We start from the raw sequence: 55,733 nt of genomic DNA on the forward strand, positions 1-55,733 counted from the left end.
GGGTGAGAACATGTGCTCCGCTTATCATTGGCAAGAGATCATGTGAAAGGGAAGTACCGTCGAACGTTATCGTGAAGCCGTGCACCGTGAGGGTATTGGAGCCGCGGCCTTCGAGGAACGCGTCGCATGTATCCGGGTAATTGAGAAGGCCGTCTGAGCTGACCGTGAAATGGAAGGTTGCCGCGAGGCCCGACGCCACTTGGAAGCTGTAGTCGCCCGGCGCCACATGAAGAGTGGGCGCGTCGGCGCCTTCGATAAACCCAGAATTATGCTCGGGGATCACGAAGCGGGTGTGAGACAAGCTGCTGGTGTCGATGCGTATGTCGATCATTCGTCACCCTCCTTACCCAATCTGAAAGTTGCTCAGGGTAATAAGATGTTCAAGGGGGTGAATGACTGTTGCATGATGTCTTGTCAGCCTGCCATCCGATCAAGAAGATCACAACTCGGTTTGCGCACGGGCAACGCTCTACCGGTTGAAGCGTCGGTTGGTACGGCCTGCTTAAGGGGTCAGAATGATCACAGATGGCCAGGACACGCATTCACCTCCGCAGTGACCGTAGCCGAGGATTCCGCCTGGGTAACCAGACTTTCACCGCTCGGCCAAGTCGCACTACAGCAAGGAGACAGGGTCCAGTCCTGGGCAAACATGCCAGCGGACCCGCACGCAATCTCACCCAGTACGCGAGCCCACCGCCCCCTTCAGGCTGAGCTCGGCTCCTCCCAAAGTAGCCACCGACCCTTCCGGAACTCTGAACACATAGACTTGACAGGGAAGGAGCACCACCACCGGCTGCTGCGCGAGGTCGGCGCGACCGACGCCGCTCACCTGCGCGGCCTGGTGCCCGGTCAGAAGGTCCTGGTCGCCGGAGTGCGGGCCTCCACGCAGACGCCCCCAATCCAATCTGGGAAACGGGTCATCTTCTGCACCCTGGAGGACGGCTCGGGCCTGGTGGATATCGCCTTCTTCGAGGACTCCCACGAAGCCTGCGCGCACACCGTGTTCCACTCCGGGCTGCTGCTGGTCCGCGGCACGGTTGAGGCCCGCGGCCCGCGCCGCACCGTGGTCGGCGAGATGGCCTGGGACCTGGACGAGGTGGCCGCCGCCCGCCGCGACCACGGGCCCCAGGCCGCCCTCGACCTCCTCGGCCGCACCACCCCCTCCCCCACCCCCGCAGGCTCGGCCACCCCGCAACGCACCCTCGCCGACGGCACCGCCGGGGCCCGCCTGCACCCCTACGCGGATCTCCAGCCCGCCGGCACCCGCTCAGCAGACCTGCGCCGGCTCGGCCACCGGAGCCAGGGAAGCGCGGGGTGATCCCTATGGGCCGTCACATCCTCCACCTGCGTTTCGACCTCCCGGCCGAACCGGACGCCGAACTTGCCGAGCGGGTGCGACGCTTGCTCGAGGGCATCACGCCCCGCGTGCAGATGATCGAGCCGGATATGGCCGTCCTCGACCTCACCGATGCGCTGCCGTACTGGAAGCTTCTCTTGGGGCTCTGAGGCCCGTGGCCCAGAAGTCGTACCTGCGCGTCTCGCTGAGGTTCTTGCTGCTGCTCACGCACCAGCCCTTGCCGAGGTTGGCCGTCACGCGCCACACGAGGGTGTCGGTGTTGGCGTAATAGACGGACACCTTGGGCGCGAAGCCGTCGGCCCTGGTGTCGCAGACGGTGAGTTTGTCACCATTCGCTACAAACTGCGCCGTACCGCGCTTTACGCCGTCCACGTCGACCATCGCCTTGGGGCCGAAGGAGCCCGCCTGGGCAACGCCGCTCGTCAGCATGAGGCAGGAGGCAACCGCCGCGCCAAGCCCCAGGGTTCGGGCGGCTACGGTCTTCCGGATCTTCATCTTGGTTCCGATCTGCGAGTCGTTCTGCTGAAGGCACAGGGGGGAGGAACGGGTTGGACGCGGCGGAGCGCGCGCGAAAGGCTGACGCATTAGCTGACGGAGGTCAGCGCGGTGGCGAGGAGCCAGATCGCTGCGGCCAGGGGGATGAGAGCGACGTACGCCTGGGGGCGCCGGAGGACCGGGGCGCCGGGGTCGGCCTGCGGACGGCCGGGCAGCGGGACGGACGGCGGCAGGCGCCGCAGTCGCCGGGCGGCGGCGGCGTTGGACACCAGCGCCGCGGGGGCGTAGATCAGCAGGGAAAGTGGGTTCCACCAGCCCAGGCACAGGGTCCGGACAGTGAGTTTGCGGACGAGGGTGATGCCGCACGGCCGGCAGAAGGGGCCATCGATGGCCTGCCAGCGCATCAGCACCAGCAGGCCCTGGTGGGAGCGCACGGTGACTGAGGCGACCTCAGCCGCGGCGCACGTGCGGCAGCGAGTTGCCAGATCGAGTGCGGGGTTGTCGACGCTGTGCCAGGCCACGGGAGGTGTGGCATCCGCACGTTGCGCGGCATTGCGCGTGTACCAGTCGGGAAACGTGTATTCCGGGACGAAGCCGTCGTCGGCGTTGGTGTGGGGATGGGGGAGGCTCACGAATGGATCTCCGGATCGCATCGGGTCAGCGGGCTCAGGCCGCGGCCCGGTGTGCCCGGCGGACGGCCTGGGCGAAGTCGCGGCACACGGCTGCAGCGGCAGGGGCGGGAGTGCCGGAGTGGGCCTGCATACGGCGGATGACGGCGGAGCCGACCACCACTGCGTCCGAGAACCCCGCGGCCAGGGCTGCCTGTTTGGGTGAGCTGATGCCGATTCCGGTGGCGACCGGCAGGCCAGTGGCCTCGCGGAGGTGGCGTACGAGGCGCGGCAGGTGAGGACTGAGCGGGCGGCGGGTACCGGTCAGCCCCGGCGTGGCGGGGGCGTAGACCATGCCGGTCGTCGTCTCGCGGAGCTCGGCGAGACGCGCAGCAGATGCGTGGCGTGGAGCCAAAGAGACGGTGTACAGGCCGGCCTCGGTGGCGACCTCGTGCCAGAGCGCCGCCGAAGCCGGGGGGAGGTCAGGTACGAGCACCCCCGCGCCGCCGGCGGCGGCCAACTCCCTCGCGAAGACTTGCGGGCCGTGGCAACGGATCGGCTCCCAATACGACATGACCAGCAGGGCCGTACTAGTGCGGGCCGTGAGCTCTACGGCGGTTGCGAACAGGTCCCGCATCTGGAAGCCGTCCGAGAGTGCTTGCGCAGCGGCTTGCTGGATCACCGGTCCGTCCATGCGGGGACGAGGGTGCGGAACTCCCAGCTCCAGCACGTCAGCATGGTCGGCCGCCACGAGCAGGGCGTCGCGACTTGCCGCACGGCTCGGGTAGCCGACGGGCAGGTAGATCGCGAGTGCAGCGCGATGCTCTTCGCGGGTGATCGCAAGGGCGTAGTCGAGACGGGCGGCAGACCAGGACAGGGGTGAGGTGCGCATGACGGCCTCTCGGGTGTGCCAGATCAGGCGGGACAGCTGTGGCGAGGGCGAAGGGGAAGCAGCTGACCGGGTCGGATGGAGCCCGGCGTGGGGCAAGGAGCCCCAGCCGACCCGGGGGGGGGAGGTCGGGCGCCCGTTGCGGGTACATGGCGGTTCGGCCGAGAACCGAGTCAGTTCCCTGGGAGGCCCACCGGTCGCTGGCGGTTCAGGCCTTCGGCGAGGCCGCGTAGCCCCACGACTTGTAGCCGCCGCAGCACTGATGCCAGTCCAGGAGGAGCGTGCCGTCGGCGTACGCCTTCGTGGAGTTGACCTTGGCCTTGATCGTGCCGGTCGTGTACGAGCCGGAGTTGGCGCTGGTCTCCAGCTTCTCCTCGATGTTGAAGTCCTTCTTCGCCACTGTCGGGTCGGTGCCGGCGACCGACTTCTTCAGCACCAGGCGGTACTTGGCGCCGTCGAAGATGTTCGGGTGGGTGTTATTGAATGTCGGCCCATCCCACTTGATGGTGGCCTTGCCGTAGACGTAGGACCCGCTGCGCGCCGCGCAGTTCTGGACGGTGATCTTCCAGTTGTCAGGCCACGGACCTGAGTAGTTGGCCGTGTCGATGGTGTGGGAGCTCTTGGAGCAGTGCCAGCTCAGGGCAGATGCCGGGGCGGCGGACAGCATCGTCGCGGTGCCGGCTACGGCCGCGACGGCGAGGAGTCCGGATCCCGCGCGGCGGGTGAAGCGGTGGTGCGTCCATGGACGGCGCACGGCAACCTCCTGTTGAGGGTGCTGGGGCCCCAGCCCAGGACGTTGCGCCCAGTCCTGCTGTGAGCAGAACAGGTGCGGCTATCCTGATGCGAGGCGTGCGACAACACGCCTCTGTGTCACCCCAGCAGGTTCGTGGTTCGAGCTCTGGGTGCGGGCGGCTCTCGCGAGCCGCCACTGGTGGCCGTGTTCTGCGACAACAGGACACGGCCACATTCAGTTGTTTGCTGAGCGTGACTCGCAACGAGTCGAAGGCGGGGCGTGCCTCTCCTGCGACAACAGGAGAGGCATGTCCCTGCCAGCCATCCAGATGGGCGGCGCACGGGCCTGGGGGCCCGAGGTGTCCTGGCTCACGCGCCCTGGAATGCGTGAGTCTCGGAGACGTTCGCCGCCTCCCCGACCCTCAAAACAAGGTCAGTCACCTGGTTTGGTTACAGAGACTCAATCATGTGCGGTGCGAAAGAATCAACGGCGGCGTAGTGCGCGCAGTGATGATGCGACTAACCTCATCGCTTACTGTCCGCACACAGAGACCTCTCACGCGCTGTGAGTGGTTTTGTCTCGGTCGGGCCCTGCAGTCCGGCAGTGGGCGGTGACCGGTTTGGAACTCAGGAGGCACGGTGGCACGGCAGCCAGTTCAAGCCCGAGCGCGGGCGAAGTACGACGCGATCTTTAAAGCTGCCGCAGAGCTGTTCGCCGAGCAGGGGTTCGCCGCGACGTCGGTCGACCAGATCCTGGATCGGGCGGGCGCCTCCAGGGGGTCCTTGTACAACCTCTGGAAAGACAAGGACGAGCTCGCGTACAGCGTGGTCACCGAGTCGCTGATCATTGACTCGATCACTCCGGCCTCGCCCCTCTTGCAGAGTGTCGTCGACGCGTCGATTCTCCTGGCGGTGCTGACGCCTCGTGTGACGGTGATCAGGGCGGCGAACCGGCTGGCGACGGAACAGGGGAAGGCCTTCTTCGGGTACCTCTGGCGGGCGTACACCCCGGTGATCACGGAGCTGATGACGCATGCCAGGGATCTGGGCGAGCTCCAGCCGGGAGTGGAACCCGGTGACTGGGCCGGCCTGTGGATCGACGCGTGGGTCGGTCTGGACCTGCGCTTCAGGGAGAACTACGACGAGCTGGCGGCTGCGGTGGCCGTGCTGAACCAGCAGATGGTGCGATCCGTGGCGACGCCGGAGACGCTGGCGCAGTTGCAGCTCTCCGTCGGACGTGGCCACGAGCTGATCCCCACCTCCCAGCATGCTGAGGCCTATTTCGCCTCCCTGCAGGAGGACTTGAAGGCGAAGCGCGAGGCCGCACCGGAGTCCACAAGCTGATCCGCGGGGCGCGCGTTTTCGGGGGCAGCGGGCTGCACCCCCCGAAAACGCGCCTTGCTGTGCGTCAGCCCAGCCGGACGGGGATCCTCGTGAATCCGTTGGCGATGAAGGAGGGCGGCTGAGGCAGCTGCGCGGTGTCGGCCGCCAGGCGGGCCTTGGGGAAGCGGTTCAGCCAGCGGGAGACGGCAATGGTTACTTCGCGCCGGGCCAGCGGGGCGCCCGGGCATACGTGCGGTCCGTGGCCGAACGCGAGGTGCTTGCGGCGGGTCGGCCGGCGGACGTCGTAGGCGCCGGGTGTGGTGTGGACGTTCGGATCTATGCCGACGGCCGCGGTGTGGATCAGGATCGGTTCGCCTTTCCGGAACATCTGGCCGCTTTCGGCATCTTCGAAATCGCGGACGGCGAAACGCAGGGGGACGCTGGCTGCCGGGGGCTGCAGTCGCAGGCTTTCGTCCAGAGCGTCGTCCAGGGAGACCTCCCCGCTGACCACGAGAGCGCGCTGAGCCGGCCGCGTCAGCAGGTGCACGATCAGCGTGCCGATGGCGTGCACCGTGGTTTCCGTGGCCGCGATGACGACCAGCATCAACTGCGCCAGGAGTTCTTCGTCGGACAGCGGGTCGTCGGCCTGTCCGGCCGCGCGGATCAAGTCACTGACGAGGTCGTCACCGAGCTGGGCGCGCCTGGCGGCCACTATCTCCCCCAGCAGCGCCAGCACCGTGTCCATGGAGCGCTGCATGTCCCCGGGGCCTGCCGAGGTGTCGAACAGTCCCGTCGCTGCACGGCCGAACTGGCCCATGAGTGAGGACGGCACGCCCATCAGCCGCGTGATGACCTGTTGCGGGATCCGCAGGGCGAAGCTGGGCACCAGGTCCACGATGCCGGAGTCGGCCGCGAGGACTTCCAGGTCGTCGAGGGCCTCCTCGACGATGGCTTCGATCACTGGTGTCATCTCGCGCACCCGGCGAGGCGTGAGGCCGGCCTGGATCGGGGTGCGCAGCCGAGTGTGCTCCTCCCCTTCAGCGTTGAGGGCGTTGCGGGGTCCGGCCCACTGACGGAGCACGCCGTCCACGGCAAGGCTGCCGTCGCGGAAGCCGGGCCAGTGGTCCGCGTTGCGACTGACGTCGCTTCCCGCGGCGAGGCGCTGGGCGAGGTCGTAGGCGACAACCACCCGGGCCTGCACACCGCCCGGCAGCACGGCCACAGGGGCGGGGCCGTACACCTGCAGGGTGCTGCCCTCGGCGGCGTTGCTCCGTCCAGGGACGGACCCCTTCAGGTGGAACGGGCACCCACTGGGGGCGGCTGAGGACGGCCCCAGTCGGTGCGTGGCAGGGGGGTGGATCCTGAGCGCTGCGGGGGTGCCGGAGGTGGTGTCGGCACCTTCCGGATTCTCGATGACGGTCACGCGGTGAGCTCCTGACTTTGCTACGCAGAGTGACATACGTACAACCCTTCCTGTCCCGTGCAAATCAAACAGAAGGGGTGTCTGCGCTTAAAGGGATCATCTTTGCAATTGCACCCAAAGAGGAAATGGACGTGAGGTGATGCATGTGGCGCCGTTCCAAATTGGGTGACTCACATGATTTGATTTGCGTTCATCGTCAAGGCCGGTGAGCCGATTAGCAACGGCCCGTACTCCGGGCGCAGTGTGACTGCGAAGAACGTTGCAAGAACGCTCGACAGCACGGGAGAAGCGAGTGAGGAGCCGAAAGCCCGAGCACGACTACGAGCACGTGTGGCAGTGGCTGCTGCGGTACTACCGCGGCAAGATGACGCGGCCGGATGCCGGGCTGCCCCCGCTGGTGAGCAGGCGGGGCGGACCGCGTTCCCCTGGTCTGCGCCAGGTCGACGTGGATGTTCTCCTCGGCGGCGGAGCCGGCGTCTACGCGAAGGTCGAGAACAACGACTTCCGGCCCCAGCCCGAGCTTTTCCTGCGCATCACCGAGCTCCTCAAGTTCAGCCCCTACCACCTGCGCATCGCCTACCTGGATCTGTACGGGGCCGAACCGGTACTGCCGGTAGAACAGCCGTCGCCGCACTGGCGGCAGGTGCTCGCCGGGCAGAGCGAGATGGCATGCGCACTCATGCCCGACGGGCACGTGGTGGCCGCGAACGACCCCTTCACGCAGCTGTTCGCGACGGGCCGGCCGCCGACGAGCTTCTGGCGCTGGACCTTGTGGTCCGAGGAGGCCCGCGAAGTCCTCGTCGACCGGGAGAAGTGGGTCGCATGCCTGGTGACCGAGCTGCGGCTGGCCCGGCACCGCTACCCCGATGACCGTGCGGTGCAGAGGATCTGCGCGGACATGGAACGCGATCCGCGTCTTCAGCAGCTCACCGAGTCGCGCGTCGGCCTGGACAACCAGGAACTCCCGTTGCACCACCGGACGCGAGGACCGGGCACGGCGCGGTTCATGGCGTCTCACACCCCTGCCGGCCTCAGCGTCTGGACCCTTTTGTTCGAGGCCACCACCTAGCACGCCGGAGCACGCCGCCGATGGGAGGAGACCGACCGATGCACGTGCTGTTACCGGACGACATGGAATTTCTGGTCCGGTTCACCGAGATCGACAACCCTCTGCTGACCAGCCTGCGCGACTGCACCTTGATGGAGCTCTACCTGGATCAGGCCGAACTCATCCGCGACGCCTTCAACACCTGGCGCACGATCCACCAGAGACTGCCCGCCGTGCTCAAGTGGGAGGAACTCCCCGACGACGGGGCACCACCGCAGTCGGGCGGGTACGTGCTGCACAGCCCCAGGGGAAAGCAGCTGACCAGCCTGTACGCCGTGGAGGTGAGTCCCGCACATCTGCAGACCCTCCGGGACTGCTACACCATGCTGGCCGGAGCGGAGCAGGCGGGCTACGGCCCGCTGGCGAACGCCCTCCACGCCGTACAGCGGACCTCGGACAATCAACGCAAGCGTCTTCTCGACGGCTACCGCAGGGTGGTCGAGGTCCTCGAACTCAAGGCCCCCTACAACCTGGTCGAGTCCCTGAAGCGCGCCACGCCCACCGGGCCGCAGGCACCGGCCGTCGGCATCACCCTCAACGGCGAGGAGCACGACTCCTATCAGAAGCTGTGCAAGGGCATGGTGGCCGTGCTGAGCGCCGGGGACAGCTTTGCCAACTTCCAGCACGGCCGGATGTATGCCTGACCTGCGGCCCGCGACACACAGTCGACACCGGGCGAGGTCATGCCGGGACGAGGGAAGCGGGCCGGTCGATGCGCAGCATGGGATGGTCCTCCAAGAGCTCGCCGGGCACGGCGAAGGCCTCCGTGAGCATCAGGGCGTGGGGAGCCAGGGCCCCGACGGCGGCCTCCACCGCATCCGGCAGCGCACGGACCTGCTCCGTGGTCAGCCGCTCGTGCGCGAGCAGTTCGCCGCTGTGCGCGGCCACGTAGCGCAGGGCGAACAGCCGGTGCAGGTCGTGCAGAAGCAGGCTTGCCTGCGGGTCGGCGGCCTGCTTGGCCGCGGTGAGGAGTTCCTGCGCGGCCAGCCGGTTTACGTGCGCCTCGACCAGGGCCGTCGCAGAACGGGAGGTGCCGTTCCAGCGGTCCATGGGTGAGCCGACCCGTCGGGCACGCAGCCGCCCGCGGGCCCGTTCGTGACGGATGCGCTCCAGGTCCGCCAGCAGGGCGTTCAGATGCGCCGGCTCCTGCAGCGCCCACTCGGCGGGATCGGTCGCACCGGGCGGTTGCGGGGTGAAGCCGCCCATCAGCATCTCCCCCGCGGCCTTGACCCAGATGACGAGGTTGTCCCCCTCCGCGGTGATGGTGCCTTCGTTGGCAGCCAGCTGGCCGGCTATCCCGTTCGCCAGCGCCAGCCCCTGTCCCCCGCACCGCTCCCGGCACTCCGTCATGACCTGCCGCGCCTGCCATGTGATCCATCCCTTGGCCATGGCCACCAGGCGCTCGGCATCGGAGCGCTCCGGCTGCTCGGCCTGAGTCCAGCGCGCAACTGCGGCCCGGTGCAGCAACGTGGCCGCGTACGTGGTGGCCACGGCTGCGATCAGTGGCCCGTGGTGGCTGCGGTGGGCCATCAAAGGGACTCTCTGTTTCTTGGTCATCCCGGAGGTGATCCGCTGGTGGCCGTGGCGCACGGCAACAGTCAGGGCGTGCCGGGTCACCCCCAGGCTGGAGGCGCTCATGCACAACTTGCCGACCGTGACGCGGCCGATGGACCGCAGGAACCGTTTGCGAGGGCTGCCCAGGGTGCTGGTGAACGTGCCGTCGGCGCTGAGCCGGCCGTGATCGCCCTGCAGTAACGCCTCGTACGGCAGGCGGACCCCATGGAACGAGGTGGCGCAGTGATCAACCGGGCTGCTGGCCGTTTCGGGAAGCAACTCCACCTCGACGCCCGGCAGATGACGACCCTGCGCGTCGGTCAACGGGGTCAGGAACAGGAAGACCCCCTCGTTCTTCCCGTCGATCATCAGGCGTGCGGCCACCACAGCGTCCTTCGGGCCGCCCGCCGCAGACGTGTTGGGCATCCACTTGCGCGCCCCCCGCGTCGGGGTGCTGAGCACGAAACCGCCCGTGGTCCGGTCGAACGTCGCGGTTGTCTCCATCTGAGCAGCGTCGTTGCCGTGCGCCTGCTCGGTGCACAAGAACGTGCCGATCCGCTCCATGCGGAAGTACGGGCCCAGGTCACGGTCGCCTTGATCGTGATCCAGCAGGCTCCCGAGGAAGAGGTTGAAGTGAATGCTGGCGATGGTGCCCGTGCCCGCGTCCACAGTGCCCACCCATTCGTGCAGGGCAGTCAGCGCATTGGTGTCGCAGGCCAGGGCACCCGGGTCGGCGACCGCCTCGTTCACGATACGAAGCCGCTGGTAGGACAGCTCTACGCGTGCCTGGTGCGTCAGCCCTTCCTGAAATGAGAAGAGGGACGAGCCGAACAGGTTCTTCCAGGGCCCGTGGAGCTGATCGGCGCGGGGGCCGAAGAGGGCATGTCTGAGTGAGGCCAGGGAGTCGGGAGCTTCAGACAGAGGAGAAGCGGTCACAGGGGCAACCTAGTCTTCAGAACCCGCCCGCCACATCATGATCATAACCACGATTCGAGCGGCGCTTTTCGTGGTAGATACCCGTTCAACGGTCTGCTCAATACCGTGAGTTGAGATGCCCGCATAGCAGCGTACTGGCTCGACTGCGGGGACGGCGCACCTCATGTGTTCCCGAGCAGGGCCGCAGCTGTCAAGCCGCGCGGCATGCGCTGGGCCGACGCCGGCCGCGGAGAGCGGTTGGAACACAGCGGCCTCCCCGGCGCGATCTGATCCTCGCGGCGACACTGGCGCGGCTATAGCAACGGGCCGCCCTCGTCTGCAGGGGACGTCTTGCGGCCATTCCGCGGCTGGACGGGGATGTGGTGTTCCTTGCGCAGCTGGGTCTGGATGATGGGGCCGACCCGGAGCTTGGCGTAGATCTCGCGCTGTGTGGCTCCAGCCCGCAACATGGTCACGGCCTGCTCTTCGAGGTCGTCGAGCTCTTCACGGGAGCGTCGGGTACGGCCGACCGGCACGGCAATGCCCCGCTGGACGCGGACACGGGCGACGGCCCTATAGCTGGTCTGCAGACGTCGCTTGATCTCTTCGACGGTCATTCCGTCTTGGAGTAACTCGGCGATCTGCTCGTCACGCTGCTCGCGCTCTTCGGGAAGGTTATTCACCGCGGCCTCCTGGCCTGCCGTGCGCTGTGACGGCCGCCGGCCTGCGGCGTGGACACGGCGGGCGTGGGCTCAGAAGGTTGCGACTGCGCTGCCGCGTCGAGCTTGCTGGCCATGATGTTGAAGGTCGTGGACCAGGTCCGGGTGAGGGTGCGGGAGATCTGCAACGCCGTGAGGCAGCCCACGAGGGCGGGAGTGAGGATCGTCGCCGCGGGGACGAGCGCGACGAACCAGACGTTGGACATGCGGCTCCTGGTTATCAGGGCGTGGTCCCTCAAGAGGGCTGGTGAAGCCCGCCGCCGAGCGGGGAGTTGAGGCCCGACAGAGGGGCGGGGCCCGTGCGCGGCCCCTGCACGGTCAGGGGCCGCGCACGGGGGCTTACGCGGGTTCGGCGACGGCAGACTCTCCGGCGTCGACGTCCTCCACCGGCGCGGGAGGTCCGAGACGGACGGGCAAGTGGGTGTGCCCGTTGGTGATGATGCTGGGCAGGGGCTCCAGCTCGTCGGGGTCGACGGCGAGGCTCAGGCGCGGGAAGCGCGCGAAGAGTTCCTGGAGGGCTATGCGCAGCTCGATGCGGGCGAGCTCCATGCCCACGCACAGGTGTGCGCCGTGGCCGAACGCGAGATGCTCGCCGGTGGTGGGCCGGGTGACGTCGAATTCGTCGGCGCGCTCCCCGTGCACCTTCCGGTCGCGGCCGACGGCCGCGTAGTTGATGGCGATGGCGTCACCGCGGGCGAAGGTGATGCCGGTGGGCTCGTCGTGCAGGTCCTCGGCCGCGAACCTGAGGATGATCGTGGCGACGGGAGCCTGATGGCGCAGGCACTCGTCGACGACTTGGCTCCACGGCAGGGTTCCGCTCGTGGCCAGGGCCAGCTGGTCGGGGTGAGTGGTCAGGTTGACGACGGCGTGGTCGATCGCGTTGACGGTCGTCTCGTGTCCGGCGCCAATGAGCAGGAGGAAACTGTCAGCGAGTTCGGTCCCGCTGATCTCGCCCGCGTCATGGGCGGCGATGAGCTGGGAGGTGATGTCGTCGGCCTGGTTGCGCCGCTTGTAGCCGATCAGCTTGTTGATGAGCTCGTAGATGCGGACCATCGCGAAGTGGCCCTCTTCGGGGCTGGTCGTGGTGATGAACAGGGCGCCGACCGAGTCCCGGAAGTCGTCGTGGAACTGGTCCGGGACGCCCAAGATCAGGTTGACCACTTGGAGGGGCAGCCGCCACGCGAACCGTGCCCGCAGGTCCACTACGTCGTCGGGGCCGGTGACGGCGAGCTCGTCGAGCAGGGTGCGGGTGACGTCGGTGATCTGCGGGGCCAGGGCGCGGACGCGGCGCGGGCTGAACGCGGCGGCCAGGGGGCGCCGCAGCCGCTTGTGTTCTGAGCCGTACGCGGTCAGGGCGTTGCGGACGTCGACCCAGATCCGCAGAGGCCAGTCGTCGGGGATCTCGCGGTTGATGTAGGCCGGCCAGTGCTGATATGCGTCCTTGCTGATCTTGGGGTGGGAGAGGAGGCGCCGGATGAGGTCGGCGTCGGTGACCGTCCAGGCGGGGATGCCGCCGGGCAGGATGACGCGGGCGGCGGGTCCGGCCTCGCGCAGGGCGGCGGTCTCGCCGTGGATGTCGCTTCCGGTCGGATCGAGGAGGTAGTGCCAGCGATCGGAGGAGGCGGGGGGCGCGGAAGTGGGGAGCGTGGTCATGCTGCTGCGGTCCTTCCGGATCGGGTGGGGTGGGGGGTGGCGCGCTGGAATCGCACGGGCAGCGCGGCGGGACCGGCGATGAAGGTGCCGGGCATCGGGGGGACCTGGTCGGCGGGGATGGCCAGAGTCAGGCTGGGCAGACGGTCCAGGGCCCGCTCGACGGCCGTCTCGCAGATCACGCGCGCCAGGTCGGGTGCGGCGCACGCGTGCGCCCCGGCAGAGAACGCGAGGTGCCCGCGGTTGCCGGTGCGCGCGCCGGGGGGCAGGCCGAGAGTGAGGGCGGGATCGGCATTGGCTGCGGCGAAGGAGACCAGGATCGGAATTCCGGGCTGGACCTGGACCCCCTCGACGACCTGAACGCCCTGCGCGTACAGGGGGCAATAGTTCGGGACGGGCGGGTCCTGCCACAGCACGTCGTCGAGAGCAGCGGATACCGGGTGCACGCCGGTGTGGACGTCGCCGGCGAACCGGTCGTCGGTGAGGATCCGCAGCAGTCCGGACGCGATGAGCTTGGCGGGGGGCGGGCCTGCCGCACCGAACAGGAGGATGAGGGTGGGCACGAGTTCGCCGTCGGTCAGGCCTGCGGCGATCAGTGAGCTGACGACGTCCCGCCCGGGATAGTTCCGTTTGTGCCGGATCAGTTCCAGGCACGCCTGTTCCAGGGCCGCGTTGGCCTCGGCCGCGTCGGGCCCGGCGAGGAACAGCCGGGTGACCGTGCGAACGATCTGATCGCCGATCGGGGGCGGGGACTGGTACATCGCGTTGACCGTCAGCATGGGCAGCACGTCGCAGTACTGGGCCACCAGGTCAGCTGTACCGATGGGCGCGATCTCGTCGATCAGATGGTCGGCGATCTCTGTGACGGTGCGGGTCAGCTGATGGGTGTCGACCGTCCCGAGCGCCGACGTGAGCGCCCCGCGCAGACGCAGGTGCTCGTCGCCGTCCTTCCACAGCGCGTTGTCGCGCGGGCCCATCATCATCAGGGCAGGGCTGGTGGGCGGCACGTCACCGCGGCGCAGGGCCTCCCAGTGGTTCGGATCCTTCCTGAACCGCCGCGGGTTGTTGCGCAGCAGGTACATTGCGGCGCGGAACGACACGGCGAGGTAGCCCCAGACGCCGGGTTCGATCTCGACGGGCGCCACCGGGCCTTGGGCCCTCAGCCGTTCGTAGGTGCCGTGCGGGTTGTCGCTGAACGGGCGGCCGTAGATCGGCAACGGTCCGTTGTGGGCGGGCTGGTACACCGGGCACTGCCCGGCGCCCTGCTGGGCGGGGTAGGTCATCGCACGGGCTCCGGGAGCTTGGTCAGGAGATGCTGCACGAGGGCGATCAGCGCATCGCGGGTGCTGAGGCGGGAGCGGGCGTCGCAGAACACGAGCGGGATGCTCGGGGCGAGCTCCATGACCTCGCGCAGCCGCTCCTCGGTGTAGCGGTCGGCGCCGTCGAACTCGTTGACGGCGATCACATAGGTCAGGCCGAGTTCCTCGACGAGGTCGAGGATCGGATACGTCTCCGCGAGGTGCCGCGGGTCGCACAGCACGAGGGCGCCCAGCGCACCGTGGGCCAGGTCTTCGAGGATGTCGAAGAAGCGGGTCTGGCCGGGGGCACCGAACAGGTAGAGGACCAGTTCCTCATTCAGGTTCACGCGGCCGAAGTCCATGGCCACGGTCGTGGTCGTCTTATGGGGGAGGTCGGCGCGGTCGATGCCGCTGCCCGCGGTCGTCATCACCTCTTCCGTCTTGATGGGGCGGATCTCGGAGACGGCTTGCACCGCTGTGGTCTTACCGGCGCCCATGTGGCCGACGATCAGGATCTTCACGGTGCGCTCGTTGCCGCGCAGCACCGGTCCAGGGTCGGAGTCAGAGTCGATGTAGTCCTGCAAGGACTGCCTCCAAGGTGTTTCGATCAGGGCCTTCGGCGGGGCCGTCGGTGATGCGCCGCCCGGACGCGGCGATGTGGCCGGACTCGATGAGGTCGCAGAGCAGGACACGGATCACGGCCAAGGGCAGGTGCAGGAACGCGCCGAGCTCGATGACGGACTGGGCGCCGCGCGCGAGATGGCCGAGGATCTTGTTCTGTTCCTCGTTGAGGTCGGACCGGCTGAGGTAGGGGGCCGACGACGACAGGCTGATCAGCGTGATCTGGTCGAGGGTGTTGCGGGTGGGCGAGGACCGGCCGCCCGTGACCACGTACGTTGCGACCAGCCGGTCACCGCCTCGACGGCGGGCCGTCATCCCTGCGTTGAGGGCTCGCGTGGTGCCACGGACAGGGGGTCACCGAGACGTTCGACGGTCTTTTCCATCCGGTACGAGATCGCCTCGATGTCCACCTGGCTGCCGGCCGACACCACCAGGTGGCTGCCAGAGCCGGCGGCGATCACGAACAGGTACCCGTCCTGGTACTGGACCATGGTCTGCTGCCACACGGTGTTGTCCTCCGTGACGAATTCACCGGCGCTGCGGCTGAGGGACTGAAGCCCGGACACACTCGCCGCGATCCGGTCGGCGAGGTTCCTGTTCACGCCGTCCGAGGACGCCACGGTCAGGCCGTCAGCGGACAGCACCAGCGCATGCCGGGCGTGGAGGATGTCGAGCAGCTCATTGAGAATCCAGCTGAGGTTGGGGCGGGCTGCTTGCGTCATCGGGGGGACTCCTCACTCGTGGGGGAAGGGTTGGACATTTGGGGGTCGTCCGCGGTCTGAGGGGCGTCCGCGTGGATGCCGCTGGTGGCCCGGACGAATGCGGCAAGCCCGCGCCCGGACCCGGTCGGCGGGGGCTCGGCCCCGGCCAGCGGTCGCCGCGGCCGGATCGTGTCCTGACTGGCAGGCCGCCCGGAGTTCCGCTTGGCGAGCCCGTCGTGGGTGATCTCGTAGGGGCCTGCGGCGGCGACCGTGCTCGGGTCGGCTTGGCGGACCGGCGCCGCGGGCGCCGTCTGCTGCACCGGGGCAGGGGCCGTCTCTGCAGGGGGCGGCGCATCGGCGAGCAGCGCCTGAGGCAGGAACACGACGGCCCGCACACCGCCGTAGTGAGAGGCGTCATCGAGATAGACGCGGAAGCCGTACCTGCGGGCGAGCACGCCGGCGCCGAGGAGCCCGAAGCTGGGCGGGTTGCGCAGCTCGGTGAGCCGGAACGAGCCGTCCCCGGACAGCCGCCGCTTGGCCTCCAGTTCGGCCTCGGCACTCATCCCGGCCCCGGCGTCGTGGATCTCGATGCTGACGCCCTGGGCTCCCTCGACGAGCCGTACGTCCACCGGCGTGGACGGGGCGCTGTGCCGGGCCGCGTTGTCGAGGAGTTCGGCGAGGACCAGGACGACGGGCTCGACGTTTCGGTCAGCGAGGTACAGGCCGGATGCGCGGGGCGGCCGAACGCGCTGGTAGTCGCGGATGCGGGACATGGCGCCCCTGATCGCATCGTTCAGGGGGACGTTGTCCCTCTGGCGACCGGGCCAGGTGCCTGCGATCACGCCGAGAACCTGCAGCCGGCGAAGGAGCTGGTTGCCCGCGTGGTCGACGGGCTGGACCAGGGCCAGGACCCGCTCATCGTCCTCGGCGTCCAGCAGATTGGAGATCGCGCTCTGCTGCTCGTAGAGGAGGGCCTGCACGGACTTGACGCAGGCGCGCACTGTGGACCGGGTGGCCTCCTCCGCCTTCCGGGATGCCCCGTCCATCAGGGCACCAACCTGTTTGAGGACCGATTCGTAGGCGGCAGCCGTGACGGTGCTGTTCAGCTCCGGGTGGAGCAGCCCGCCGAAGCTGGGCGGGGTGCCGTGCTGCAGCGCGTATGCCAGGGCGGGCAGCCTGGAGTCGGCGAGCTGACGGGCCTCCTCATCCCGCGCGGCGATCAGGCGGTCGGCCTCAGCGGCCCGCCGTTCGGCGTCGGCCGCCCTCTTGTCGGCAGCCTTGCGTCGGGCCCGGTAGTGCAGAGCGGCCCCGCCAACAGCGGTGAGGGGGACGTAGGGCGTCCACAGGAGCACGTCATGTATCAGGGACATCAGATCCTCGTGACGGATGGACAGCAGATGGGTGGGAGAAGGGAGATCACCCGAGCAGGGGCAGCAGGGGGTGCAGCACCAGGGGCGCGGTGTAGGCGCGGCCGCCGTGGACCGTGTTGCCCATGCGGGCCCACCGCAGTTCCTCGCACGCCGTGAGTAAGGGCGGCACCTGGAGCGTCCCGCTGTCGAAGTGCCGGGCGGGCGGGGGCCATTGGGCGCCTAGCCCGGAACCGGGTGGCAAGAACAGCACCCACTCGCCGCGGCGGGCCATGGCCGCACCGATGGGGTGAGGGCGGCAGTGCGCGAGGCGGTCGACAGCCTGCCGGGCCTGTTTCTCGGGCAGTACAACGATGTCGAAATCGGCCCCGACCTTCACGTTCAGGGGGCGTGAGGCCAGGTGCGCGGCCGGCAGTATGTCGGCCAGAGTGGGGGGCTGCCCGTGTGCGCCGCGTGGCTGTCCGGCTGGGCCGGTCGCGTGCGTAAGGGGGGCCGCGCCCACGTGTTCAGATATGGCTATGGGTGGCATCGCAAGAGTCCTCGCAGGGGGCAGCGGCGACGGTGCCCTGGGGGGTGTGGACGGGAGGGGTCGTGCTTGCGGGGAGGGTGAGGCAGGCCGCCACGGCCGTACCGCGGCCGCACGGGTTCACCGTGTAGCGGCTGGCGAGTGTGTCGACGATGAGGAGACCGCGGCCGTGCTCGTCGTCGGCGTGCGCCGGGTTGGTCTTGATGGGCCGGCGGGGCCCCTGGTCGGCGCAGAACACCCACACGTCGTCGGCGGTCAGGATCATGCCCACCGTCACGCGGTCGTTCGGGGCGTGCAGGAGGGCGTTGGTCGCCAGTTCCGACACGATCAGTGTCAGGTCCTGGATGGCTTGTGGCGGGATGTTCCACCGTCGGCATGTCTGCGTCACCAGGTGGCGGGCGTCAGCCGGGGTGGCCTTTGAGTGGCCGGGCAGCTGCCAGGTCATCCGCCGGGTGTTCGTCCCGCTTGAGGTGCGCTGCGGGGGCACGGGCTGCGGGCGGGGCGGAACACGTTGTGGCTCGGTCCAGAGCACGGGAAGCATTTCCTGCCTGCTCCAGCTGCTCGGCGGGGGGTGCACGCTCATCTCGTGAATTCCTGACAGGTTTCCCGGGGAGGTCTCATCGGGGACCGTGGGCAGCGTGTGCGGTGCGATCTGCGGTTCGTGGGCGGGAATCGGGTCTTCGTGGCGGCCCTGCCCGTCGACGGGTGCGGGCTGGGCTCCCAGCTGCGGCAGGTGATGGCGGAGACCGTCCCTGTGTTCGGCAGGTGGGGACGCACTGGTGTGCTGGTCGCCCGCGGGGCCGGTCATGTGAGGCCCTCCCCCGGCGGCAGGACTGCGCGCACCGTCTTGCCGAGGCCGTCGGGGGCGAGGAACCACAGCAGTTCCGCTCCCAGGTCGAGGGCGTCGCGCAGACCGCGGCCGCGCTCTCCGCTCAGAGCGGCGTGCGCGTCAGGGAAGCTCGGGTTGGGGTCCTCGACGTCGATGAGCAGGTTTCCCTCATCGGTGAAGGAGAGGTGGATGTGCATCGTGGCCGGGGCCTTGTTGGCGGGCCGGCCGTGTGCCACGGCGTTGGCGGCGAGGCGGGCGAGGACCTCGACGGCGGCGTCCACGTCGCCGGGCCACCGCCGCATCGACAGACGCATCCGCGCCAGCACCTTCAGCTGGCGCACACTGCCCGGAGCCAGGTCGTAGGTGCCGGACCATACGGCGGCGGGCCCTGGCAGCGGCGGCGCACCAAGGTACACGGCGAACGCCGACTGGTCGATGATGAAGGTCCGCAGCGAGAGGCGGTCTGCGGAGCGGCTGGCGACTTCCTGCTCGCTCTGCGCGATCAGCCCGGTGGCGCTGCCGTCCCTCAGGGCGCGTTCGATCGCGTGCCATCCGGTCCGGCCGCGGCGCGAGGTGGCGAGCGGGGCCAGATCGTATGCCTCGTGGATGACCGTCCAGCCTTGCGCGGCGGCGAAGGTGTTCAGGGCGGCCAGCGTTCGGTTGGCGGACTCTGCCTCGGCGGCGCAGGTGTAGAGCACGACGTGCGCCCCACGGGCGGGGCGGCCGACGATGCTGCTGGTGGGCGGGAGCGAGGCGCTTTGCCCGACCGAGCCTCGGGTGTCGATTTCCGCCCAGACCACTGAGGTGCGGTCTTTCCTAAAGTCGTGCCCGTAACGGTCCGATGCCTTCTGAAGGAGGCGGAAGAGGTCCGACAGGAGATCGTCGCTGATGGTGGACGGCACCTGGGCCTCGATCCGGAGGTAGCCGAGCTCCTGGCTTTCGACCGGACTCGCACCTAGCGCCTGCAGCATCGAGACAATCGCGGTGGCCTGGGCGTTCGGCGAGTTCACGGATCTCTCCCGTGCACGATTGATCACGTACAGTAGATTTAATGCATTAGCTTGGACCTGATGCATTAAATTGTCAATCGAGTCGCCCGAACCCGGGCATCTAGGAGCCGCTGACCAGTACGGAGTCCGCGTATGGGCCACGAGGAGCCGCCGCAGCACGAGGTCGTCGCCAACGACCTGCGCCGTCGACTCGACAGCGGCGAATGGGGTGTTGGAGAAAGGCTTCCCTCCCGCGCACGCCTGGCCGAGGAGTACGGGGTCGGCGCAAACGTCATGCAGAAGGCCCAGGAGCGGCTCATCGCCGAAGGCCGACTGCAGGGCCGCGCCGGATCCGGCACGTTCGTCGCCGAGCTCCGCGAACGCCGCCGCATGATCCGCTCCCGCCACCGGGAGCGCCGCCGCGGCAGTCCGTTCCGGGCAGACATGGCCGAACTCGGCCGCGAGGGAACCTGGGAGGCACACTCCGAAGCCCGCACACCCGCCCCGCACGACATCGCCCAGAGACTGGGTATCGAGCCCGGCGACCCGTGCGTCCGCACCAGCTACGAGTTCCTCGCCGACGCCCAGCCCGCCCAGCTCTCCCTGCCCTGGGAACCGATGGCGATCACAGGCGACACCCCCATCCTGCTGCCCGAGATGGGCCCGCTCGCCGGCAAAGGCGTCGTCGAACGGATGCGCTCCATCGGCGTCGACATCGTCTCCGCGCTGGAAGTCCCCCGCCCCGGCCGCGCCACCCAGGAGCAGGCCAACCTGCTCGGGATCGGCCGCGGGGACTTGGTCCTCGTCATCGAGCGGACCTACTACGACGGCGACGGCCGCGCGGTGGAGACCGCCGACATCACCGTCCCACACGCCCGTTGGGAAGTTGCCTACGAGTTCGGAGTGGACGCCGCCCGGTAGGACCGCAGGGGCCGCCACCATCTCACCAGCCCCTGCCACCGGGGGCCCGGTCTCGCCTGGGCTCAGTGCGCCCACGGCGCGGAACCCGCAACTCGCGCATCGAATCGGCAGGTTGCGCCTGCCGCCCGGGCCATCGCCGCACCGCGTCCCTCAGCGCCGCGCGCAGCGCGGCTACAGGCGTCAGGCCCTGCGATCGCTCGATCAGCCAGTAGGGACCGGGAGGTGCCTCCTTGCCGTCCGCGGGCAACACCACGTCCGTGCAGGATGCGCGAGCGCCCAGGTGGTACGGCAGCCAGTGGGTGGCATCGGCGGGGACGAGAAAGGACAAGGTGGCAGCGCCCGGCACCGGGTTCACGCTGACCGCGCCCGGCGCAGTCAGCTGCTCCAGCGCCTGCAGCGCAAGGAACTGGCAGACCGTGATGACGTCGACCTCGTCGGCCGCAGTCGTGTCCCACCGGCTCGACCGAGCCATCCCGTCGCAGCCCATGCGGTTGCCTCCTCCACCCGCGGATCACGTGACGGTAGAGCCGGGCAGGGCGCCGTGGGCGAACTGAGAGTTCGCAATATCCGGAGCCCCCTCTCCCTCTCTATGGGCATCGGTGATGGCTGGTTGGTCCACTGAGCGACACGGAGCACGGCGATGCCCGCAGCCCGCTCCAAACTGTGTGACTCACACGGTTTAAGGCGTCCATCGTCATGGCCGGTGAGCCGATTAGCAACGGCCGGCCTACTGGGCGCAGTGTCACTGCGAACGCGCGAACCGTGTCGAGAGTGAGGCACCTCGAGTCGCGGTTGGCCTCAGTGGGCCGTCTCCCCCTCGGCATAGCCCGGTCCGGATCCGCTGGCTGGCGGCGGAGTCCGGTTCGAGCAAGTCTCCTGCTGCGCCTCCCTCAGGCGCGCTCCAGCCGATTGGCGAGGGCGTCGACCTTGCGGCGAAATGTGGGACGTACCCGAAGCTGCAGATCCCGGACCATGGCCCTGGCGACGGGGCTGCGGGAAAGGTCTTTCGGGGCGAGGTCCTCCAGGCCGAGCAGGTGCACCAGGACCGCGACGTCGTCGCGGCGCTGGTGATAGCAGCGGGCCACCTCGAGGCCGAAGGTGAACTGCCGCTCCCTGCTGGGCAGTCGGCTGGTGTCGACCTGGTCGGCCAGCCGTAGCCCTTCGCCTGCCTCACCGGCGAGCATCTCGACGCTCATCGTGCAGCGCCAGTTGGTGGGGCCGAACACCGTCCACTGGATGTTGCCCTCCCCCGCGGTCCGGGCGAGCGGCAGGGCCCGCTGTTCCAGCCGCCGGCGGGCTTGCTGCAATTTGCTGGGAGGCTGCGGGACATGCGCTGTGCGACGCGTTCGTGCCTGCTCCATGGCGCCTGGTGCTCGGCCGACCAGGCATCGTGCCTGACTCGATCTCGTCGTCGGCGGGTCAGTGCCGAGGTACCCGAGGAAGGATCATCCGGCCAGCACGACGGGGCGCACGGGTGCACCATGTTCGAGGACGCCGGTGACGAGGTCGGCGAGACCAAGCGGGTAGACCGTGTCGGCCGTGGTGTTCAGTTCGGCGAGGGGCCACCAGCGGTGTTCGCGGATGTTGTCGGGCTGCGAGGCCCGGGCCGGGTCGACGGCGGCCGCGGGGATGCGGGCGAGGAAGTACTTCTCCACTTGGCGGACTTCGCGGCCGCCGACAAGGTGGTCCTTGCTGCGTTCCGCGAGCTGGTCCCCGAGCTCGACCTCCTTCTCGTCGATACCGAGCTCTTCACCCAGCTCGCGGAGTACGGCCGCGCTGTGGTCTCCCTTGTCTTCGTCCTCGAGGGAGCCGCCGGGCGTCGCCCAGAAGCCGCCGTTCTCGTCGTAGCGCAGCAACAGGACGCGGTCCTGGTCGTCGAGGACGATGGCGCGGGCGGCTTCCCTCAGCGGCGGAGTGGAGGTCATGTCCTCAGTTTGGCAGCGTCTGGGAGGGGATCAGGACCGCTCCACGACGTATTCGCCAATGCAGGCCGCGTCCAGGTCGCAGGCCTGGAATGTGGCGAGTGCGTGGGCGGGGGTCTCGACGATGGGTTCGCGGTCGTTGTAGCTGGTGTTCAGGACGACGGGCACGCCGGTGAGCTGGTAGAAGTGCTCGATCAGTGCTCCGTAGACGGGTGCGACGGTGGGGTCGACGGTCTGGACGCGGGCGGTGCCGTCGACGTGTACGACTCCGGCGATCTTGTCGGCGTGGTCGGGGCGGACAGGCGGGGCGAGCAGCATAAACGGGCTGGACACGTCCAGATCGAACCAGGCGCCCGCGTGGTGGGCGAGGACGGCCGGTGCGAATGGCCTGAACGGTTCGCGGTGCTTGATCCTCTGGTTGAGGGCGTCGGAGCTGTCGCGGGTGCGGGGATCGGCGAGGATGCTGCGGGCCCCCAGCGCACGGGGCCCGAGTTCGCTGCCGCCCTGGAACCAGCCGATGATCTTCCCGTCGGCGATCATCTGGGCGGCCGTGCGGGCGATGTCACTCTCGCGCCGCCATGTGAACGGCGTGCGCCGGCGTTCGACCAGGCCGGAGCGGGGGTCACGGCGCAGAGCCTGTTCGATCTCTTCGCCAGCGTAGTCGCGGCCGAAGTAGTCACTGTGCAGAGTGCGCTTGGGCAGTTCACCGGTGAGGCGGTGCCAGGCATAGAGGGCGCAGCCGAGGGCCTGGCCGCGGTCGGATGCGGCGGGCGGGGCGAAGTAGCCGGTGACCTCGGGCAGACGGCGGAGCTTGTCGGCGGCGACGCAGTTGAGGGCGACGCCGCCGGCGAAGCACAAGTCGGGCAGGCCGGTGGTGGCGAGCGTCTGGGTGGCGAGCGTGCACAGGGCGCGCTCGGTCTGGTCCTGGACGTAGGCGGCCGCGTGGGCGGCCAGTCCGTGCGCACCGAGGCTGCCGTACGGGCCGAAGTCGAACCCGGTCCGCCTCGCGAGGTCGGCGATGCCAGGGGCGTGGGTGTGGGTGAGTCGTCCGTGGACCTGGGTGTCCACGACGTCGAACAGCGGGGCGGGGTAGAGGCCCGGGTCGCCGTACGCCGCGAGGGCCATGGTCTTGCCGGCCTCCTGCTCATGCCAGCCGAGGTGGTTGGTGAAGGCCTCGTAGGTTGCGCCAATCCCGCCCGCCCTGGGCCTGGTGGGCGGGTTGCCGCCCTGGCGCTCGATGCCGTCGGGGGTCGCGGCGTAGTAGGTCTCGGTGTCGTTGTTGTTGCCGGCGCCGTCGACGACCAGCACGGTCGCCTCCTCGTACGGGCTGAGGCAGTAGGCGGTGTACGCGTGGCTGAGATGGTGGTCGACCGGCACGATCCGCTCGCGGTCGATACCGAGGTGCGTGAGGCTGGTCTCGGTCCGGGTGGGCGGGGTGCGGCCGATGCCGCTGACGGCGACCAGGTCGACGTCGGCGAGGGTGAGGTTGGCCGCGCGCAGGCAGTACAGGAGCGAAGCGGCGAAGCCGGGGCTGTAGCGGGTGCGGTTGAGGCGTTCCTCGCCGATCGCGACTATCACGCTTTCGGTGATCAGTGCGGCGCCGCCGTCGTGGCCGAGGTTGATGCCGACGACGCAGGGGGTGGTGCGGCTCATCAGGCGGCCCTTCGGTCGGGGGCGGCGAGCGGGTTCCACAGGCGGTTGCGCCCGGCCGGGTCGCGGTGCAGGGTGCCGAGTTGGCAGAGCTGGACGGTGCCGCCGCGGTGGTCGATCGCTGGGGTGAAGGGGTGGCCGAGGGCTTCCAGCCCGCCGAGTTGGGTGTAGGCATCGGTGAACTGCTCATCCAGCGGCGGCCGCGGGTTGGGGGCGGCTGCGGAGGTGAGGTGGCGCGCGGTCTGGTCGAGGCCTGCGTCCGCGAGGACGCCGGCGACTTGGGCGAGGACCGCTTGCGGGGTGGCCCCGTCGGTGTTGATGATCGCGGGTGGCGTCGGGCACAGCGTGGGGGCGATGTCGGTGTAGAAGGTGTGCAGCCGCTCCAGCAGGCCTTCGTCGAACCACTGTTTCCAGCGCGGCAGTTCGGCCACTTTTCCGCGGCGGGTCAGGCTCTGGTCGGGGCTGACCAGGAGGATCGCGGTGAGGACTGCCTCCGGGACTTCGGGAGCGATGCGGCGGGCGTAGAAGTCACGTGCGACCGTGTAGGGCAGGGAGTCCTGGGCGTGGGTGGCGTAGCAGTAGGCCAGCGCCCCGAGGTGGTTGCGGTCGGCGATGAGCAGACGGGTTGCCTCGTCGGTGACCAGGCGGCGCATGGCCCGGGCCTTGTCGAGTTCGTGCCGCAGGAACCACAGGGTGTGTCCGGCCGGACTGGGGTGGATGGGGGCGGACAGGCCGGTGGCGAGGCGGGCGTTGGGCTCGGTGATCCACATCGTGTCGTCGCCGAGAGCGCACACCATGCGGGCGAGCAGGGAGGTCTTGCCCGCTCCGGGCGGGCCGTCCAGGACCAGTACGGGGGCGTCGTGGGCCACGATCAGGTGTCCTTCCGTGTGCGGGTGAGGCCTGCCAGTGCGAGGGCGAGGTCCTCGACGCGCAGCGCGAGGTCGGCGCTGGTCGGCAGGTCGGCGGGGTGCTGCCCGCACAGGCGGGCGTCGACGGCCGCCCACATGGCGGCGAACGGATCGGCGAAGCCGCTCTGTGTGCCGTCGGCGGTGGTGAGCTGGGTGGTGGCGGCCGGCTCGTAGGGGCGGGCGAAGTCGATGGTGGCGGCCGCTGACTGGTCGGCGAAGTGGATCTGCTCGTGGAAGGTCCCGGCCGGGGTGGCGCTGATGACCAGGGTGAACGGCTCCCCCGCGGGCCCGTGCAGGAGCGCGTGGACGGATTGCCCGGCGGGGTCGAGGTGGCACGCGGTGGCGGTGGTGCCGGGGACGGCCAGGACGAGTGCGGTCAGCAGGTGGTAGCCCTGCCACAGCAGGATCTGCAGCGCGGTCACCTGGGACGGGGCGAGGTGGTCGGGGACGGGTTGGGGCGGGTCGTCGGTGAACGTGTACGGCGTGAACCCGGGAGGGAGCAGGCGGCGGCGCGCGGCTTCGTCGACGCCGTCGGCCTTCACCAGCCAGCCTCCGGTGGGTTCGGGCACGTGGGCGAGGGCGGCGTGCAGCGCCGGGTCGTGGGCGCGCATCGCGCCGACCTCCAGCAGCAGACCAGCATCGCGGGCCCGCTCGGCGAGCTTGCGGGTGCGGATGACGTCCAGGCAGACGGGTTTCTCGGTGACGACGTGGACGCCGGCATCGAGGGCTTCCTCGATGAGGTCCTCGTGGACGCCGGTCAGCACGACCAGCACGTCGGCGTCGGCCAGGAGGTCGCCGACCCGGGTCGCGGTGCGGGGCACGGCGAAGTGCTGCTGTGCGGTGCCGGCCCGGGTGGGGTCGCGGTCAGCGACTGCGATCACGTCGAACGTGTCGGAGGCCGCGAGCAGCGGGAGGTGCAGGCCGAAGGCGGCGGCGCCGCATCCGGCAACCGCGAGCCGCCACGGGCGGGCGGGCGCGTTGAGGGTGGGGGTCATCGGGATGCCTCCGCGAGGGTCCAGCAGCGGGTGGCCGCGTGGTGGGACTGGCGGGCGATCTCGCCTGCGGGCAGCGCCCGCAGCTCGGGGTTGAACAGCTCCACGCTCACCGGCCCGGCGTACCCCACCTGGTCCAGGGCGTCGGCGAGGGCCGGCCACTCCAGCGCCCCGTCGCCCGGGAACAGGCTTTGTGCATCGGTGAGTTCGCCGACGGTGCGGTGGGCGGGGGTGTCGGCGATCTGTACGTGCGTGATGCGGTCCCGGCCAAGAGCGGTGATGTGGCCCGGGTCGGCGCCGGCGGCCACCCAGTGGAAGGAGTCCACCAACACACCTGCGTTCTCAGCGCCGGTGTCGTCCAGCAGTTCGGCGAGTTGGGGCAGGCTGTCGACGACCGGGTGCGGGCCGTCCAGCTCGGGCGGCAGCCCGGTGCGGATGCTGACGGCCTCGACGGCGAGCCGCACGCCGTACGCGGCGGCCGCGGCGGCGAGCTCGGCGATCCGCTCCCGCGCGACGGCCCGTGCCTCGGTGGTCGCCAGCGGGGAGCGGGGGTTGAGGACGGTCGTGGCGACGGTGCAGCCCAGTTCGGCCATGGTTTCCAGCCGGCTGGACAGACCGTCCAGGCAGGATCGGTAGGTGTCCGGGGCGACCAGCAGCGGGGCGGGCACGACCGGCCCGGCGGGCAGGATGCCGCTCGCGGCCGCCACGCTCACTCCCATCTCCTGCAGCAGGTCGCGCGAGGGCCCGGTGCCGTGGGATTGGGCCTGCTGGATGGAGACTTCGACCGTGGGGAATCCGGCGCCCGCCGCCAGGGCCAGGAACTGCTCCAGCGGGATTCCGGAGAGGGTGGCCGGGTTGAGGCAGGGCACGAACCGCCCGGCAGCGTCAGTGCGGGGCGCGGTCATGCCGTGGCCAGCTTCCCGTCCAGCAGCTGCTCGCGCAGCGTGCCCAGGTCCGCCATCACGTCGGCGATCACCCGCCGGACGTCGGCCTTGCCGAGGGGGTGGGGACCGGGGGTCTGCACGATCACCTGCCAGGGATCGGTCAGGTCCCGGCCGGACTGGGAGACAAGCACGACCGCGCAGTCCAGCCCGGTCTCCTCGTGCAGACGGCGGGCGGCCTCGGCGGCGGCCAGGTTATACAGCTTGCCGACGTGGTAGACGGGGTTCTTCCCGGAGACACCTTCGGCGGACCAGGGCCTGAGCATGCTGATCAGGCCGTTGGCCCGGTTGCCGCGTCCGACGACGCCTTCGTCGCCGGACTCGATCGACGAGCCGGTCGCCGTCAGATACAGCTCCGGACGGGTGTCGTCGTCGCGGGTGTTGATGGCCACGGTCACCTGGTGCTCGGGTGCGATCGTGGACGCGAGGTGGGTGATCAGGTCGCGGGCCTGGGTCCGGCGGGTGATGTAGGTGTCCAGGTCCGCCGTCTCGCGGGCGATCTGCGGCACGCAGGCCGTCAGCTGCACGCTTGTGCCGTGCCGGACGACCATGAGCTTGATGTCGGTGCCGTAGTAGGGGTGTTCGGCGCGGAACGCCTCGCTCGTCAGCTGCTCCTCGACGCCGAGGGCGAGCTGCTCGGCGATGCCCAGCGGCCAGTAGGCGACGCCGGCTGAAGTGTCGTTGCTGAACATGCGGTGGCGTTCGGCGAGGTCGTCGAGGGTGCGCGGGGCGAACCATCGCTGGCGGGAGGCCTCGCGCTGGGCGGCTTCCGGGGCGTGGACGGCGCCAGGGCTGGAGGCCTGCGTCAGCCGCGGCCGTACGTCGACCCAGCGGTCGACGTCGAGCAGCGGCAGAGCACTCGCGAGATAGTCGCGCGCGGCCGTGGTGACGATGTCGGCGACCGGGATGGTGTGGTCGCCGAGGGCGGCGGTGATGCGCCCGTTGACCAGGACCTGGATGGGCGCGGTGAGCTCGCCGTGGCCGAAGCGGACGTCGGCGGCCCCGCCGAGCAGGGACGTCTTGTCCGTGTTGTGGTGCAGGATCGCGCCGAACTCCTCGAGGCAGTAGCGGCTGTAGGCGCGGGAGATCGCCTCGGCCACGCCGTCGGCGAGGGTGTCGGGGTGGCCGGCGCCCTTGCGCTCGACGACCTCGGCGCCCAGCGGGGTGGAGGCGGCGGGCAGACCGGTGGTGGTGATCACGTCCATGCGGGGGACTCCTTCGTCGGGGCGTGCTGGGCGAGGGCGATGGGGCGGCGGCCGAGCAGGCGCAGCCGTCCGCGTTCGAGGTGGTAGGCGCCGATCCGGACCAGGTCGCGGGCGCCTTCGACGGCGTGGGCGCGGTCCAGGAAGGTCCACCCGGCGGCCAGGTTGATGACGGCGGCGTGTACCGCTTCGCGGCCGGCCTGGATCGCGGCGGGTTCCACGAGCACGCTCAGGTGCATCCGGGCGACGCACACGCCGTGCCCGGCGCCCTGGCGCAGGAAGTACTTGAGGGTGGTCTCGGGGCGGTAGACGGGGTGGGAGGCGACGGCGGACGGCTCGATGAGGGTGTGGTGGCCGGCCTGGCGGGCCCGGTCGATGAATTCGAGATCCTCGCAGTCGCCCATCCACCGGCCCCGGCGCCCGAGATCGGTACGGAACAGACCGATATCGAGAGCGGTCTGGCGGTGGAAGAGCAGGTTGCAGCCGGTGACCCAGTACGGCCACACGGCCAGCTCCCGGCCCTCGGGCCAGTCCACAGCGCCGTGGCACTCGCGCAGCGCCTTCGTCAACACCGTGACCTGGCCGCCCGGGTAGGTCACGTGGGTACGGCCACCGACGGCAAACACCTCTTCGTCCTCGATCGCGCCGACGAGCGCCTGCAGCCAGCCGGGCTCGGGGAGGATGTCGGGGTCGGTGACGGCGACGTACCGGCCGAGCGCCGCGCAGATCCCGCGGTTGCGGCCCGCGCTCAGGCCCGGCGTCGGCTCGTACAGCACCCGCACGGTGAACGGCCAGTCGCCGTCGCGGATCGCATCCGCGATCGGCCGGATCGGTCCGGGCAGGTCGTTGTCCACGATCACGGCCTCGAACCGGGCGGCCGGCAACGTCTGCCTGGACAGCGCGGCCAGCAGACTCCTCAGGCTCGCGGTGTTGCCCCGGGCGCTGACCACGACGGAGACCAACGGTTCCTGAGCAGGTGTCATCAGTGCTCCCTCTCGTTCGAACTGGGCAGGTGGGGTGCCGCAGGCGGCTGCGACACGAACGAGAATGGGCTCAACTGTTCGACGTCGTCGACCGGTTGAGGGGGGTCCCGTGGGGGTCCCGCCTTCGCAAAGGAGTCACCAGTCCTGTGCGCTGAGTGATTGGATGGAGACGTGGAAGACACCACCGACCACCCGTTGGCTGTGGCGCGCCGTGCGGCCGGCAAGACGATGGAGGAACTCGTCTCCGGAATCCATGCCGCCGCCGCGCGGCGGAATCTGCGCTCAGGGACCGATGAAGCGCGGGTGCGTAAATGGCAGCGCGGCGTCCGACCCAGCGAGGAATCCCAGATCTACATCGCCGAAGCACTCGGCTGGCCCGCTGACATCGTCCGCGCCGACGACTGGCCGAACTGGCTGCCGCTCACCGCCAACGGGGTGGTCCCCCTCGGCCCCCACAGCTCCGTGCCCGCCCTGAGAGAGGCCCAGCGAACAGCGATGGAACGCCGCACCTTCCTGACCATCTCCGGCGCCGCCCTGTCCGCCCTGGCCGCGGAATGGGCCGGCGGCCCCGCAGACGCGCTCGCACAGGCCCACGACGGCAAACCCGTCGGCGAAGACCTCGTCCACTCCCTGGAGAACTCCACCCAGCATCTCGCGGGCCTGTCCACCGAGGAGCGACAGCACACCCCCGCACTCCTGGACGCCCACCTCGCCACGGTGACCGAACTGCTCGAACACGGCCGCTACACGCCCGCCCTCGGGCTGCGCCTGCACACGCTGGCCGCCTCCCTCTCCCAGACCGTCGCCTGGCACGCCTTCGACCTTCGCCGTCACACCCACGCGAGCCAGAGCTGGGTCGCGGGCCTGCACAACGCCCACGCGGCCGGCGATCACGACATGGGCGCCGGGCTCCTGGGGGACCTCGCCTACCAGGCTGCCTGGCGCCACGATCACACCACCGCAGCCAGCATCCTCAACTACGCCCTGACCCGCGTGCAGAATCCCGCCGCCCGCTGCCTGCTCCAATTGCGCCTGGCCCGCACCCTCGCCGCACGCGGCGACCGCAGTGAACGCAGCGCCGTGCTGAGAGCTCTCACCGCCGCCGAGCACCACCTCAACGACGCCGGCACCGACCGGCCCGCCTGGTGCGCCTGGGTATCCGAGGCCGACCTCGCCGTCGACTCCGGACAAGCCCTCCTCGACCTCGGCGACACCAGCCGCGCCCACCAGCTCATCAGCGAAGGCGAACGCCTGCTGCCGCCCGCCCGGGACAAAACGAGAGGCGTCTTCCTCGCCTACCGCGCCGCCAGCTACCTCGACCTGAAGGAACCCGAACCCGCCGCGGCCGCCGCAACCCAGTCCCTGCTCCTGGCCCGCCGCATCGGAGCACCCCGCTGCGCCCGCCTCATCGACGACCTGCTCCCCCGCTTCGAGCCCTACACCCGCGCGCAAGGCGTACCGGAACTGTTCCAACTCGCCGCTGCCTAGACCGAGATGTGACTCGGCTCGCACGGTCACAGAGATTGAGAGCCCAAGAGGATCCCGACGAACGCGCCGGCCAGGAGAAACGGGCCGAACGGGATCGCCGTCGTGCGTCCGGCGCGCCGCGCGAGAATGAGACCGACGCCGTACAGCGCACCGAACAGGTATCCGGCGAAGGTGCCGATCAGCAGGATGCCCCAGCCGTACCAGCCCAGGACGGCCCCGAGCGCAGGTGCGAGTTTCACATCGCCGAAGCCGAAGCCCCTGGGGTTGATCAGGAAGAGCACGAAGTAGCAGGCGCCGAGCGTGAGAGAGCCGATCAGCGCGGTGCGCCAGTTGCCGCCGGCACTGGGCAGCAGCGCGGCCCCTCCGAGCCCGGCGAGCGCGGACGCCGTGAGCGGCAGGACCACCACGTCGGGAAGACGGTGCACCGCGAAATCGACCGCGGCGAGGAGCAGAGCGATCGGGGCGAGCAGCAGCCACACCAGCAACTCGGGACGCCCTCCGGTGGCCACCGCCAGTACGGCACAGACCACAGCCATCACCAGGGCGATAACAGGCGTACTCGGCCCGAACGTATCCCCCTCGGTGCAGCGGCCCCGCCCCAGCCACCCGTTCCAGACTGTGCCGAGAGAGTGCCCCGCCGGGCAGGCCGTTCGCCACGCCTCCTCAGGCAGTACGGAGAGACGGTAAGCCGCGCGCGGTATGAGCAGGCCGGTGCCGGCGCCCCACAGGGCCGCTGTCGCGATGATCCAGAACGTCTCCACCGGAGGGAGCCTATGCTCAGCCCGGCCGGTGTCGCGGACGGCCCGTACCGGGCGTGCACCTCAGCCCCAGGTCTTGAGCGCCTCCGCGACCTGACGGACGTCGCGGCGTCCCGCGACGATTTCGGCGACCAGCGTGATCGCCTCCTGGCTGCCGACTTTGACCTGGATGCCGCTGGCGTGGAGATACGCGTAGGCGACCTGTGCGGCGAACAGTTCGTTCGAGTGTTCAAGGGCCGGGATCCGTGCGAGGGCGTGGAGGAGCGCGGCGGCACGGTGGTGTACGGCCGGGTAGACCAGGGTTCCCATGACTTCGTGCCGGTGGCGTGCGACGGCGGCGGCCAGCGCACCGTAATCGGTGACGTCGGGGTCGCCGGGTACGAGGTTCTGCGCGATGTCCAGCAGCCAGCGCTCATCAATGAGCACCACAGGGGGCATCAGGCGGCGTGGCTGCTGGGGCCGGTCCCGAAGCGGTCGACGAAGGCCTGCCCGTGCTCCTCAACGAAGGCCTTCGCTCCCTCGAGGAACCGGGTCCGCGCGAGGTCGGCGGTCAGCCGACGGCTCGCGTACTGATCTGGGTCTTCACGATCATCGGCGGCACGACGCTGCAGTTCTTCGAACGTCTCATCGTCTACCTCGATGCGGATCTCCTTCGCCATGCCCCCCACGGTAGCCGGACCATGGCCCTGCCGGGGAGGGGATGAGCGCAGCGGCCGGCCGAAAGCAAGGAGTCCTCGAGAACGGCCCGCCAAGCGACAAATCAGGTGGAAGTGAGGCAGAAGAAAGGGGCAATGGCCGTTAGACGGCGGGGTGCCCCTCAATTTGCCAGTGAACGTACCGTGTGATCGTCGACGGGCTGGTGGATCTTCACGCGTGGGGCCGCCGACCGGTCCATCGACCTGTCGTGGTCTTAAGAGACTGACAGTCGTAGCACGAGCTGTCATCAGGCGAGCGTGACCTCGACGGGCAACTTCTTGATGCCGTTGACGAAGTTGGAGCGGACGCGCGGCACGTCACCGGCCAGGCGGATACCGGCGATGCGCGGGATCAGTTCCTCGAACATGATGCGGATCTCGGTGCGGGCGAGAAGGTTGCCCAGGCACAAGTGGGGGCTGCCCTTGCCGAAGGTGACGTGGTCGTTGTGCTGCCGGGCCACGTCGAGGTCGTAGGGGTTGCCGAAGATCTCCTCGTCGCGGTTGCCGGAGGCGTACCACATGACGACCTTGTCGCCCTCCTTGATCCGCTTGCCGCGGAGTTCGACGTCCCGGGTCGCCGTGCGCCGGAAGTGGTAGACCGGGGAGGCCCAGCGCAGGAACTCCTCGACCGCGGTCGGGATCAGGGACGGGTCGCCCTTCAGCCTCGCCAGCTGATCGGGGTGTTGCAGCAGGGCCAGCATGGAGTGGGAGATGGTGTGCCGGGTGGTCTCATTGCCGGCCACCACCAGGAGCAGGAAGTAGTTGTCGAAGTCCTGCGCGGACAGCGGGATGCCGTCGCGTGGGGTCGAGTTGACCAGTTTTGACACCAGGTCGGTACCGTCGCCGCCGCGCCGCTGCCGGGCCAGCTCCCGGCCGTACTCGAAGACCTCCAGCGAGGCGGGTGAGCGGAAGGGCAGATCGCGGTACTTCTCGCTCTCAGCGCTGTGCAGGAGCACGTCCGCGTAGTCCGGGTCGGTGTTGCCGATGATGCGGTTGCCCCAGTCGATGAGCTGCTGGTTGTCCTCCGGCGGTACGTCGAGGAGGCGGGCCAGCACGTTGATCGGGAAGTCCGCGGAGACATCGGCGACGAAGTCGAACGTCCCCTTGGCGAGGGCCGCGTCCAGGGTCTGCGCCGTCAGCCCGCGCAGGAAGTCGCTGTAGCTGTTGATGACACCGGCGCCGAAGTGCCGCTGGATCACGCTGCGCAGGGCGCGGTGGCGGACGCCGTCCATCTCCAGGATGGAGGCCCGCTTCTTGATCTGGTCGTCGTCGACCTCCTCGAGGTTGACGAACCGCGTCGAGGTGAAGGTCTCCGCGTCGCGGTCGACGGTGGCGATGTCCGCGTGCCGGGTCACCGCCCAGAAACCGGAGTTGGGGGCCTGTTCGGGCTGCCAGTGCACCGGGTCCTCGCGGCGCAGGGTATGGAACATCCGCCAGGGCGTCACCCCGTCGGTGAAGTTGTCGAGGTCGGCGAGATCGACGTCCGCCAGGGGCATCGGCTCGTTCACGGCTGGGGTCAGGATCTCGGTCATGACTGGCTCCTCGACGTCACAGGTGGTAGGCGTATTCGGTGAACTCCCAGTCGGTGACATGCCGTTGGAAGCGGTCTACCTCGTTGCGCTTGTAGGTGAGGTAGGAAGTGGTGAAGTCCTTGCCAAGCAGCCCGGCCAGGTCGGTGTCGGCCTCCAGGGCGTCGAGCGCGGCGGGCAGGTCCATGGGCAGCACGGCCGCTTTCGAGGTGTCGTAGCCATAGCCCCTCAGCGGGGCGGGGGGCTCCTGCCCGGCGAGGACGCCCAGGAGAGCGGCAGCTGCGGTGGCGGCGATGGCCAGGTAGGGGTTGGCGCTCGCGTCCCCGAGGCGCAGTTCCAGCCGGGCGCCGGAGCCCCGCTCGGGCGGGATGCGCACCATCGCGCTGCGGTTGTCCAGCCCCCAGTCGATCAGCCAGGGGGCGAGCGTGTCGGGGCCGAAGCGCTTGTACGAGTTCACCGTCGGGTTGACCAGTGCGGCCAGGGCGGGCGCGTGGGCCAGCACACCCGCGATCGCGTGCCGGGCGGTGTCCGACAGCCCGTGGGCGCCGCCGGGGTCGTCGAAGGTGTTGCGGTCGTCGGCGCCGGCACAGGAGAGGTGCAGGTGGAAACCGGAGCCACCGGCGTCGTTGAAGGGCTTCGCCATGAAGGTGGCGAGCCTGCCCTCACGCCGCGCCAGCTCCTTGATCGCTGCCTTGAAACGGAAGGCCCGGTCCGCGGCGGACAGGGCGTCGGAGTGGAGCAGGTTGATCTCGAACTGCCCGCCGTCGAACTCGTGGTTCCCGCTGATGACCCCGAGGTCCAGGTCGCGGAGCTGCCGCAGGGTGCGCAGCAGGTGGTTGTCCAGGTCGGCGCGCAGACCGGCCGTGTAGACAGCTCCCGGTGTGCCGGCGTAGCGCTGCCAGCCGCCCGCCGGGTCCGGGTCGCACAGGAAGTACTCCAGCTCGGGTCCGACGACCGGGCTCAGCCCGTGCTCCTCGCACCGGCCGAGGACGGTCCGCAGCAGGTCGCGCGGTGACTCGGGGGCCGGAACCCCGGTGGCCGGGTCGAGGATGTCGCCGAGACAGGCGGCGACGCCGGGCTCCCAGGGCAGGGCGGTCAGGGTGGAGAGGTCCGGCCGTACGCAGATGTCCGGCAGGCCGGCGTCCAGGCCGCCGGAGACCGGGACCACGTCCCCCTGGGGGCTGGTGTGGTAGACCGCCCGGCAGAAGGCGAGCCCGTGTTCCACGGCCCGGGGCAGTTCCTCGAGCAGCACGTCGCGGGCCCGGTCCGTGCCGATCAGGTCGGGATACGTCACCCGCACCACGTCGATGCCGTCGGCGGCGAGCCGTTCCATGTGGCGGCGGACTTCTGACAGGTCTTGAGCGCTCACCGTTGTCTCCTCGGGCGGCTGTCGGGTCACCTCCGGACGGCGGGTCCGGCAGATGGGGTGGCTTGGTGGGACCGGCGGGGCGCGGTGGCAGGAGCAAGCCTCCGGCATGTCATTTGACATCAAACGGTATGGAGGGAAGCGACCCTCCCGCAAGAGGTCGAGGCCAATAATTTATCCATCCGGATAGGTATTGACCAGAGGGCAGGGCGCACCTACCTTGTTTGATGTCAAACGAGTTAAGGGTGCGGTCTCCACAGTGATCGCCGCACCCCTTTGGCCTGGGTCCGATCCCTTGCGACCGGGCCCCCACCCCCTTCGCCCCCGCGCTTTCAGGAGGACCGGCCATGAAGGTCGTCGTCGACATGAACAAGTGCCAGGACCACGGTCAGTGCGCCTTCGCCGCTCCGGACGTCTTCTCCATGGACGAGACCGGGCACCTGCTGTACGTCTCCGACCCCGACGACGCCCTGCGCGACGAGGTCGAGGAGGCCGCCGACGTGTGTCCGCTGCAGGCCATCCGGATCGAGGCCTGACTCCCATGACCGCACGCATCGTCGTCGCGGGCGGCTCGATGGGCGGACTGCGGGCCGCCGAACAGCTGCGTGCGGCGGGCTGGACGGGGGCCGTCACTGTCGTCGGCGACGAGCCCCACATGCCCTACAACCGGCCACCACTGTCCAAGGAGGTCCTGGCCGGCAGGGCCCCGTTCGCGTCACTGGCCTTCACCCCGAAGGCGGCCGCCGCCGACGTGGAGTGGCGGCTCGGCACCAGGGTCGTCTCCGCACGGCTCACCGAGCGGACCGTCGCACTCGACGACGGACCGCCCCTCTCCTACGACGGTCTCGTCGTCGCCACCGGCATGCACCCCCGGCGTCTGCGCTGCCCCGGGCCGCTCACGGGTCGTCACACGGTCCGCACCCTCACCGACGCCCAGGGACTGCGGGACGAACTCAACCGCCCCGACGTGCGGGTGGTCGTGGTGGGGGCCGGGTTCATCGGCTGTGAGGTCGCCGCCACGGCCGTCGGGCTGGGCGTGCGTGAGGTGACCGTCGTCGATCCACTGCCCCTGCCCATGGTCGCACCGCTCGGCGAGCTGCTCGGCAGGGCGCTGCTGAAGCGGCACCAGGAGCGCGGGGTGCGGTTCGCGCTCGGCACCGGAGTGGCCGGCTTCGAGGGCGAGGACCGTGTCACGGGTGTCGTGCTGAGCGACGGCACCGTGCTGCCCGCCGACGTGGTGGTTGAGTCGGTCGGCTCGGCCGCCAACGTCGAATGGCTGGAGGGCAACGGCCTCGACCTGTCCGACGGAGTGCTCACCTGCGGGCAGCTACGGGTCGGCGGACGGCCGGAAGTGGTCGCCGTCGGCGATGTCGCCCGTTTCCCCAACGCCCGCTACGACGGCGTACCGCGCCGTGTGGAGCACTGGTCGATCCCCACCGACACCGCAAAGCACGCCGCCAAGGCGCTCGTCGCCCATCTCACCGGTACGGAAGCCGAGTTCGCCCCCTTCGCGCCGTTGCCCACCTTCTGGAGCGACCAGCACGAGTTCCGGCTCCAGTCCTTCGGCGCACCGACCCTCGGCCTCGACGACGTCCGCGTCCTCGACGGCGACGAGGACGGTGACGTTCTCGTGGGCTACCACACCGGCGGGCGGCTGGTCGGCGTCGTCGCGCTCGGCGGTCAGGCCGCCGCGATGGGCGCCGCCCGGTATCGCGCCCAGTTGCTCAAGCAGCCCGCACTCACCGCATAAGGAACTCTGTCATGTCCTCTGTCCGTGGCTACTTCTTCCCCAAGACAGCGAGCGGTGCCGCGTCGCTGATCCCGTCGCCGCCCTGGCGCTACTCCGGCGACCTGCTCACCGTCGAGTACCGGACCGACCCGGCGCGGGTGCGTGAACTGCTGCCCGAGCCGCTGGCGTTGGCTGACGAGGATCCGGGCGCGGTCGCCCTGATCTGGGCCGACTGGCAGTCCTGCTCCGGGGCCGGCGGCGAGCTGCTGGACCCCGTGCTCTCCCAGTACAAGGAGGCGTTCGCGGTCGTCCGCTGCATGTACAAGGGGCAGACCTACACGCGCTGCGTCTACATCTGGGTCGACAAGGACTTCGCCATCGCCCGGGGACTGCACCAGGGGTATCCGAAGAAGCTCGGGTCCATTCACCAAACGCGTCCGCATCCGTACGGGCCCGCTCCGCGGATCGAGGCGGGCGCGCGGTTCGGGGCGACGCTCGCCGCCGCGGACCGGCGGCTCGCCCAGGCGGTGGTCACACTGCGGGAGCCGTCGGAGACGAACGGGTTCGTCAACGCGCATCCCATGGCCCATCACCGGTGGCTGCCGTCGATCGAGAAGGGGAAAGGGCTCGCGCTGGACGAGCTGATCGAATCGGGCGCGTCCTCTGTCGAAGGTGGTCAACCATGGCTTGGCGACGCCGAGTTGGAGCTCTTCGAGGCGCCCACGGAGGAGTTGGCCCGGCTGGAGATTCGTGAGCCGATTGCTGCGTACTACCGGCAGGTCGGGGTGGTGTGGGACGGCGGGCGGCTGCTGGAGGTCGGTACGTCGGAAGCGGCTGCCGGGTGAGGCCAGTGGGCCGCTGCGGCTTGTTCGTGGCTGGTCGCGCCCGCGCGGTGGCAGCCGCAAATCGAGCACAGCCCCGCGCCCCCAGGTGGGTGCAGTCCCCCTTCGTTCAAATGGAGCCCTTCCATGACTGAGAAGATCACCGTCGCCGGTGTCCGCGTTGATACCCGGCACTGGATCGGTGGCGAGCGCGTCGCCTCCACCGAAACGTTCACCGATGTGTCGCCTATCGATGGCAGCGCGATCGGTGAGATCGCCCGAGGCGGACCTGCCGAGGCCGGCAGAGCGGTCGCCGCCGCCAAAGCCGCCTTCCCCGCCTGGGCCGCCACCTCGCGCGCCGAACGCGCCCGCATTCTCCACGGCATCGCCGACGGCGTGGAGACGCGGATCGAGGAGCTCGCGATCGTCGAGACCACCGACAACGGGGCCCTTCTGCGCTCGCACCGCCGGGGCGTGATGCCCCGTGTGGCGCACAACTTCCGGTTCTTCGCGGACTGGTTGCTGAAGCTGGAGCACGAGGACTTCGAGACGCGCGGGCACACGAACCATGTGAGCTGGGACCCGGCAGGGCCCTCCGTGCTGATCACGCCATGGAACGCGCCTTTGATGCTGGCCACGTGGAAGGTCGCACCAGCCCTCGCGGCCGGCAACACCGTCATTCTCAAGCCCGCCGAGTGGTCCCCGCTGACCGCCTCGCTGCTCGCCGACATCGCCGCCGAGGCGGGACTGCCCGCAGGCGTGCTGAACATCGTCCAGGGCTACGGCTCCGAGATCGGCGACGCCCTCACCTCGCACCCGGACGTGCGCCGGATAAGCTTCACCGGCTCGGTGCCCACCGCCAAGCGGATCGCCGCCTCGGCCGCGGCCAACCTCACCCCGCTCAGCCTCGAACTCGGCGGAAAGTCACCGCTGTTGGTGTTCGCCGACGCCGACCTCGACCTCGCGGTCGACCTCGCGGTGGAGCAGTACGACAACGCCGGACAGGTGTGCCTGGCGGCCACCCGATTCCTGGTCGAGGAGTCGATCGCGGAGGAGCTCACTCGGCGTTTTGTCGACAAGGCGATCCGTCTCCGGCAGGGCGACCCGCGCGACGAGGCCACCGACATCGGACCCAACATCCATCCCCGCCAGCTGGAGAAGATCGACGGGTTCGTGCAGCGGGCGATCGAGGCGGGGGCGCGTGCGGTCGTCGGCGGGCACCGCAAGGACGGGCAGTTCTACGCTCCGACCCTGCTCGCCGACGTCGCTCAGGACTCGGAGATCGTCCAGGAGGAGGTCTTCGGCCCGGTTCTGACCCTGCAGACCTTCGCGACCGAGGAAGAAGCGGTCCGTCTCGCCAACGACACCCGCTTCGGGCTGGCCGCCACCGTCGCCACCGGCGACCCCGAGCGCGCCGAACGCGTCACCGCGCGGCTGGTGGCCGGCACCGTCTGGGTCAACTGCTTCTTCGTACGGGACCTCCAGGCCCCCTTCGGCGGCTCCCGCCATTCCGGCGTCGGCCGCGAGGGCGGCACCTGGAGCTTCGACTTCTACTGCGACGTCAAGAACACCGTGACCGCACCGAACGGATGGAAGAACCATGGGTGAGATCGTCGGGGCGGGACTGCTCGCCCATGTGCCCACCATCGTCCTCCCGGAAGCCGATCGGCTGGAACTGAACGAGGGCAAGGAGATCACCCTCGTCACCGGGCTTCAGGAGCTGCGCCGGGAGGTGTTCGAGCGTGAGGACTACGACACCGTGGTCGTCCTCGACTCCCACTGGGCGACCACCGTCGAGTTCGTGGTCACCGCACAGCAGCGCCGAGCCGGCCTGTTCACCTCCGAGGAACTGCCGCGCGGCATGTGCCGGATGCCGTACGACTTCCCCGGTGATCCCGAACTCGCCCGCAACATCGAGAGGTTCGCCGACGAGCACGGCACCTGGATCACCGGGATCGACGACGACCACCTGCCGGTCTACTACGCCACCATCAACCTCTGGAAGTTCCTCGGTGAGGGGCTGCCGGACAAGCGGTGGGTGACCATCGGGGTCTGCCAGACCGGCGATATGGAGGACCATCTGCGGCTCGGCCGGGCGCTGGCCGACGGTATCGCCGCCACCCCGGGCCGCCGCGTCCTGCTGATCGCCTCCGGCGCGCTGTCGCACACCTTCTGGCCGCTGCGCGAGATCCGCGACCACGAGGCCAGCGACCCGGTGCACATCCGCACCCCGCAGGCCCGGGAGGCGGACTGCGAGCGCATCGCCTGGTTCAAGGAGGGCCGTCACGACAAGGTCCTCGACACCATGGACGAGTTCTGGAAGTACAAGCCGGAGGCGAAGTTCTTCCACTACCTGATGATGGCCGGCGCCCTCGGCGAGCAGAACTGCGTCGCCAAGGCCAGGCAGTACGGCGAGTACGAGAATTCCGTCGGCACCGGTCAGGTGCACCTGTGGTTCGACCGTCCGGCCGACGGCTGGACCGGCACTGCTCCGCCCGCAGCCCCGTCCCCGCGCACTCCGCACAGCCGTCACTAGGAGCCCCGTCATGCCCGAATACCGCCGCATCCTCCTGGACGGCGCCGCCGTCCAGGTCACCGTCGATGGGGACAAACTCGTCGCCGGAGACGGCCGCCGCGTCAAGACCGACGAGGCGCATCACCTGCCGCCGGTCGTCCCGTCCAAGGTGATCGCCGTCCACCTCAACCACCGCAGTCGCGTCGACGAGTTCCGCATCCAACTCCCCGACACACCCACCTACTTCCACAAGCCGGCCTCCGCCCTCAACTCCCACAGGGGTGCGATCGTCCGCCCCGAGGGCTGCAAGTGGCTCAACTACGAGGGCGAGGTGGCCATCGTCATCGGGCGGACCGCGCGGAACATCGCGCCGGAGGAGGCTGGAGAGTACGTCGCGGGCTACACCGTCGCCAACGACTACGGTTTGCATGACTTCCGTGACACCGACGCCGGTTCCATGCTCCGCGTAAAGGGCTCGGACACGCTCTGCCCGCTGGGTCCGGGGCTCGTCACCGACTGGGACTTCCGCGGCAAGAGCCTGCGCACCTACGTCAACGGCCAGGTGGTGCAGGACGGTTCGACCGACGAGATGCAGTGGGACATGCACTACCTCGTCGCCGACATCGCCCGCACCATCACCCTCCACCCCGGTGACGTGCTGCTGTCCGGCACCCCCGCCAACTCCCGTCCCGTACAGCCCGGCGACGTCGTAGAGGTAGAGGTCGAGGGACTGGGCCGCCTGACCAACCACATCGTCACCGGCCCCACCCCGATCCGCACCGACGTCGGCGCCCAGCCCACCGAGTCCGAGGAGGTGCTGTCCACCGCGCTCGGCGGTGACTGGGAGTTCCGCGGCGTCCGTGCCCCCCGTCGGTAGAGGCCAGGGCCCGCGCCCGGCGGGTAGGGTCGCGACCATGACCGAGCCCGCCGAGACCTCACAGCAACCCGGCGCCCGCGCGAGCAGGCGGCTGGGCTACGGGGAGGGGCGCGAGGCCCTGCTCAAGGCCGCGGTGCGGGTCGTGGGCCGGCGCGGACTGCGCCATCTCACCTACCGCGCCGTCGCCGAGGAGGCCGGCGTCACCCATGGCCTCGTCGTCCACCACTTCGGCTCCCGTGACGCGCTGATCGAGGAGTCCCTCGCCTACGCCGTACGCACCAGCCTGTCCAGCAGCCTGCTGGAGCCCGGTACCGGCCGGCCCGAGGACTTCGTCAGCGGGCTGCCGGCCATGGTGGAGGACGACGCGGACGGCCAGGCGTACCAGTACGAACTGCTGCTGGAGGCCCGCCGCCGCCCCGAACTGCTGCCGCAGGTGCGTGCGCTGTACGACGAGTATTTCGACGCCTCCCGGCGCGAGCTGGACCGCATCCTGCCCGAGGGGGCCGCACCGGCCTTCAACCGGCTGGTCTTCGCCGCGTTGGACGGACTCGTACTGCACCAGCTGACCGGCATCGGGGGCCGCGCGGAGACCGAGGCCGCCCTGGCCGAGCTGCGCTCCCTCCTACGTGCGCTGGGCAGCCGCGACTGAGTGTGCCGACATGGCCCCCGTCGCGTCTGCGGCGGGGGCTTTCCCATGTTCTGGGGGGTGGTTTCCGCGGCGTAAATTCCTTCCCCCGACCCCTTGCCAGATGGATAGTTCCGGCTCACCATGAGGCAACTCGTTTGACTCAAAACGACATCTCTCCCCCTTCCCTTCAGCAGGTGATCCGAGTGGACAGTCAGACGGTCGACGCCTCTTCGCAGACAGAAGAGGGCACCCGCTCCACGGCAACCCTCAAACGCAACGCCCTGGGTGTCCTGGGCATCCTCTTCTTCGTCCTGTCCGCCCAGGCACCGCTCACCGGCATCGCGGGCGCCGTCCCGATCGCCGTCGCCGTGGGCAACGGCCCCGGAGTCCCGGCCGCCTACGCCGTCGCCGGCGCGGTGATCCTGTTGTTCTCCGTGGGGTTCGTGACCATGGGACGGCACGTGGTGAACGCGGGCGCCTTCTACACGTACATCGGCAAGGGCCTCGGCCGGACCACGGGCAGCGGCAGCGCCGCGGTGGCCCTGTTCGCCTACTGTACGGTCCAGGCCGCGATCTACGGCCTGTACGGGGCGACCGTGAGCGGTCTGGTCGAGCACTACTCCGGCGGCCACGTGGCCTGGTGGGTCTGGGCGCTGGTCACCATGGTCGTCGTCCAGGTGCTGGGCGCCGCAGGCATCGAGCTCGGCGCCAAGGTGCTCGCCGTGTTCGTGCTGGCCGAGTTCAGCATCCTGCTCGTCTTCGCCCTGGTCACCCTGGTGAAGGGCGGTGGGCCCGAGGGCCTCGCCGTCACCGAGACCTTCTCGCCGGACGCCGTGATGGACGGCGCGCCGGGCGTGGCCCTCATGTTCGCCGTCGCGTCGATGTTCGGCTTCGAGGCCACCGCGATCTACGGCGAGGAGGCCCGCGAGCCCCACAGGACCGTGCCCCGGGCAACCTACCTGTCGGTGGCCGTGGTCACCGGCTTCTTCGTCTTCGTCTCATGGATGCTGATCTCCGCGTACGGGCCCTCGAAGGCCACCGCGGCCGCGGGCCGGGCGCTGGAGGGCGGCGACTCGACGCTTTTCGTCTTCGCGCCGATCGCCGACCAGTTCGGCGGCTGGGTCAACGACGTCCTGCCGATCCTGCTGGCCACCTCCCTCTTCGCCGGCATCCTCGCCTTCCATAACTCCGCCAACCGCTACCTGTTCTCCCTCAGCCGCGAGGGCCTGCTGCCGGGCCGGCTGCGCACCCTCAACCGACGCCGGTCGCCGTGGGCGGCGGGCCTGGTGCAGACCGTGATCGCGGTGCTGCTGGTCGTGCCGTTCGCCCTCGCGGGCAAGGACCCGGTTTTGACCCTGTTCTCCTGGTTCAGCGGCGTCGGCGTCCTCGCCTGCATGCTGCTGTACTTCCTGACATCGATCTCGGTGATCGTCTTCTTCCGCCGGGAGCGGCTCGACACCCGGCTGTGGCACACCCTGATCGCCCCCGCCCTCGGTGCGGCCGGCATCGCGGGAGTGATCTGGGTGGTGCTCGCCAACTTCACGACCCTCATCGGCGGCGACCCCGCCACGGCCACGTGGCTCGTCCTCGCCGTCCCGGCAGTACTGCTGCTGGGGGCCGCAGCCGCCCGCCTGGTCCGCACCCGCTGACCCGCCCGCACTCGGCCCGGCTCCCACGCGGAGCCGGGCCCCGGAACGAGGAACCCCATGCTGGACGCCACCCACGACGACCTCCTGCACCGCGCCAAGGCCCTCGACCTGCCCGCCCACCACCACATCGACGGCACCGACGAGCCCGGCGGCGGCACCACCTTCCCCGTCGTCTCACCCCGGGACGGCCAGACCCTCACCCACGTCGCCGACGCGACCGGGGCCGAGGTCGACCTCGCCGTCGCCGCCGCACGTCGCGCCTTCGACTCCGGCCCCTGGCCACGCCTGGCCCCGGCCGACCGCGGCCGTGTCCTGCTGCGGATGGCCGAACTCCTGGAGGAGGAACGGGAGAAGCTCGCCCTCACCATCACCCTGGAGATGGGCAAACCCGTCGCTGACGCGTACGCCATCGAACTGCGCGCCGCGATCAATACCTTCCGCTGGTACGGCCAGCTCGCGGACAAGCTCACCGACGAGTTGCCGCACACCGCCACCGATGTCCTCGCCCTCATCACGCGTGAACCGGCGGGCGTGGTCGGCGCGGTCGTCCCGTGGAACTTCCCTCTGACCCTCGCGAGCTGGAAGGTGGCGCCCGCGCTGGCGGCCGGCTGCACCGTCGTCCTCAAGCCGTCGGAGTACTCGCCCCTGTCGGCCCTTCTCCTCGGCCGCATCGGCACCGAGGCCGGCCTTCCGGCGGGTGTCCTGAACGTCGTCACCGGCGACGGCCCCGTCGCCGGCCGTGCGCTCGGCCTGCATCCCGGTGTCGACGTGCTGGCGTTCACCGGCTCCACCGCCGTCGGCCGGCACTTCCTGCACTATGCCGCCGACTCCAATCTCAAGCGGGTCTGGCTGGAACTGGGCGGAAAGTCACCGAACATCATCCTCCCCGATGCCCCCGATCTGGACCGGGCCGCGGCCACCGCCGCCTGGGGCATCTTCTTCAATCAGGGTGAGATGTGCACCGCCCCCTCCCGGCTCCTGGTCCACTCCTCGATCGCCGAGCAGGTGACGGAAGCCGTCGTGCGGCGCGCCGAGGAACTCCGGGTGGGCGACCCCCTGGACCCGGCGACCGAGATGGGCGCGCTGGTCAGGCAGGCGCACCTGGACCGCGTGAGCGACCACATCGCCGCCGGTCTCGCGGCCGGTGCCCGCCTGCGGACCGGTGGCGAACGCACCCTGACGGACACCGGAGGAAGCTACCTGCGGCCGACGGTCCTCGACCGGGTCGAACCCGGCTTGCGGCTGGCCCGCGAGGAGATCTTCGGCCCGGTGCTGTCCGTCCTGGCCTTCGACGACCTGGACGAGGCGGTCCGGCTGGCCAACGACACCGAGTACGGCCTCGCCGCCGGACTGTGGACCTCCGACCTGTCCACCGCGCACCAGGTCTCCCGCGTCCTGAAAGCCGGCACGGTCTGGGTGAACTGCTACGAGGAGGGCGACCTGACCGTCCCGTTCGGCGGCATGAAGCAGTCCGGCAACGGCCGTGACAAGTCCGCCCACGCCCTGGAGAAGTACACCGAACTCAAGACCACCTGGATCCAGCTGTGACCCGCCCGCTCATCGCTGTTCCGGCGCGCATCTCCGCGACGGCCTCCGCCCTGCGCTTCGCCGCCGAGGCCAACGCGCGCATGCTGATCGAGGCCGTGTGGCGGGCCGGCGGCGAACCCGTGAGCATCCACCCCGCCGACACGGAGACGGCCACCCGCCTCGCCCGCTTCGACGGCCTGCTCCTGCCCGGCGGCGGCGACCTGGCCCCGCACCGCTACGGCGCCGCCGACACCCACGACACCGTCTACGACGTCGACGGCCTCCAGGACACCTTCGACCTCGATGCCGCCCGCGCCGCCCTGGACCTGGGCCTGCCGCTGCTGGCGATCTGCCGCGGCCTCCAGGTGGTCAACGTGGCCCTCGGCGGCACCCTGGAACAGGACATGGGAGGCCCGGAGTCGGACCACCGGCACCGCGTCCACCCCGTGACCGTCAAGCCCGACAGCACCCTGAATTCGGCCGTCGGCGCTGAGAAGGCGGACGTCTCCTGCTACCACCACCAGCGCGTCGACCGCCTGGGTGCCGGCCTGACCATCACCGCCACGGCGGCGGACGGCACCGTGGAAGGCGTCGAACTGCCCTGTTCCCGCGGCTGGTTCACGGCCGTGCAGTGGCACCCGGAGGACACGGCCCACGCCGATCCGGTCCAGCAGGCGCTGTTCGAGGCGCTGGTGCGGTCCGCCGCCGGCGAGACCGTCTGAGGCCGGTGTCAGGCCCGCGGCCGGCGCCCGCTGCGTCGCGGCGCGGGCTCGGCGCCGTCCAGCAAAGTCTGCCGCCGTTCCTCACCGTTCTCCTCCACGTGCACCACGACCCGGCGCAGCCCCTCCGCGAGGCTGCGGCACTCGGCGTCACTGAGGCCCGCGGTGACGAAGGCCTCCTCCTCGTTGAACGCCGGGAACACCCGGCGCATGAGTTCCTCGCCCTCGTCGGTGAGGCTCAGCAGCACCAGCCGCCCATCGGTCGGATGGCCCGCCCGCCGCACCAGCCCACGGGACTCCAGCGTGCGCGCCACACCGGTGAGCGTCCCCTTGGAGACCCCCGCCTCCTCCGCCACATGCCGGGTCTCCGACTCGCCCCACACCCACACCACCCACAGCACGACGAACGCCGTCCAGGTCAGATCCGAGCCGCGCAGCACCGAGTTCTCCAGATGCTGCCGTACCGCGGAGGCCGCCCGGTAGATGTTCGCCACGGCGGCCATCTGTTCCCGGCGGATCGGGAAACCCCCGAGCTTCGCGTCCGCGAGCTTCTCGGCTTCGGTGATGGATCGCTGGCCGGGCACGGGCGGCTCCTTCGTGTTGTTCGGGATCAAATTGTACGAAGAGAAAGGGCAACCGGACATGACACCGCCCCGCCGCGACACTCCCCGCATGCTGCTCGTCCTCAGTGAGAACTGGACCCTGACGGGAGGCCGGGCCGATCTGCCCGCCGCCGTACGGTGGGCCCGCGAGGCCGAGGACGCCGGCTTCGACGCCGTCATGGTCAGCGAGCACATCGTCCTCGGACCCGACGCGGCAGCCGCCGGGATCATGGGCAACCCCCGTGCATACGCGCTCCCGGGCAACCAGGACCCGTACACCCCCTGGCCCGGCTCCCTGTCCCTGCTGGCGGCGATCGCCGCGGTCACCGAACGCATCCGGCTGGCCGCCGCGGCCGTCCTCGCACCCCTGCGCCACCCGCTGGCGCTCGCCCGGGAACTGGGCACCCTCGACCTGCTCAGCGAGGGCAGGCTGGTGGTGCAGCCAACGGTGAGCTGGAGCAGTGACGAGTACACGGCCCTCGGGGTGCCGTTCGGCCGGCGCGGAAAGCTCCTCGACGAGCACCTGGAGGTCTGGGCGAAGGCATGGGGCCCCTCGCCCCTGTCGCACGACGGCCCGAACTACCCCTTCCGGGACGTGTACTTCGAGCCCAAGGCGTACCGGCCCGACGGCCCCCGGCTGTGGTTCGGCGGACAGCGCCTGCACGGCCCGGTGCTGCGGCGGCTCGTACGCCACGGGCACGGCTTCCACCCGCTCGGCCGGCCAACCCCCGAGGACCTGAAGGCACTCAAGGACGCTCTGACCGGGGCGGGCCGTGACATCGCCGATCTGGAGATGGTCGGCGGCACCCAGGCCGTGTTCCCCGACGATCGCTCACCGGCCGACCTCGCGGCGGCCCTGGCCTCGATTCCCGAGCAGCTGGAGAGCGGCTTCACGACCTTCTGCATCAAGCCGAACCAGTTCATCGACGACCGGGACGGCGTCGGGCCGTTCTGTCGTGAGGTCATGCGCCGCGTGGAGGCCCTGACCTCCTGATCCCGCGACGGGCTCCTGCACCCCGCCCTGGACGGCTCACCGCTCCACGAAGCGGATCACCTGTTCCGGGGCCGGGCGCAGCAGCCCGTCGCGGACCGCGAGGGCCGTGGCCTCGGCCCGGGAGACGGCACCGGTCTTGCGCAGCAGGTGCTCCATATGCGTGTGCACGGTCCGTGGTGACAGATACAGCGCCTGCGCGATGGCCTGATTGGTCTGCCCCGTGGCCGCCCGGGTGAGCACGTCCAGCTCCCTCGGGCTGAGTCCGTACGGCAGCTCGGTGGGTGTCTCGACCACCAGCACGGCGTGCGCGATCGGCCCCGACCGGTGCCGGTGCAGGACGACCCGATGCCAGGCCCCCTCGGCCGGCCGAAGCAGGCGCAGCCGTCGCCCGCCCGTGTCGGCGAAGGCCCGAAGCAGCTCATGGAACGCCGGGTCCCGCAAGGCCCGTACGCGCTCCCGCCCCGGTACGTCGATCACCCCGCCGTCCACCACCAGGCTCGCCGCACTCTCCGGCGCGAGGTCCTCCAGATCACCGGCCCGCGGCACCGGGTCGGCCAGGGCCGCCAGGGCCGGGAGGACGGAGGCGAGCAGCCACCGCGCGTCGGTGTCGTACGCGTGCGCGTCCGAGGCGGACAGATGCACCAGGCCCACCAGCCGGCCGTGCCGGCGCAGCGCCCCGGTCACTCCGTCGCGGAAGCCCGCGGGCCGGACGCGTTCGGCGTAGAACCATCCGTCCCGGAAGCTGCCGGCGGTGTCCTCGGAGATCGACGGCGGCAGTTCCTGACGTACGACGTTCTCGTACCACGGGGTTCCGACGAACTCGGCGGCCAGGTCCTGTGAGGCCGTGGCAGTGTAGCCGATGCCCGCCACCTGGACGTGGGTGCCGGTGAACGGGTCGAGAGCCAGCAAGGTCGCCGCGTCGAGGGGCAGGGCGCGGGCCAGTTGGCGCAGCGCTTCGGCGCCTGCGGCCACACTGTCGTGCTCGCGGGTGAGCATGCCGATCCGTGTGGCGGCCGCGATCTGGCGGTGGTGGAGCATGCGAGCCTCCGGGGCCCGGGACCTCAACTAGGTCGTTTGAGCCCTAACGATATGACGGGAGGCTGTCTGCGACAAGGCGTCGACGCCACCGTGACCGAAACGAGCCTGCGCGCTGAACTCCCCGCGCGGTGATTTCGCCGTACCCGATCGGTATTTCTACGGATGGTGGCGCGGCGGCGTCAGGTCTTTCCTGTTCGGCACACCACTCGCCACCACCTGACGCCCGCCGCTCGCGGGCCCGTCCCTCGGAGAGCCCCGCCATGAACACTCCCCCATCGAGCCCGCGCCCGACAGCCTCCCGCAGACGATTTCTCACGCTGTCCGCCGGCGCTCTCGCCACCACGGCACTGACCGCCACCGGCTGTTCGGCCCCCGAGAAGACGTCCGCCTCGGGACGGGCCTCCGCAACGGTCGGCAAGGACCTGACGAAGATCGGGCTGGACTATCCCTTCACCCAGCTCCCGCTGTACTCGACCCTGGTCAAGCTGTCGAAGGCCGCCGCCAAGAAGCACGGCATCTCCCTGCTCACCACGAGCGACAACGCCGGCGCCGACACCCAGGCCACCAACCTCAAGACCTGGGTCACGCAGCAGGTCCCCGCGATCGTGTCCTTCCCAATGGTCTTCGAGGCCGCCGAGCCGATCGCCCGACAGGCCCTGGACGCGGGCCTGATCTGGGTGACGTACGGCGGCTCCCTCGAGAGCCAGAGCGCCGACATCAAGTTCAGCTTCCGCGAGGGCGGAACCCTGCTGGGCACGGCGGCGGCGCGGTGGGCCGAGGAACAGCTCGGCGGCAAGGGCAAGATCGCCTTCCTCACCGACAGCACCATCGAGCTGGGCCGCGAACGCACCAAGGGCATGATCGACGCGTTCACCAAGGCCGCCCCCGGCATCGACGTCGTGGCACAGGAACAGGCCATCGACCCTGACACCGGCCTGTCGAGGACCAAGGCGCTCCTCGCCAAGCACCCCGACCTCAACCTCGTTCTCGGCATCACCGACGCCGCCGCGTACGGCGCCTTCAAAGCCCTTCAGCAGGCCGGCCGGTCCACAGACGACGCGAAGACCTTCGTCGGCGGACAGGACGGTTCGGCACCCTCCCTGCTCGCGGTCAAGCAGGGCACCTTCTACCGCGCCTCGGCCGCACTCGCGCCGAACGACATCGCGGCGGCCATCGTCGACGTTCCCCGGGCGGTCGCCGCCGGGAAGGCCGACCCCAGTGCGGAGGTGCCGATCACCCTGGTCCAGCGCGGTGACACGGCCGAGATCGACCGACTGCTCGCCCAGAACGCATAGGGCCCTGCCATGACGACCCCCAACCTCCGCATCCGCGGACTGACCAAGTCCTTCGGCGGAGTCAAGGCCCTCGCCGAGGTGGACCTCACCGTCCCAGCGGGCCAGGTGCATGCCCTGCTCGGCCACAACGGCGCCGGCAAGTCCACCCTCATCAAGTGCCTGGGCGGCGCCTTCCCACCCGACTCCGGCACGATCGAGATCGGCGGGACGACCCGTACGCGGCTGACTCCGCGCGAGTCGATCGCCGCGGGCGTGGCGATCATCTACCAGACGCTGAGCGTGGTCGACGCGCTCACGGTCGCCGAGAACATCTTCCTCGGGCAGGAGTGGACCCGGTACGGCCGTGTCGACAGAAGCTCCCAGGAGAAGGCCGCCGCCGGGCTGCTGAAGCGGGTCGCCGCCACCTGCTCCCCGCGCGACCGTGTGGGCGACCTGCCCACGGGACAGCGCCAGTTGGTGGAGATCGCCAAGGCCCTGAGCCGCAGCGCGTCCGTGCTGGTCCTGGACGAGCCCACCGCGGCGCTGTCCGGCGCCGAGAGCGACGCCCTGGCCGCACGGGTCGAGGATCTGCGCGCCGAGGGGCTGGCCATCGTCTACGTCACCCACCTGCTGTCCGAGGTGGAGCGGCTCGCCGACGCGGTGACCGTGCTGCGCGACGGCCGCGTCACCCACCACTCGCCCGTCTCCGGGCTCTCGCGCGGCGACCTCGTCGCGGCCATCGCGGGCCGCCCCCACCAGGAGCCCGCGCGGCCCGCACCCGGTCCCGCCCGCCCCGCCGCGCCACCCCGCCTGGTCGTCGACGGCCTGCACGGACCCGGCTTCGGTCCCGTCAGTCTCACCGTCGGCGCGGGCGAGCGCGTCGGCCTCTTCGGACTCATCGGTTCAGGGCGTACACGCCTGTTGGAGACCCTCTTCGGCAGGCGAAGGGCGGGCGGCGGCACGATCCGGGTCGGGGAGCGCACCGTGGCCCCGGCCAGGCCCTCGCGGGCCCTCGCGGCCGGGATCGCCCTGGTGCCCGCGGACCGGCGGGCGCAGGCCCTCTTCCCGTCACTCACCGCCCAGGACAACGTGCTCCTGCCGACGATCCGGCCCCTCGCCCGCACGGGTGTACGGGCACTGCACGCCGAGCGGCGCGTCTTCGGATCTCTGGCCGAGGCCGTCGGACTGCGGCCCGCCCGTCCCGGGCTACAGGCCGGCACATTCTCCGGCGGCAACCAGCAGAAGCTGGTCCTCGGCCGCTGGATCAACTCCGCCCGGCACGTCGAGGTCCTGCTGCTCGACGAGCCGACCCAGGGTGTCGACGTCGGCGCCCGGCACGAGATCTACCAGGTGGTGACAGGTCTGGCCGAAGAACGCGGCACGGCCGTGCTGTTCGCCTCGAACGACCCCGAGGAAGTCGTCGCCCTCGCCGACCGCTGCCTGATCGTCGCCGACGGCCAGGTGATCGGCGAGCTGTCCGGCACCGGCCTCACCGAGCAGGCCCTGCTGTCAGCCGTCCATGCCCCGGCTCCCACGGCCGACGCCGCCTCGGACCGGGGAGAGCGTCCGGACCCGGGCGGCCCAACAACTTACGGAGCAGCATGACCACCGCCGACACCGTCCTGTCCCGCCCCCGTGTCCGTGTCCTGGCCACGGGCGGCCTGACCGCCGTACGACGTCACCCCCTGATCGTCGTACTCGCCGCGATGGTGCTGGTCTTCCAGCTCTCCACCGGCAGCTTCCTCGCCCCGGCCAACCTCAGCGGCATCGCCACCGACGCCGCCACCCTGGCCATCGTCGCCGTACCGCTGGCGCTGCTAGTCATCAGCGGCTACCTCGACCTGTCGGTCGGGTCCACGCTCGCCCTGGGCGGACTCGTCGCAGGCCGGCTGGCGAGCGAGGGACAGCCGCCCGTCGTCGCCGTCCTGGGCGCACTTGCGGCGGGTGGCGCGGTCGGCGCCGTGAACGGCGTGCTCTGCTGCCGGCTCGGTTTGTCGCCGTTCATCGTGACCCTGGGCATGCTGACGGCGGTACGCGGGCTCGCGCAGCAGCTCTTCCCGTTGCCGCTGAGCGGATTCGGCTCGGGCTTCGCGTGGCTGGGCGGGGCGAAGATCGCCGGGATCGCCGCGCCGGTCGCCATCGCGGTACTCGTCCTGGCCGCGGGTGCCCTCTTCCTCGCGTTCACCCCGTCCGGGCGGCACGTGTTCGCCATCGGCGTCAACCGGGAGGCGGCCCACCTGTCCGGGATCAACATCCGCCGTATGCCCTTCGCACTGTTCGTGGTCACCGGTGCGGCCGCCGCGCTGGCGGGGGCCATCAAGGCGTCGGTGCTGGACAGCGTGGTCGCGGGCACCTCCGGCGCCGGGTTCGAACTGGCCGTGCTGACCGCCGTCCTGATCGGCGGGGTCGCCCTCACCGGCGGTTCGGGCTCGATCCTCGGCGTGCTGCTCGGCGTGCTCTTCCTCGGCGGGCTGCAGAACGGCCTCACCCTGCTGAACGTGCCGACGTTCTGGCAGCAGATGACCCAGGGCGTGGCTCTGGTGGCAGGTGCCGCGCTGGCGTACCTCGCACCACGGACCGGACGCTGACCATGTGCCCTTCGGCTCCCTTCCACTCCCCCTCAGAAAGGCCTGCCGTGCGCGAGAACGCTCCCACCCTCATCCTGACCGGAGGGCAGGTCCTCACCGTCGACCGCGACTTCACCGTCGCGGAGGGCGTGGCCGTACGCGGCCGGGACATCGTCGCCGTCGGCACGGACGCCGAGATGCGCGCGCTCGCCGGGTCCACGACCCGGGTCGTGGAACTGGGCGGGCGGACCGTCCTGCCCGGCATCAACGACTCGCACTTGCACGGTGCCGCCTACGGGATGACCAAGCCCCCGTTCGCCCTGGACGTCGGCCATCCGTCGGTGGGTTCGATCGCCGACATCGCCGCGGTCGTCGGCACGGCGGCGCGCGCCACCCCGCCGGGAGAGTGGCTCGTCGGCCTCGGCTGGGACCCCGGCTACCTCGCCGAGTGCCTCGCGGACCAGGGGCGCTTCCCGCACCGCAGGGACCTGGACGCGGTGGCCCCGGACCATCCGGTCTGCCTGACCGACTTCTCCTCCCACATGGTCTGGGCCAACACCGCGGCCCTGCGCGCCTGTGGTGTCGACCGGGACACCGTCGCGCCGCCCGGCGGCGTCATCGACCTGGGCACCGAAGGGGAGCCCACCGGCATCCTGCGCGAGGCCGCCCAGCGGCTCGTCCAGGCGGCCCTGCCGTCCCCGACGACCGCCCAGCGCCGGCAGGCCATCCAAGGCGTGATCCGCGAACTCCACTCCCGGGGCATCACCAGCTACACCGAGCCCGGCCTCGGGCCCGGCGGCGCCGGAACCCTGTTCGGCGGCCTGAGCACCGAGAACTGGACCGCGTACGCCGAACTGGCCGCCGAGGGCCTGCTCGACGCCCGGGTGAGCGTACTGCTGCTGCCCGCACCGATGGGCGGCTCCGCCGACGACGTACGCAGGGGCCTGGCCGCACTGCACCGCCCGGCGTCCGCCGACCCACGGCTGCTGAACGCCATCGGCGTCAAGATTTTCGCCGACGGGGTGCCCCCGAACCGCACGGCCTGGATGAACGAGCCCTACCCGGACGGCGGCCACGGCGCGCTGTGCGTGCACGGCGAGAGCCCCGCACTCCAGGTGGCGGAGCTGCGCGAGATGATCCGCCTCGCGCACGAGGCCGGGTTCCAGCTCGGCGTGCACGTCACCGGCGACCGGGCCATCGACACCGTCGTGGACGCCTTCATCGCCGCCGACGAGGCCGCACCCCGCCCCGACGCCCGCCACTACGTCATCCACGGTGACTTCATCAGCCCGGACAGCCTGGCCAAACTCGCCACACACGGCTACGGCGTCAACATGAACCCCGGGATCAAGTGGACCATCGCCGACCTCATGGACGAGGTCGTCGGGCCCGCACGCTCGGCCTACCAATGGCCCGTGCGGTCGGCGACGGAGGCCGGAGTCACCGTCTGCTCCAGCTCCGACGCGCCGATCACCGAGCCCGACTGGCGCCAGGGCGTGGCGTCGATGATGCTGCGTGAGTCCAAGGCCAGCGGCCGGCAGAGCGGCCCCGACCAGTGCGTGCCGCTCGCCGACGCCCTGCGCGCCTACACGGCCAACGCGGCCTGGCAGGACTTCGCCGACGACTGGAAGGGCACAATCGCACCCGGCAAGGCCGCCGACCTCTGCGTCCTCGACCGCCCCCTGCTCGACCTCGACCCGCACGACCTGACACGGGTGGAGGTGGACCTCACCGTGTTCGACGGGCGCGTGGTCCACGAACGGTGATTTCCTCAGCGGGAGTGCGCGGGCCGGGGGCGTCCTTCTGCGATGGGTGCGGACCCTCACGGACGCGGGCAAGAAGATCGTCCGGGCGGAAGCGGAGCATCCCTCGTTGTGCTCCTTGTATGGGGCGCTGACCCTGACGCCGTGCGGATGGCATGGCGGGAGGGCGAGCTGAGCGGTGTGACGGTCGTGTTCGCGGCGGCGTGTGCGCTGTGGCTGGTGCTATGGCGCAGGCGTACCGGTCGCGGCCGGCCGGCATGGCCGCTTGTGGTGCTGCTGTGCTGTGTCGCTGTTGCGCTGGTCATGGCTGCCATGACCGGTTGACGGGCGCAGGCAGGTGGGGCTTCTCGTTCTTGTGGGCGGTCTACGACTTCTTCCGCCGCTGGCGGGCCTGCGACTACGTGCGTGAACTGCACGAACGCCTGCGCCGCACGGCGAGGGAACGCTCAGGCCGCAACGCCGAGCCCAGTGCGGGAGTCATCGGCAGTCAGTCGGTGGACGCCTCCGAGACCGTCGGCGAGGACAGCCGCGGTTACGGCGGCGGCAAGTCACGCGACGGACGCAAGCGTCACGTCCTGACCGATACCGAGGGTCTGCTCCTCGAGGTCACCGTGATCACGGCCGACGTGCTCCAAGGCCAGTAGGGTTTTAGAAGTGACGTACAGCATCTGACCAGGCACTTTGCGACTCCCAGCGATCACGACAAGCGCGGACCCCATGGCACTGCGCATGCTCTACCTGGTCTTCCTCCGACTCCTCGGACTGCTCCTGCTGCTCACCCGCTCTCAGCAGACCAAGGACGCCGAGCTGCTCGCGCTGCGCCACGAGAACGCGGTGCTGCGCCGCCAGCTCGGCGTCCGGCCACACAAAGGGGGGCTCACACCGGACCTTCGCCGGTCGACCGGGCCCGGCCCGGAAGCAAGCACCACGTGATAGTCGACCGGCATGGCACTCCGTTGGTCGTCTCGCTGACCAGCGGGAATCGTCACGATGTCACTCAGCTGATGCCCCTGCTGGACGCGATGCCAGCATCCGCGGGGTTCGAGGGCGGCCACGTCACCGACCAGGCCGGCTGTTCGCCGACCGCGGCTACGACTACGACAAGTACCGTCGGCTTCTCCAGGCCCGCGGCATCACACGGAAGTTCGCCCGGAAAGGCACCGCGCATGGCTCCGGACTGGGCAAGACCCGCTGGGTCGTCGAGCGGACCTTCGCCTGGCTCCACCAGTTCAAGCGACTCCAGATCCGCTACGAGATACGCGCCGACCTCCACCTCGGACTGCTCCAACTCGCCTGCAGCATCATCTGCTTGAGAAGACTCCGAACCTCATTCTGAAACGATCCGTAAGGGCGTCGAGCGCCGTCCGGGCTGCTGCCGCCCGCAACACGACTTGCGAGAATGCTTCCTGCACGCACGTTTCGATCAGGGGTGGGTTCGTTGGTCTGGTGGGCGGAAAGGTTCCTCTGGGACGGGGAGCGTCCTGAGTGGACATGGGTCCCATTGAAGTCCGTTGGGCCCATACGGTTCGGTCAGAGCAAGGAGGAAGTCTCTGCCGCTCTGGGCGAGCCGATCACGGCATGGGACGCCAAGAAGTTCGCGCGATGGTATCCCTTCGAAAGGGTTGGCATCGACACCTACTACGACCAGGCGACCCAGGCTCTGGCTGCAGTAGCTGTCGACGCCTGCCGGGGCCCACAGGTCAGCCTCGACGGCACTCCTCTGGTTGGCCGGCTGCCCTCGGAACTCGAACTGTGGCTCGAAAAAACCGCGTCAACGCTTGAGGATCCGACTCTGCCCGAGTACGTCGATGGCCTGCGCTTCGGGCCGCGCGGGGAACCGTATCTCCTCAGCCTGGGACTGGTCCTGCGCTGCCAGCAGAACGGTGACCACGCCCGCTGCCGCCCAGTGTTCCTTGCGCCTCAGTGGGCCATGCAAGGCCAGGAATGGATCGAGGACTTGATCCCCGACACGGAGTGGCTGACGTATTGAGCGATGCCCAACCTCACACTGATGCGTGGTGAAGCACGAGGACGGCCTTCACCACGTCGGTGATTCGGTTGGTGCTGCAGCGGAGCTTCCGCAGGAGCCTCCAACATTTGAGGGTGGCCATGGCGCGTTCGCCCAGGCTGCGGATCTTGTCGTGATCGCGGTTGTGACGCCGACACCAGCCGCGCAGGTTCTTGCCCCTGAATGGGACGCGGACAGCATGCCCTGCGCCCTGATATGCCTAATAGGCACTGTGGGTTGGCAGTTGTCAGTCCTGGCAGGGGCCGCGCGAGACGTCTGGGCTGTATGCAGCGCCTGGGAGTGCTTCGACAAGAGGGACGCGTGCACGGCCTCTGCCGATTCGAGCTCGGTGGTCATACCGTGCCGTGGTTCGAGCCGTTCCCAGAAACACCTCCCGATCAGCCGGAGCCGTGGAGCTCTTCACGAGAGCGAGGACCCTGGACGCTGCTGGGGCCACGGACGGCTGATGGGGTGGTGCGCCCGCGAGCGCTTCTATTAGGTCGCCGGGTGGTCCTGCCACGGCCCGACACCGACGGACGGGAAAGCCCGAAAGGAGCGCGCGG

At 70.0% G+C, this 55,733-nt stretch carries 56 protein-coding genes and 4 pseudogenes; 25 read left to right on the forward strand and 35 right to left on the reverse strand.

Going from position 1 to position 55,733, the window contains the following annotated elements; genetic code table 11:
• Positions 1-331: pseudogene (locus AQJ46_RS45470) on the reverse strand (hypothetical protein); the annotation flags it as partial.
• Between the two features lie 447 nt (positions 332-778).
• On the opposite strand from AQJ46_RS45470, the pseudogene AQJ46_RS45475 reads away from it, so the two are divergent.
• Positions 779-1,318, forward strand: a pseudogene (locus AQJ46_RS45475) (OB-fold nucleic acid binding domain-containing protein); the annotation flags it as partial.
• Between the two features lie 5 nt (positions 1,319-1,323).
• A complete protein-coding gene (locus tag AQJ46_RS45480; protein WP_159064184.1) occupies positions 1,324-1,506 on the forward strand; it encodes a hypothetical protein in 183 nt (60 codons plus the stop codon).
• Here the strand turns inward: AQJ46_RS45480 and AQJ46_RS55785 are convergent.
• From AQJ46_RS55785 to AQJ46_RS45495, 4 genes are all read right to left on the reverse strand, one after another.
• A complete protein-coding gene (locus tag AQJ46_RS55785) occupies positions 1,463-1,852 on the reverse strand; it encodes a hypothetical protein (RefSeq protein ID WP_159064185.1) in 390 nt (129 codons plus the stop codon). The two genes, AQJ46_RS45480 and AQJ46_RS55785, sit on opposite strands and share 44 nt — an antisense overlap.
• An 89-nt stretch (positions 1,853-1,941) precedes the next feature.
• Positions 1,942-2,484 (reverse strand): hypothetical protein, encoded by a 543-nt coding sequence (locus AQJ46_RS45485; protein WP_225887602.1) that lies wholly within the window; start codon positions 2,482-2,484, stop codon positions 1,942-1,944.
• 34 nt (positions 2,485-2,518) lie between these two features.
• On the reverse strand, positions 2,519-3,352 hold the full coding sequence (trpA, locus tag AQJ46_RS45490) for a tryptophan synthase subunit alpha (protein WP_059211239.1): 834 nt from the start codon (positions 3,350-3,352) through the stop codon (positions 2,519-2,521).
• Positions 3,353-3,557: 205 nt separating this feature from the next.
• A complete protein-coding gene (locus tag AQJ46_RS45495) occupies positions 3,558-4,103 on the reverse strand; it encodes a hypothetical protein (protein ID WP_059211240.1) in 546 nt (181 codons plus the stop codon).
• Positions 4,104-4,720: 617 nt separating this feature from the next.
• Between AQJ46_RS45495 and AQJ46_RS45500 the strand changes: the two genes are divergently transcribed.
• Positions 4,721-5,425 (forward strand): TetR/AcrR family transcriptional regulator, encoded by a 705-nt coding sequence (locus AQJ46_RS45500; RefSeq protein WP_059211241.1) that lies wholly within the window; start codon positions 4,721-4,723, stop codon positions 5,423-5,425.
• A 64-nt stretch (positions 5,426-5,489) separates the two neighbouring features.
• On the opposite strand, the gene AQJ46_RS45505 is transcribed toward AQJ46_RS45500, so the two are convergent.
• The gene (locus tag AQJ46_RS45505) at positions 5,490-6,827 is read right to left on the reverse strand and encodes a cytochrome P450 (protein ID WP_059211242.1); all 1,338 of its coding nucleotides are present in this window, start codon (positions 6,825-6,827) and stop codon (positions 5,490-5,492) included.
• A gap of 292 nt (positions 6,828-7,119) precedes the next feature.
• On the opposite strand from AQJ46_RS45505, the gene AQJ46_RS45510 reads away from it, so the two are divergent.
• Entirely contained in the window at positions 7,120-7,896 is a 777-nt protein-coding gene (locus AQJ46_RS45510) for an MmyB family transcriptional regulator (protein WP_059211243.1), read from the forward strand.
• 38 nt (positions 7,897-7,934) lie between these two features.
• On the forward strand, positions 7,935-8,579 hold the full coding sequence (locus AQJ46_RS45515; RefSeq protein ID WP_059211244.1) for a hypothetical protein: 645 nt from the start codon (positions 7,935-7,937) through the stop codon (positions 8,577-8,579).
• A gap of 37 nt (positions 8,580-8,616) precedes the next feature.
• Here the strand turns inward: AQJ46_RS45515 and AQJ46_RS45520 are convergent, their stop codons facing one another.
• The 12 genes from AQJ46_RS45520 to AQJ46_RS45575 all read right to left on the reverse strand — a co-directional run bounded on the left by AQJ46_RS45520 (position 8,617) and on the right by AQJ46_RS45575 (position 19,125).
• Entirely contained in the window at positions 8,617-10,425 is a 1,809-nt protein-coding gene (locus AQJ46_RS45520; protein WP_059211245.1) for an acyl-CoA dehydrogenase family protein, read from the reverse strand.
• 293 nt (positions 10,426-10,718) lie between these two features.
• On the reverse strand, positions 10,719-11,087 hold the full coding sequence (locus AQJ46_RS45525) for a hypothetical protein (RefSeq protein WP_059211246.1): 369 nt from the start codon (positions 11,085-11,087) through the stop codon (positions 10,719-10,721).
• Positions 11,084-11,329: a hypothetical protein gene (locus AQJ46_RS45530; protein ID WP_059211247.1), complete on the reverse strand. Its 246-nt coding sequence runs from the start codon at positions 11,327-11,329 to the stop codon at positions 11,084-11,086. The genes AQJ46_RS45525 and AQJ46_RS45530 overlap by 4 nt, the downstream gene beginning before the upstream one ends.
• Positions 11,330-11,462: 133 nt before the next feature.
• Positions 11,463-12,776, reverse strand: a complete 1,314-nt coding sequence (locus tag AQJ46_RS45535) for a cytochrome P450 family protein (protein WP_059211248.1) — start codon at positions 12,774-12,776, stop codon at positions 11,463-11,465.
• The gene (locus AQJ46_RS45540; protein ID WP_059211249.1) at positions 12,773-14,056 is read right to left on the reverse strand and encodes a cytochrome P450 family protein; all 1,284 of its coding nucleotides are present in this window, start codon (positions 14,054-14,056) and stop codon (positions 12,773-12,775) included. Before AQJ46_RS45540 ends, AQJ46_RS45535 begins: the two co-directional genes overlap by 4 nt.
• On the reverse strand, positions 14,053-14,655 hold the full coding sequence (locus tag AQJ46_RS45545) for a GTP-binding protein (RefSeq protein ID WP_225887603.1): 603 nt from the start codon (positions 14,653-14,655) through the stop codon (positions 14,053-14,055). The genes AQJ46_RS45540 and AQJ46_RS45545 overlap by 4 nt, the downstream gene beginning before the upstream one ends.
• Positions 14,633-15,007, reverse strand: a complete 375-nt coding sequence (locus AQJ46_RS45550) for a DUF742 domain-containing protein (RefSeq protein WP_059211250.1) — start codon at positions 15,005-15,007, stop codon at positions 14,633-14,635. Before AQJ46_RS45550 ends, AQJ46_RS45545 begins: the two co-directional genes overlap by 23 nt.
• Positions 15,004-15,414, reverse strand: a complete 411-nt coding sequence (locus AQJ46_RS45555) for a roadblock/LC7 domain-containing protein (protein ID WP_059211251.1) — start codon at positions 15,412-15,414, stop codon at positions 15,004-15,006. Before AQJ46_RS45555 ends, AQJ46_RS45550 begins: the two co-directional genes overlap by 4 nt.
• Complete coding sequence (locus AQJ46_RS45560; protein ID WP_059211252.1) at positions 15,411-16,763, reverse strand: ATP-binding protein; 1,353 nt, start codon at positions 16,761-16,763, stop codon at positions 15,411-15,413. Before AQJ46_RS45560 ends, AQJ46_RS45555 begins: the two co-directional genes overlap by 4 nt.
• A 46-nt stretch (positions 16,764-16,809) precedes the next feature.
• A complete protein-coding gene (locus AQJ46_RS45565; protein ID WP_059211253.1) occupies positions 16,810-17,139 on the reverse strand; it encodes a hypothetical protein in 330 nt (109 codons plus the stop codon).
• Positions 17,140-17,266: 127 nt separating this feature from the next.
• Positions 17,267-18,094 (reverse strand): ATP-binding protein, encoded by an 828-nt coding sequence (locus AQJ46_RS53375; protein ID WP_079072750.1) that lies wholly within the window; start codon positions 18,092-18,094, stop codon positions 17,267-17,269.
• The gene (locus AQJ46_RS45575) at positions 18,091-19,125 is read right to left on the reverse strand and encodes an ATP-binding protein (RefSeq protein WP_059211255.1); all 1,035 of its coding nucleotides are present in this window, start codon (positions 19,123-19,125) and stop codon (positions 18,091-18,093) included. The genes AQJ46_RS53375 and AQJ46_RS45575 overlap by 4 nt, the downstream gene beginning before the upstream one ends.
• A gap of 132 nt (positions 19,126-19,257) precedes the next feature.
• Between AQJ46_RS45575 and AQJ46_RS45580 the strand changes: the two genes are divergently transcribed.
• Positions 19,258-20,025: a GntR family transcriptional regulator gene (locus AQJ46_RS45580; RefSeq protein ID WP_059211256.1), complete on the forward strand. Its 768-nt coding sequence runs from the start codon at positions 19,258-19,260 to the stop codon at positions 20,023-20,025.
• A 22-nt stretch (positions 20,026-20,047) separates the two neighbouring features.
• Here the strand turns inward: AQJ46_RS45580 and AQJ46_RS45585 are convergent, their stop codons facing one another.
• The 9 genes from AQJ46_RS45585 to AQJ46_RS45625 form a co-directional block, all read right to left on the reverse strand.
• Complete coding sequence (locus AQJ46_RS45585) at positions 20,048-20,512, reverse strand: hypothetical protein (protein WP_059211257.1); 465 nt, start codon at positions 20,510-20,512, stop codon at positions 20,048-20,050.
• A gap of 403 nt (positions 20,513-20,915) precedes the next feature.
• A complete protein-coding gene (locus AQJ46_RS45590) occupies positions 20,916-21,332 on the reverse strand; it encodes a hypothetical protein (protein WP_059211258.1) in 417 nt (138 codons plus the stop codon).
• Between the two features lie 138 nt (positions 21,333-21,470).
• Positions 21,471-21,950, reverse strand: a complete 480-nt coding sequence (locus AQJ46_RS45595; RefSeq protein WP_063803937.1) for an NUDIX hydrolase — start codon at positions 21,948-21,950, stop codon at positions 21,471-21,473.
• A gap of 30 nt (positions 21,951-21,980) precedes the next feature.
• Positions 21,981-23,600, reverse strand: coding sequence for a carbamoyltransferase family protein (locus AQJ46_RS45600; RefSeq protein WP_059211259.1), 1,620 nt, complete (start codon positions 23,598-23,600; stop codon positions 21,981-21,983).
• The gene (locus AQJ46_RS45605) at positions 23,600-24,466 is read right to left on the reverse strand and encodes an AAA family ATPase (RefSeq protein ID WP_059211260.1); all 867 of its coding nucleotides are present in this window, start codon (positions 24,464-24,466) and stop codon (positions 23,600-23,602) included. The genes AQJ46_RS45600 and AQJ46_RS45605 overlap by 1 nt, the downstream gene beginning before the upstream one ends.
• Positions 24,467-24,468: 2 nt before the next feature.
• Complete coding sequence (locus AQJ46_RS45610) at positions 24,469-25,500, reverse strand: Gfo/Idh/MocA family protein (RefSeq protein ID WP_059211261.1); 1,032 nt, start codon at positions 25,498-25,500, stop codon at positions 24,469-24,471.
• On the reverse strand, positions 25,497-26,402 hold the full coding sequence (locus AQJ46_RS45615; RefSeq protein WP_059211262.1) for a sugar phosphate isomerase/epimerase family protein: 906 nt from the start codon (positions 26,400-26,402) through the stop codon (positions 25,497-25,499). Before AQJ46_RS45615 ends, AQJ46_RS45610 begins: the two co-directional genes overlap by 4 nt.
• Complete coding sequence (locus tag AQJ46_RS45620) at positions 26,399-27,643, reverse strand: methionine adenosyltransferase (protein ID WP_059211263.1); 1,245 nt, start codon at positions 27,641-27,643, stop codon at positions 26,399-26,401. The genes AQJ46_RS45615 and AQJ46_RS45620 overlap by 4 nt, the downstream gene beginning before the upstream one ends.
• Positions 27,634-28,623 (reverse strand): glycosyltransferase, encoded by a 990-nt coding sequence (locus AQJ46_RS45625; protein ID WP_079072751.1) that lies wholly within the window; start codon positions 28,621-28,623, stop codon positions 27,634-27,636. Before AQJ46_RS45625 ends, AQJ46_RS45620 begins: the two co-directional genes overlap by 10 nt.
• Positions 28,624-28,794: 171 nt before the next feature.
• Here AQJ46_RS45625 and AQJ46_RS45630 point away from each other — a divergent pair, with 171 nt between their 5' ends.
• Positions 28,795-30,111 (forward strand): hypothetical protein, encoded by a 1,317-nt coding sequence (locus tag AQJ46_RS45630; protein WP_059211265.1) that lies wholly within the window; start codon positions 28,795-28,797, stop codon positions 30,109-30,111.
• 26 nt (positions 30,112-30,137) lie between these two features.
• On the opposite strand, the gene AQJ46_RS45635 is transcribed toward AQJ46_RS45630, so the two are convergent.
• From AQJ46_RS45635 to AQJ46_RS45655, 5 genes are all read right to left on the reverse strand, one after another.
• Positions 30,138-30,872, reverse strand: coding sequence for a prepilin peptidase (locus AQJ46_RS45635; RefSeq protein ID WP_059211266.1), 735 nt, complete (start codon positions 30,870-30,872; stop codon positions 30,138-30,140).
• 60 nt (positions 30,873-30,932) lie between these two features.
• Positions 30,933-31,298, reverse strand: a complete 366-nt coding sequence (locus tag AQJ46_RS45640) for a fic family toxin-antitoxin system, toxin component (protein WP_107117465.1) — start codon at positions 31,296-31,298, stop codon at positions 30,933-30,935.
• 8 nt (positions 31,299-31,306) lie between these two features.
• Positions 31,307-31,528: a hypothetical protein gene (locus AQJ46_RS45645; RefSeq protein WP_059211268.1), complete on the reverse strand. Its 222-nt coding sequence runs from the start codon at positions 31,526-31,528 to the stop codon at positions 31,307-31,309.
• Between the two features lie 284 nt (positions 31,529-31,812).
• The gene (locus AQJ46_RS45650) at positions 31,813-33,096 is read right to left on the reverse strand and encodes a cytochrome P450 (protein ID WP_059211269.1); all 1,284 of its coding nucleotides are present in this window, start codon (positions 33,094-33,096) and stop codon (positions 31,813-31,815) included.
• Between the two features lie 16 nt (positions 33,097-33,112).
• Positions 33,113-34,462, reverse strand: coding sequence for a glutamine synthetase family protein (locus AQJ46_RS45655; RefSeq protein ID WP_059211270.1), 1,350 nt, complete (start codon positions 34,460-34,462; stop codon positions 33,113-33,115).
• Between the two features lie 344 nt (positions 34,463-34,806).
• Here AQJ46_RS45655 and AQJ46_RS45660 point away from each other — a divergent pair, with 344 nt between their 5' ends.
• From AQJ46_RS45660 to AQJ46_RS45705, 10 genes are all read left to right on the forward strand, one after another.
• Entirely contained in the window at positions 34,807-34,995 is a 189-nt protein-coding gene (locus AQJ46_RS45660) for a ferredoxin (RefSeq protein ID WP_059211271.1), read from the forward strand.
• Between the two features lie 5 nt (positions 34,996-35,000).
• A complete protein-coding gene (locus tag AQJ46_RS45665) occupies positions 35,001-36,209 on the forward strand; it encodes an NAD(P)/FAD-dependent oxidoreductase (RefSeq protein ID WP_059211272.1) in 1,209 nt (402 codons plus the stop codon).
• A gap of 11 nt (positions 36,210-36,220) precedes the next feature.
• The gene (locus AQJ46_RS45670) at positions 36,221-37,033 is read left to right on the forward strand and encodes an acetoacetate decarboxylase family protein (protein ID WP_059211273.1); all 813 of its coding nucleotides are present in this window, start codon (positions 36,221-36,223) and stop codon (positions 37,031-37,033) included.
• A 123-nt stretch (positions 37,034-37,156) separates the two neighbouring features.
• Positions 37,157-38,617, forward strand: a complete 1,461-nt coding sequence (locus AQJ46_RS45675; RefSeq protein WP_059211274.1) for an aldehyde dehydrogenase — start codon at positions 37,157-37,159, stop codon at positions 38,615-38,617.
• Positions 38,610-39,545, forward strand: coding sequence for a 3,4-dihydroxyphenylacetate 2,3-dioxygenase (locus AQJ46_RS45680; protein WP_059211275.1), 936 nt, complete (start codon positions 38,610-38,612; stop codon positions 39,543-39,545). The genes AQJ46_RS45675 and AQJ46_RS45680 overlap by 8 nt, the downstream gene beginning before the upstream one ends.
• A gap of 10 nt (positions 39,546-39,555) precedes the next feature.
• Positions 39,556-40,401: a fumarylacetoacetate hydrolase family protein gene (locus AQJ46_RS45685; RefSeq protein ID WP_059211276.1), complete on the forward strand. Its 846-nt coding sequence runs from the start codon at positions 39,556-39,558 to the stop codon at positions 40,399-40,401.
• A gap of 37 nt (positions 40,402-40,438) precedes the next feature.
• On the forward strand, positions 40,439-41,050 hold the full coding sequence (locus AQJ46_RS45690; RefSeq protein ID WP_059211277.1) for a TetR/AcrR family transcriptional regulator: 612 nt from the start codon (positions 40,439-40,441) through the stop codon (positions 41,048-41,050).
• A 182-nt stretch (positions 41,051-41,232) separates the two neighbouring features.
• Positions 41,233-42,678, forward strand: coding sequence for an APC family permease (locus AQJ46_RS45695; protein WP_059211278.1), 1,446 nt, complete (start codon positions 41,233-41,235; stop codon positions 42,676-42,678).
• A 57-nt stretch (positions 42,679-42,735) separates the two neighbouring features.
• Positions 42,736-44,226: an aldehyde dehydrogenase gene (locus AQJ46_RS45700; protein WP_059211279.1), complete on the forward strand. Its 1,491-nt coding sequence runs from the start codon at positions 42,736-42,738 to the stop codon at positions 44,224-44,226.
• Positions 44,223-44,927: a gamma-glutamyl-gamma-aminobutyrate hydrolase family protein gene (locus AQJ46_RS45705; protein ID WP_059211280.1), complete on the forward strand. Its 705-nt coding sequence runs from the start codon at positions 44,223-44,225 to the stop codon at positions 44,925-44,927. The genes AQJ46_RS45700 and AQJ46_RS45705 overlap by 4 nt, the downstream gene beginning before the upstream one ends.
• A gap of 8 nt (positions 44,928-44,935) precedes the next feature.
• Here the strand turns inward: AQJ46_RS45705 and AQJ46_RS45710 are convergent, their stop codons facing one another.
• On the reverse strand, positions 44,936-45,508 hold the full coding sequence (locus tag AQJ46_RS45710) for a MarR family winged helix-turn-helix transcriptional regulator (protein ID WP_059211281.1): 573 nt from the start codon (positions 45,506-45,508) through the stop codon (positions 44,936-44,938).
• Between the two features lie 88 nt (positions 45,509-45,596).
• Between AQJ46_RS45710 and AQJ46_RS45715 the strand changes: the two genes are divergently transcribed.
• Positions 45,597-46,520, forward strand: a complete 924-nt coding sequence (locus AQJ46_RS45715; protein WP_059211282.1) for an LLM class flavin-dependent oxidoreductase — start codon at positions 45,597-45,599, stop codon at positions 46,518-46,520.
• 36 nt (positions 46,521-46,556) lie between these two features.
• Here the strand turns inward: AQJ46_RS45715 and AQJ46_RS45720 are convergent, their stop codons facing one another.
• Positions 46,557-47,558, reverse strand: a complete 1,002-nt coding sequence (locus AQJ46_RS45720; protein ID WP_059211283.1) for a helix-turn-helix transcriptional regulator — start codon at positions 47,556-47,558, stop codon at positions 46,557-46,559.
• 260 nt (positions 47,559-47,818) lie between these two features.
• Here AQJ46_RS45720 and AQJ46_RS45725 point away from each other — a divergent pair, with 260 nt between their 5' ends.
• The 7 genes and pseudogenes from AQJ46_RS45725 (at position 47,819) to AQJ46_RS45760 (ending at position 55,152) form a co-directional block, all read left to right on the forward strand.
• Positions 47,819-48,853 carry a sugar ABC transporter substrate-binding protein gene (locus tag AQJ46_RS45725; RefSeq protein WP_059211284.1) on the forward strand — a complete coding sequence of 345 codons (1,035 nt, stop codon included), beginning with the start codon at positions 47,819-47,821 and terminating at the stop codon, positions 48,851-48,853.
• A gap of 9 nt (positions 48,854-48,862) precedes the next feature.
• Entirely contained in the window at positions 48,863-50,437 is a 1,575-nt protein-coding gene (locus tag AQJ46_RS45730; protein ID WP_059211285.1) for a sugar ABC transporter ATP-binding protein, read from the forward strand.
• The gene (locus AQJ46_RS45735) at positions 50,434-51,420 is read left to right on the forward strand and encodes an ABC transporter permease (RefSeq protein ID WP_059211286.1); all 987 of its coding nucleotides are present in this window, start codon (positions 50,434-50,436) and stop codon (positions 51,418-51,420) included. Before AQJ46_RS45730 ends, AQJ46_RS45735 begins: the two co-directional genes overlap by 4 nt.
• A gap of 2 nt (positions 51,421-51,422) precedes the next feature.
• The gene (locus tag AQJ46_RS45740) at positions 51,423-53,165 is read left to right on the forward strand and encodes an amidohydrolase (RefSeq protein ID WP_404828532.1); all 1,743 of its coding nucleotides are present in this window, start codon (positions 51,423-51,425) and stop codon (positions 53,163-53,165) included.
• Between the two features lie 317 nt (positions 53,166-53,482).
• Positions 53,483-53,806: a transposase gene (locus AQJ46_RS59230; protein ID WP_208617098.1), complete on the forward strand. Its 324-nt coding sequence runs from the start codon at positions 53,483-53,485 to the stop codon at positions 53,804-53,806.
• 123 nt (positions 53,807-53,929) lie between these two features.
• A pseudogene (locus tag AQJ46_RS53385) lies at positions 53,930-54,498 on the forward strand (IS5 family transposase); the annotation flags it as partial.
• Positions 54,499-54,663: 165 nt separating this feature from the next.
• Positions 54,664-55,152 (forward strand): hypothetical protein, encoded by a 489-nt coding sequence (locus AQJ46_RS45760; RefSeq protein ID WP_225887604.1) that lies wholly within the window; start codon positions 54,664-54,666, stop codon positions 55,150-55,152.
• Between the two features lie 13 nt (positions 55,153-55,165).
• Here the strand turns inward: AQJ46_RS45760 and AQJ46_RS53390 are convergent.
• Positions 55,166-55,387 (reverse strand): annotated as a pseudogene (locus AQJ46_RS53390) (transposase family protein); the annotation flags it as partial.
• Positions 55,388-55,733 lie beyond the last annotated feature (346 nt).

The sequence above is a fragment of the Streptomyces canus genome (assembly GCF_001514145.1).
GTDB lineage: Bacteria > Actinomycetota > Actinomycetes > Streptomycetales > Streptomycetaceae > Streptomyces > Streptomyces canus.

Bases quoted from the DNA above. Each gene is read 5' to 3' on its own strand.
- AQJ46_RS45730 (WP_059211285.1), top strand. From the start codon at position 48,863: ATGACGACCCCCAACCTCCGCATCCGCGGACTGACCAAGTCCTTCGGC.
- AQJ46_RS45675 (WP_059211274.1), top strand. From the start codon at position 37,157: ATGACTGAGAAGATCACCGTCGCCGGTGTCCGCGTTGATACCCGGCAC.
- AQJ46_RS45700 (WP_059211279.1), top strand. From the start codon at position 42,736: ATGCTGGACGCCACCCACGACGACCTCCTGCACCGCGCCAAGGCCCTC.
- AQJ46_RS45530 (WP_059211247.1), bottom strand. From the start codon at position 11,329: ATGTCCAACGTCTGGTTCGTCGCGCTCGTCCCCGCGGCGACGATCCTC.
- AQJ46_RS45600 (WP_059211259.1), bottom strand. From the start codon at position 23,600: ATGAGCCGCACCACCCCCTGCGTCGTCGGCATCAACCTCGGCCACGAC.
- trpA (WP_059211239.1), bottom strand. From the start codon at position 3,352: ATGCGCACCTCACCCCTGTCCTGGTCTGCCGCCCGTCTCGACTACGCC.
- AQJ46_RS45555 (WP_059211251.1), bottom strand. From the start codon at position 15,414: ATGACGCAAGCAGCCCGCCCCAACCTCAGCTGGATTCTCAATGAGCTG.
- AQJ46_RS45585 (WP_059211257.1), bottom strand. From the start codon at position 20,512: ATGGGCTGCGACGGGATGGCTCGGTCGAGCCGGTGGGACACGACTGCG.
- AQJ46_RS45645 (WP_059211268.1), bottom strand. From the start codon at position 31,528: ATGGCGAAGGAGATCCGCATCGAGGTAGACGATGAGACGTTCGAAGAA.
- AQJ46_RS45615 (WP_059211262.1), bottom strand. From the start codon at position 26,402: ATGACCGCGCCCCGCACTGACGCTGCCGGGCGGTTCGTGCCCTGCCTC.
- AQJ46_RS45540 (WP_059211249.1), bottom strand. From the start codon at position 14,056: ATGACCTACCCCGCCCAGCAGGGCGCCGGGCAGTGCCCGGTGTACCAG.
- AQJ46_RS55785 (WP_159064185.1), bottom strand. From the start codon at position 1,852: ATGAAGATCCGGAAGACCGTAGCCGCCCGAACCCTGGGGCTTGGCGCG.
- AQJ46_RS45620 (WP_059211263.1), bottom strand. From the start codon at position 27,643: ATGGACGTGATCACCACCACCGGTCTGCCCGCCGCCTCCACCCCGCTG.
- AQJ46_RS45720 (WP_059211283.1), bottom strand. From the start codon at position 47,558: ATGCTCCACCACCGCCAGATCGCGGCCGCCACACGGATCGGCATGCTC.
- AQJ46_RS45480 (WP_159064184.1), top strand. From the start codon at position 1,324: ATGGGCCGTCACATCCTCCACCTGCGTTTCGACCTCCCGGCCGAACCG.
- AQJ46_RS45580 (WP_059211256.1), top strand. From the start codon at position 19,258: ATGGGCCACGAGGAGCCGCCGCAGCACGAGGTCGTCGCCAACGACCTG.
- AQJ46_RS45560 (WP_059211252.1), bottom strand. From the start codon at position 16,763: ATGTCCCTGATACATGACGTGCTCCTGTGGACGCCCTACGTCCCCCTC.
- AQJ46_RS45735 (WP_059211286.1), top strand. From the start codon at position 50,434: ATGACCACCGCCGACACCGTCCTGTCCCGCCCCCGTGTCCGTGTCCTG.
- AQJ46_RS45660 (WP_059211271.1), top strand. From the start codon at position 34,807: ATGAAGGTCGTCGTCGACATGAACAAGTGCCAGGACCACGGTCAGTGC.
- AQJ46_RS45610 (WP_059211261.1), bottom strand. From the start codon at position 25,500: ATGACCCCCACCCTCAACGCGCCCGCCCGCCCGTGGCGGCTCGCGGTT.
- AQJ46_RS45665 (WP_059211272.1), top strand. From the start codon at position 35,001: ATGACCGCACGCATCGTCGTCGCGGGCGGCTCGATGGGCGGACTGCGG.
- AQJ46_RS45740 (WP_404828532.1), top strand. From the start codon at position 51,423: ATGTGCCCTTCGGCTCCCTTCCACTCCCCCTCAGAAAGGCCTGCCGTG.
- AQJ46_RS45535 (WP_059211248.1), bottom strand. From the start codon at position 12,776: ATGACCACGCTCCCCACTTCCGCGCCCCCCGCCTCCTCCGATCGCTGG.
- AQJ46_RS45670 (WP_059211273.1), top strand. From the start codon at position 36,221: ATGTCCTCTGTCCGTGGCTACTTCTTCCCCAAGACAGCGAGCGGTGCC.
- AQJ46_RS53375 (WP_079072750.1), bottom strand. From the start codon at position 18,094: ATGACCGGCCCCGCGGGCGACCAGCACACCAGTGCGTCCCCACCTGCC.
- AQJ46_RS45715 (WP_059211282.1), top strand. From the start codon at position 45,597: ATGCTGCTCGTCCTCAGTGAGAACTGGACCCTGACGGGAGGCCGGGCC.
- AQJ46_RS45680 (WP_059211275.1), top strand. From the start codon at position 38,610: ATGGGTGAGATCGTCGGGGCGGGACTGCTCGCCCATGTGCCCACCATC.
- AQJ46_RS45690 (WP_059211277.1), top strand. From the start codon at position 40,439: ATGACCGAGCCCGCCGAGACCTCACAGCAACCCGGCGCCCGCGCGAGC.
- AQJ46_RS45685 (WP_059211276.1), top strand. From the start codon at position 39,556: ATGCCCGAATACCGCCGCATCCTCCTGGACGGCGCCGCCGTCCAGGTC.
- AQJ46_RS45515 (WP_059211244.1), top strand. From the start codon at position 7,935: ATGCACGTGCTGTTACCGGACGACATGGAATTTCTGGTCCGGTTCACC.
- AQJ46_RS45725 (WP_059211284.1), top strand. From the start codon at position 47,819: ATGAACACTCCCCCATCGAGCCCGCGCCCGACAGCCTCCCGCAGACGA.
- AQJ46_RS45650 (WP_059211269.1), bottom strand. From the start codon at position 33,096: ATGACCGAGATCCTGACCCCAGCCGTGAACGAGCCGATGCCCCTGGCG.
- AQJ46_RS45550 (WP_059211250.1), bottom strand. From the start codon at position 15,007: ATGACGGCCCGCCGTCGAGGCGGTGACCGGCTGGTCGCAACGTACGTG.
- AQJ46_RS45625 (WP_079072751.1), bottom strand. From the start codon at position 28,623: ATGACACCTGCTCAGGAACCGTTGGTCTCCGTCGTGGTCAGCGCCCGG.
- AQJ46_RS45595 (WP_063803937.1), bottom strand. From the start codon at position 21,950: ATGACCTCCACTCCGCCGCTGAGGGAAGCCGCCCGCGCCATCGTCCTC.